This window comes from Acinetobacter sp. GQ146 (assembly GCF_059758585.1).
In genome coordinates this window covers 1-57,671 of the sequence record NZ_JCAXDV010000005.1, presented here as the reverse complement: position 1 = coordinate 57,671, position 57,671 = coordinate 1, and the positions used below count along the sequence as shown (strand labels likewise).

Here is a 57,671-nt window from a genome sequence, read left to right as displayed (position 1 = left end):
CTTTTTCAAATGAACCGACCAACGTTCCCATGTTGATATTGACAGGTGACACGCTCGATGCCATTTGGCGGATATTGGTATCTGTGCCTGAAGTGGTGTCTTTTCCGCCTTGGTTCATCAGCCAGTTGATCGCTTCCAGATCTGCACCATCGTTATAGCTTTGCCATTTTGCAAAGGCTGCTTCGTCAGTTTCAGCCGCAATCACCATGAACAGCACATAGGTTTGCACGTCACGCCCAGTTTTATCGGTATGCATTTTTAAACGGTCATTAATCTCAGCATACGCAATCGGCGTATTTAAACCTTTACCAAAAACGAAGTTGTAATCAGCATATTCCGCAGAAAATGCCAGCCCAGTGTCCGATTGACCTGCACAGATAATTTTCATGTCGGCTTGTGGTGTTGGACTGACACGGCAGTCCTGCATTTGAAAATGCTCGCCCTTGAAATCTGACTTGCCTGTTGCCCAGAGTTCCCGAAGAATTTGCACATATTCCGATAAGTACTCATAGCGTTTGCCGAAGTATTCATCTCCCGGCCACATGCCCATTTGGGTATATTCAGGGGCTTGCCAGCCTGTGACCACATTCAAACCAAAACGACCATTAGAAATAGAATCAATCGTTGCTGCCATACGTGCCACAATCGCTGGCGGCATCACTAAAGTTGCTGCGGTTGCATAAATCTTGATTTTACTGGTGACAGCAGCTAAGCCTGCCATGAGTGTGAAAGTTTCTAGGTTATGATCCCAAAATTCGGTTTTGCCACCAAAGCCACGTAGCTTGATCATGGACAAGGCAAAATCAAAACCATAATGCTCGGCACGTTGTACAATTTTCTTGTTGAGTTCAAAGCTTGGCATGTACTGCGGAGCATTCTCAGAGAGTAACCAACCATTATTTCCGATCGGGCAAAAAACACCTATTTTCATTCGCTACATCCTCTTTTCATTAGGAAATACTGAAGATTTAAATTCTGATAAATATTCAGAATAAAAATTTATGATTCTTAATTTAAAGATTGCATAGAGCATGCCAACTTTATAATACCTATATATATCAGTTGTTTATATATTTTACAAAAATTGTGTATTTTACCGATGGGTAAAATAACTGATTTTAGAATGCACTTTTTTTGTGATCCATGATCTAAATTTGTGCATATTTTTTACCAAATGGAAAAATATTACCTATAAAAAAAAGCACTGTCATTTGCAGTGCCTTGCTCAAAATAAAGCATCAAATCATTGTTGTGTACAGAACTATCCAACTGCGCGTTGCATGCTCTTAAAGTGGGCTAATTGTCCCAGAATAAGCTGGTTAAATTCATCAGGTATCGTCATAGTTAACGCATGCCCACCACGTGGCAATATTTCTAAATCTGCATGTGGAAGCACTTGTTTTAAAAAGTAACTTTGCTGATAAGGCACAAGAAAATCATCTTCCGTTGCAATCAAATACACTGGAATTTTACCTAAACTCAAAAGTGTCTCGTCACTGAGCTGATAACTCATCAGGGCTTTTAGCCGTGTAAATACATTCAACAACGGTGGAAACTGCATAAGCTGTTTATTTTCTTGTATTTCAATCGCGGCAATTTGTGCTGAAATCCATGCAGGTGGATATAAAAACAGGGCTTGTGCTCGGACATAGGCTTCGGCACCCGCATATTGCAATAACGCGATTCGAGCATTAAAACACTTATGTGTATGGGCATCTAAATGCTGCCAACCATTGACAATAGTCAATGAAAGCATTGATTTTTCAGTTTTTTCCAACAAAACCGCCAATTCTGCGCCAATAAATCCACCCAAGGCATGTCCAATAAAGTGAAATTGTTGAATATTTAAGATGTGTAGCAAGTGCAAAACCTGTTCTGCCAAATGCCTCATACTGTAATCATCGTCCAGAATTTCACTGCTTTTATGACAGCCTTCCTGATCATAAATCACCACATGAAAATATTGTTGTAAGGCACTAATTTGCGGTGCCCAGTATTGTCCATGTCCCCCTAAACCCGAAGAAAGTAGCAGATATTCAGCCTGTGGATGTTCAGATAAAAAAAGTTGGTATTGCATACAGTTTGCCTTTAAAAATTGTGCTCCTTAGGCTTTAGAGCAAAATTTATGCCGACTGTGGTTTGCAACGGCTTTGCAATGATTCCATAGACTTGATAAAAAGCTACAGCGTTGTTCAGATACGTTCTGTTACGTACCTAATGTTTTATTTAGCAGCAAAAGCATTTGTATTCTTGCGGAAGATTGCACAAAATAATCCCCGAAACATGGTTCAAAGGAACAACAATGTCCAATAAAGGTTATCGCCAACTTTATCGTCAACTCACACAGAAAATTCTAAATAAAGTAGTGAGTCCACAAGTATTAGGCACGACCACAGAACTTGAACAGCAAATTTCTAGTACAACTGAGTCCAATCGTATTTGTTATGTTTTACAAGATGCCTCTTTAAGCAATACGGTGCTGATTGATACTGAAGCCCAAAAAAGAAAACTCCCTTCGGTTTATCAACCTCTTCAAGTTGCCACAGCGACTGAAGAAGACTCCATTTTGGTTCTGAATGATAAAGATCATCTTAAACAAGGATTTCACTACCCTGAAAAACTGATCCGTTTAATTGAGGCGCTTGAACAACATCCGGATCAGGATATTGATTTGGTGCCTGTTACCATGCTGTGGGGACGAGCACCTGAATATGAAGATTCTTGGTATAAAGCTCTGTTTGCGGATGCATGGTCAACGCCATCGCCATTAAAACAAGCCGTGAATATTTCGCTCTACGGGCGCGAAAACTATTTAGAGTTCCATAAGCCACTTTCTTTAAGAAAGTTACTTACTGAAGCCAAAGAAATCAGTCCTAACTTTTCACCTGCGCATCATGTGATGCAACAACTCAATTTAAGTTTTAATAAGTATAAAGAAGCAATTTTAGGTCCCGATCTGTCCGACCGTCGTAATGTCATTCAAAATCTGATGATCAGTGACAGCATTAAACAGGCCATTCGTAAAGAAAGCATTGATGAAAATATCAGTCTGTTTGAAGCTGAAAATCGTGCGCGACATTATCTCACGGAAATTGCATCTGACTTTTCTTACTCGACGCTACGGTTTGGCTATTTGGCGCTGACCAAGCTCTGGACTCAACTCTATGATGGCATTGAGGTTCATCATTTCGACACGGTACGAGAGCTGGCGCAGGACTACGAAATTGTCTATACCCCATGCCATCGTAGTCATATTGACTATTTATTACTGTCTTATGTGATTTTCAATCGGGGTTTAATGGTGCCGCATATCGCAGCGGGAATTAACCTGAATTTACCGATCGTTGGGCAACTTTTCCGTGGTGCTGGCGCATACTTTATTCGACGTAGCTTTAACGGCAATGAACTGTATACTTCTGTTTTTAAAGAGTATTTACACAGTTTGTTAATGCGAAATACCCCTTTGGAATATTTTATTGAAGGTGGGCGTTCACGCACTGGCTTATTACTGCCGGCGAAAAAAGGGATGCTCTCGATGACCATTCAAAGTCATTTACGTGGAAATTCAAAGCCTATTGCCTTTATTCCGACATATTTCGGTTATGAAAAGCTACTGGAAGGCACATCATACTTAAACGAATTGAGTGGTAAGCCCAAAGAGGCTGAATCACTTTGGGGTATTTTAAGTTCGGCACGAAAAATTGAAAAAGTTTTTGGACAGGTCTATGTCAATTTTGGTGAACCTGTATTCCTCAATGATGTTCTCAAACAGCAAAATGCAGAAAAAGTAAGCCTAAAATTAAATGAAAAATTACCCGAGTCTGTTGTCCAGACAGTCGACCAAACGGCTCAATCGATTTTAGAAAATATCAATAAAGCGGTGGTGATTAACCCGATTTCCATTATTTCTTTGATTTTACTGAATGCGCCACAACACCAATTGCGAGAATCCGACTTAATTGTAAGCTTGGATCAATACCGTAGCCTACTCGAACAGAATCGTTATGATCAACGCATGATTATTTCAGAGCTGTCCAGTGCTGAGATTATTCAATATGCCTTGAAGCTAAAACAGGTCGAAATTCACAGCAAAAATGACGAAACTTGGATTCATGTTGCAGAAAGTCAAAAAATTCTGTTGAGCTATTTTAGCAATAACATTCTGCACTGTTTTATTTTACCTGCTTTGCTTGCGCGTATTCTAATTCAGCAGCCACAGCTTGAAATGAAACATCTGCATGACAAGGTTCAGTTGCTCTATCCATTTATTCAGGAAGAATTTTTCCTGAAATGGCCTTTACAAGAATTAGCTTTGCAAGTTGAAGCCATTTTAAATAGCTTTGAAAAGTTAAATTGGATTGAACGTAAAGCAAACCAAATACTCGTGTCTAAAGCGGCAGAGTCAGAACTTCAGCGATTGGCCGTGCTGTCAGAGCCTAGCCTGAATAACTTCGTGGTAATGCAAACTTTATTTCGCCAATATGCCAATACTCAAGCTTTCTCAGAAAAAGTATTTGAAAAAATGGCTAAATCAGTTTTACACAAGCTCAGCCATGATCAAGTGATTGCCCCGGGCTATTATTTTGACAGTGCTACCTTAAAAGGCTTTATCACTGCGCTGAAAAAGTTAGCTTTAGTTGAAATCACCCGTGAACATCTGTTGCTTTCTCCAGACTTTGCTAGCCAAATGCAAAATTGTTTTGCTTGGTATTTACAAGAGCGTCAGGATGCTTTTGAACAAGCAACCCATTTTAGTGATAAGGAACTTAAGCATTTTTATGACAGTGTAAAAGCCAAAAAGAATTAATCTGCAATTGGCATAGCATGCAACATCGACGTGCATGCTATGTGCCCTACTTATAAATAATATTGATAATTATATTCATTAAAAACCATCGAGATTGAAAAAAAGCATACATGTAATCTGCATTTTCTGGCTTTATAATATTGTCCTACGTAAAATGAGGCGGTCTTATGGAAAATGATTTTGAAATTACATCAATGCGAAATTCTGCAGAGCATGTAGTCAGTATTTTAAAATCACTGGGTAATACAGATCGTCTCTTGATTCTGTGCCATTTGGCCAAACAAGAACTGAATGTTTCTCAAATTGAACAAATTACCCAAATTACTCAACCAACACTTTCACAACAACTCATGATGCTACGTAAAAGTGATGTCGTTAGCACGCGCCGTGATGGCAAACAAATTTTTTATTCGATTAAAGATGAAAAATTGGTACAGGTACTGCAAACCTTATATGAACTGTATTGCACGAAGGCCGTGTTGAATTGAGCAGTTTTTTTAAGTTTTGGTTTTTCTTCTGTGTTTTTGTGCATAATAGATCTAAAGTTGCGATTTAGATCAGAATATGACCCAATCTAATAAAAAAGATCTTCAGTATTTCCCAGCTTCAAAATGGTTGTTTGATTATAATTTTAATAAGTTTAAATCAGACCTGCTCTCTGCATTCATTGTAATCGCAATGTTGGTACCGCAAGGCATGGCCTATGCCATGTTAGCGGGCTTACCACCGATTACTGGACTGTATGCCAGTGTCTTCCCAATGATTGTGTATGCACTATTTGGTGGTAGTCCCACACTTTCCATTGGTCCTGTGGCCATTATTTCAATGATGACTTTTGCCACACTGAGTCCATTTTATCAAGCAGGATCTGAGGCTTATATCCAAGCTGCGGGTCTACTCGCCATATTGGTGGGTGTAATTTCTTTATTGTTGGGGATTTTTAGATTCGGTTTTCTTATTCAGCTGATCAGTCATCCTGTTATTCATAGCTTTATTATTGCTTCGGCTTTGCTAATTGCCTTAGGGCAAATTAAATTTTTACTCAATCTGCCGCTACAGTCGAATAATATTCCCGAATTGGTGACGAGCCTGTTCCATAGCATGGGTCAGACGCATTTGGGTACGTTGATATTTGGTAGTCTTGCCATCGCATTTTTGGTTTTTATCCCCAAAGTGTTAAATGTAAGTCATATACAGCAACGCTATAAATTTGCTCATTTTTTTGTTAAAGCAATTCCCTTAATTTTAGTGGTACTTTCTATTACGGTTGTTTCATATTTCCAGCTGGAACAACTCGGTATTAAAACTGTAGGGGAAATTCCTTCAGGCTTTCCGCCTTTAACCCTACCGACATGGAATACAGAACAGATCTTAACGTTATTGCCCGGCGCCAGCATGATTGCCATGATCAGTTTTGTCGAATCTTTGTCAATTGCGCAGGCAACGGCATTACAGCAAAGAAGTGCTTTGAATAGTAATCAAGAGTTAATTGCTTTAGGGCTTTCTAATCTCAGCGCTGGGCTTAGTGCGGCTTTCCCTGTTACAGGTAGCTTGTCCCGGACTGTGGTTAATGCCGATGCTGGGGCAAAAACCCCCATGGCAGGCATTCTCTCCTCATGTTTTATTGTGTTTGTCAGTCTGTTTTTTACTGGCTTTTTCCAAAACCTTCCCTTAGCAATTCTTGCCGCCACAATTATTGTGTCAATTTGGAAACTGGTCGATTTCAATCCTTTTTTTGAAACTTGGCATTATTCCAAAGCAGATGGCCTCGCCATGTGGATTACCTTTTTTGGGGTTATTTTTATCGATATTTCGACTGGACTGATTATTGGGGTAATTTCGACTTTTATTTTGTTACTTTGGCGTATTAGCCGACCACATATGGTGGTTATAGGTTTGGTTGAAGGCACTCAGCATTTTCGTAATCAGCAACGCTATCCGGTTAAAACCACAGAAACCGTGCTTTCATTAAGAATTGATGAAGGTTTAAATTTTTTAAATGCCAATAGCTTTAAAGACTTTTTTATTAACGCCGTGAGTGAAAAAAAGCTGGTCAAATATGTCGTGATTAACTGTTCTGGTATAAGCAGTATTGACTACAGCGCACTGGAAATGCTGGAAGAGTTGGATGCAGAACTTCAAAAACTCGACATTCAATTACATCTGGCCGAAGTCAAAGGTCCGGTCATGGATAAACTGATTCACTCAAGACTCTTCACTCGTTTAGAAGGACGAATTCATTTGACCCATTACCAAGCCATTCAAAGTTTAGCACCTGAATTTTTAAGTCACGCTTGAAAGCTAAGTAAATAATTTAAAAGCTGTTATTTGCTTAAAAGCTTCATTTTGGGCTGAATTATGCAATAAAATTCGGTTTTTGATCGATTTAAAACAGAAAATATCAACTTTAAAAATAATAAGTTAGTTTTTATAGCAAAAAAATTTTTATCGATTTTAAATTTTAGGTATAGAATTGCACACTAAATTTTAACCCTCTGCCCTCGTAGTACTGACAAGGCTAACCTATGTTTTCAGCTTTTGCGCGTTTAAGTTTAGTTACGCGAATCATTATCGCCATTATATTAGGGATGGCAGTTGCCTTCACATTCCCTGATGCAGCTCCTTACTTGAGCCTTTTAGGTGACCTTTTTATTAAGGCGCTGAAGTCCGTTGCCCCTATTTTGGTTTTTGTGTTGGTTATGGCTTCCATTACCAACTTTAAAGTTGGACATAGCGCAAACCTGCGTCCAATTATAATTTTGTACGCTGTTGGTATGTTACTCGCGGCATTCAGTGCTGTAGTTGCTAGTTTGGCTTTTCCAAGTACCCTATTCTTAGATATTCCAGCGCAAAGTGACTTACAACCGCCTGGTAGTCTGGCAGAGATTTTAAAGAATTTACTTTTAAGTTTTATTGCAAACCCAGTGGTTGCGATTAGCAATGCAAACTTTATTGGTATTTTAGCGTGGGCAATTGCGCTAGGTTTAGCCTTCCGCCATGCGCAAGACACAACCAAAGCCTTCATTTCCGATGCTGCACATGCTGTCAACCAAGTCATTCGTATTGTGATTAACTTTGCACCGATTGGTATTTTTGGTCTAGTTGCCGTCACCTTTGCCGATGCAGGTCTTAAAACCCTAGAAAGCTATGCACAGTTATTGGCAGTATTGGTAGGCACCATGTTCTTTGTGGCATTGGTGATTAACCCGATCTTAGTGGCATTGGTCATTCGTCAAAACCCTTATCCATTAGTCTTCCAGTGCTTACGTGAAAGTGGTATTACCGCCTTCTTTACCCGTAGTTCTGCGGCAAACATTCCAGTCAACCTCGACTTGGCTAAACGTTTAGGTGTGAATGAAGCGACTGCTGGTGTTGCAATTCCATTGGGTGCAACCATTAATATGGCGGGTGCATCTGTGACCATTACCGTATTAACCCTAGCAACCGTCAATACCTTAGGGATTTCTGTTGACTTATCGACCATGCTAATTTTATCTGTGGTTGCGTCGATTTCTGCATGTGGTGCGTCGGGTGTAGCGGGTGGTTCTTTACTGTTAATTCCAGTTGCATGTGGTCTATTTGGTATTTCATCTGACATTGCGATGCAAGTCGTAGCGATAGGTATGGTGATCAGTGTACTTCAGGACTCAACCGAAACTGCTTTAAACTCATCTACTGACGTTTTATTTACCGCAGCAGTTGATCGTGCAGCCCGTTAATATTATTGTATAAATAATAACTTAAGCGATTCTTGGATGGTTGTATCACGATATGCCATTTCAAACTTTACCTATGTGGATGCAATTTGGGGCATTCTTTCTCGCAATTAATGCGGGCATGATTAACGTACTCGGGCTGGTGACTGTATTGCACCAGTCCGTTTCCCATATGACGGGAAACGTGAGTATGCTAGCGATGGCACTCATTCACTGGCATCCTGCGACCATTCTGTACTTATCTCTGGTGATTCTGTGCTATGTAGCTGGGTCCTGTTATAGTGGACTCATACTCGGCAGCGGCCAAGTTCAACTTGGTCGTCGTTATGGTGTGCCACTGAGCCTAGTGGCTCTGTTCATTTTATTGTGCTGGATTTTTCTCCCCTATTACCCTCGTTATGCCTTATTGTGGGCGTGCGCAGCCATGGGCGTCCAAAATGCGATGGTTAGCCATTACAAAGGCACAATTATTCGAACGACCCATCTTTCCGGAGTATTAACCGACTTAGGTCTCGCTGTGGGCTATTGTCTGCGGGGCTTAAATGTGGGACGGCGGCGAATTATTTTACATTTACTCATTTTATTTGGCTTCCTGATTGGCGGATTGCTTGCAAGCCTGATTTATCCTTATTTAAAATTGAATGCATTCTTGATTCCAATGTGCTTAAGTGCAAGTTTAAGTCTGGTGTACTGGATCATTTATTTTCGATATCGTCATCATTAACCTTTTTGGGAATTTATTATGGTTAAAAATGCATTACAGGCTCAATTATTAAAAGCGGGTCTGGTAGATAACAAAAAGGCAAAAAAGCTCTCGAAACAGGCGGTGCATGGGCAACGTACTGGACAAAATGATGATGCAGAAATTAAAGCGAAAATTGCCAAAGATCAGCAAGAAAAAATGGCAAAAGACCAAGCGCTAGAACAAGAAAAGAAAGCCATCTTACAGGAAAAAGAGCTTAAAGCAGCCATTGTACAAATGATTCAGCAACACAAAATTAAAGATGTTGCAGGTGATATTGCTTACCAATTTATTGATGACTCGAAGATCAAAAGAGTTTACCTCCAACAGCAAGTATATAATGCGTTGGTCGCTGGCAGTCTGGTCATTGCCAAAGATCAGGACAGTTATGCTTATCTTCCTAAAGCATTGGCAGATCGCATTAATGAAAAAATGACGGGCTTTATTATCGTCAACAATTCTGAAAAGAATGAACAAGTGACTGATGAGGAAGATCCGTATGCAGCATACGTGATTCCAGATGATTTAATGTGGTAATCAAAAGGGCGTCATGATGACGCCCTTTTTTATAAAGTCTTGGTTTGGGATTAAAACTTCATGGTGGCTTTAAGCAGCGCTTGACGTGCATCGCCTTGTGATTTCGCATTAAAACTATTCTATTTACATGTGATAATGTATTGAAAATGTTATTCAAATACGCATGAAAGCAGATAGTTTATAAACTATTTCTTTTGCAATTCTATAGAGGTCGGTTTTGGAGCAATTTGCTATTCATAAACGCATTCTAGACTGGTCAGATCAGTACCCTTTACTGGATATGTTTTTATCCCTCGGTCTCATCATTATATTGGCCATTTTAGCTAACTTCATTGCTAAACGAATTGTAGTTCGAGGCATCCGTAAAATTATAGAAAAAGTAAGTTTTGCGAATCAGGATGTTTTTTCACAGCATAGTGTCATTCGTCGTATTGCGAATATAGTGCCCGCCATTATTGTGATGAATGGTATTATTACCGTACCGCATTTATCTCCCAAAATTGTCAGTCTGGTACAAATGGGAGCGCAAGCCTTTATTTTCTTGACCATTGCTCTTGCGATTGGTGAAAGCCTCAACATCTTTAATCTGGTTTATCAACGTAATCCAAAATCTAAAAACAAGCCAATTAAAGGCTATTTGCAACTGATTAAACTGATTATTTTTGTTGTTTGTGGGCTCATGATTTTAGGCACCTTCCTCAAAAAAGATGTATTCACTTTACTGGCTGGATTTGGTGCCATGGCCGCGGTACTGATGCTGGTTTTCCAAAATACAATTTTGTCTTTGGTTGCTTCTGTACAAATTTCATCGTATGACATGGTTCGTATTGGGGACTGGATTGAAATGCCATCTTTAAATGCCGATGGTGATGTCATTGATATGTCCTTACATACCGTCACGGTGCAGAATTTTGATAAAACTTTTACCACGATTCCCACCAATAAGCTGGTGACCGATACCTTTAGAAACTGGCGCGGTATGGCGCAGGCTGGTGTACGCCGTATTAAACGTTCTCTTTATATTGATCAGAGCAGCGTACACTTTATGGGTGAAGAGGAACAAAAGAAACTTAAAGACTTTTTATTGCTGGATCAGTATTTAAATAGCAAACAAGAAGAACTTGAACAGTTCAATTTACAGCTGTCTAATCAAGCCATTTATAACCAGCGCCGTTTAACCAATCTGGGGACTTTCCGTGCCTATATTGAATTTTATTTAAAACAGCATCCTGGCATTGCGCAAAATCAGACTTTACTCGTGCGTCAATTACAACCAACAAGCGAAGGTTTACCGATTGAAATCTATACTTTTGCCAATACCACCGTTTGGAAAGATTATGAAGCGATACAATCGGATATCTTTGATCATCTGATCGCTATTTTGCCTGAATTTGGTCTAAAAATTTATCAAGCTCCATCAGGTTCAGATATGAAGTTTTTAGCCCAGCAGACTGCTCATACTGCCCAAAACAACTCACATAATCATTATGTAGAACACTCATAAGGCTTCTGTAGTAGCGGAATACCATGACAGGACATTGGACTGAATGACTCTGCTATAGCCTTGAGTATATATTTGAACGGCAATTGCATTTCCCCTCTTTTTGAGGGGATTTTTGTGCAAGCCATATTTGAACTGCAACGATGTATTGATTCATCCCATCAAGGAAATTTTGACTTTAAAAGACCTCAGGAAGAACTTGAAGCACATTTATTCACTGGCTTCCGCATGTTCACAATAGTCTAGATATTCATGCTTAAAACTGTCTATGACTTGCTGCTTGTCTATTTCACTGGGCAAAATCGGTATATTGTAAGCATCTTCAACAATTGCTTCATATAATTCGCGGGCACCATCTTCATATTCAAGCGCAATGCGTTTTTGCGTATCCAATGACACGTCCTCTTGTCGTTGCTGCATCACATTCCCTGCAACAATCGCAATCGCATCACATAAGCCAATATTATCTTGTACAGAAGCAAATAAGCTTGCCGAATACAAACAACAGCAACACATTATTATTTTTTTCATAATGCACCTGTTTTTTATGCTTTAGATCTATTTTAACGACTGGAATGTGAAGCTGTTGTAATTTATTGTTGGGTGAAAACTTGCAACAACTTTTCACCCATATCTTCATCAATGATGTGCTAACGTTTACTCAAGAGCAATTTGAATGCAAAAGCCAAAAAAATAGCCCCTGTGACCTGATCCAAGCGTTTAACAATTTTAGGCTGCTTAAGAAATTTAGAGATGGGTTGCATCATAAAAATCAGCATTGTAGACCATACAATGCCCAAAACCACATGAATGGCAACCAAACCTAAAATCCACAGCACAGTATTTCCAGTCAAAGGAACGAATTGAGGTAAGAAGGTCACATAAAAAATACCGACCTTAGGATTTAACATATTGCACAAGAAGCCTTTCAGAAACCAGTTTTGTGCTTTTTGCAGCTCTACTTTATTTTCAAGGCTACTTCTAGGTTTAATAAGCAGTTGTAATCCTAACCATGCCAAATAAGCCGCCCCAATCCATTTTAGTAAATTAAAAGCGAATTCAGAGGTAGCCAATAAAGCACCTAGGCCACATGCAACAATAATGCCCCAGACAATACACCCCGTACAAATGCCAAGTGCTGTTTGAAAGGCCTTGTTTTGATTCTCAACTGTTGCTGTACGAATAATTAAAGTGGTATCTAAACCTGGGGTAATGGTTAAAATAATAATTGCGATGCTATAGGGCACAAGAATTTCAAACATTTCAATAGACTCTAAAGATGATAGTTTGTTTAGCTCGATATTCTCGATTGAACTCTTCAATAACTTAGTCGTTATCTGTGCTCAATAGCAAGTTTATTCCACCATATGAAATTAATGAGATACCGTCATATACAGTTAAAAAAATAAAGGTCTACCTGTGGGTAGACCGGTGTCACTCTTTTCAGGTTCAACATGTTTTTGAACGCTAATGCGGCATTTTGACCTCCCATACAGAAGTCACCTCATCACCATTAATTACAAAATCAACCACTAAACCGTCTATCGGCAAATTGCTTGGGTCATTCCACTGTTCAACCGCAAAATAAAACCATTCACCACACTCATCACGAATCATGCCCAATTGTGTTTGGGAGTCATATCGTTCAACACATCCTCTCATATTGCCACCTTTATTATTCGTCTAATTTTTTAAGTTAACAATGACAGACTTTTTAACTTATTAAACTCATCTGTACGAAAAAAATATTATCATTTTTTACAAAAAAATCATGAGGATTGAATAAAAAATAATAATTTTTTTATTATTTTAGGCGAATCAGCTTTTCTATTTATAAGGAGTCTTTGGCGACGCTAAGATGGAGTCAAAAACTCCATCTAGATTGTTTTCGACCCTGAACCATAAAATTTAAACACAGTTTATTGCACTTGAAAGTAGTGCTTATCTGTCACCAAGGTAATTTTCAGCTTCTTGTAATACCGTGTTTTTGGCTCTTCCTGCCCTTTCTGAATTTGGTCAGCAAATTTATCATCTTGCATTAACATCACATAAGTCTTGTAACCAAAAATCAGACTGCTAGCCGCTTTTCCATTCTGGGTAAACTCTTCAATTTGTTTATTTATTTTCTTTACAGTTAAGTCATTCATGATGATGTTATATCTCAGCTTTGTATCACTTTTTTATAATTTAAATATGTGACAACTACATGAACCCTGTGCGGATTTTATTTCTTTATCAATGTTTAAATTCTTATTGAAACTTTAGCCAGAAGTTTTACATGCACCCTCACGACTTAAATGTCTAAACATGCTAAATTGCCAATAAACATTTTATCTTGCGTATCATTCATTTAATTACGCAGTATTTTACCAATAGAGAAAATATATGTTCGGTTGGTTCGAGAAGCGAGTTGATCCTTATCCCTCTAAAGGACTTAATGATCCACTCCCTACAACTTTTTTTGCCTTTGTTTGGCGCGCCTCTCAAGGTGTACGACCTTACTTACTCATTTTGGTGCTATGTACCGCTGGCGCTGCGAGTTTTGAAGCCATTCTGTATGCCAAAATCGGAGATTTGGTCAACTGGCTCAGTAAAAGTCAGCCAGATACCTTCTTAGCCGAACACCGCCAAAACCTTATACTGCTAAGCATGATTTTGTTAGGCAATATCTTCTTTGCCAACTTCCAATCCCTGATCAAACATCAGATTTTGTTTAGTAGCTTTCCAATGCGTTTACGCTGGAAGTTTCATAACCTATTGCTACAACAAAGTCTCGATTTTTTTCATAATGATTTTGCCGGTCGCCTATCTGCCAAAGTCATGCAAACCGCATTGGCAGTGCGTGAGTTTTGGATGATTTTGGGGGATATGTTGGCCTATGTGCTGATTTATTTTTTCACAGTCAGTTTGGTTTTGGGCTCAATCTCCCCTCTGCTTATTATTCCCCTCTTGGTATGGCTTGCTCTGTTTTTAGTTGCAGCTTGGATTTTCATTCCTCGTTTGAGTAAAGTCTCAAATGAACAAGCCGATGCCCGAGCTGTGATGACGGGACGAGTCACGGATGCCTATACCAACATTCAAACCGTAAAATTGTTCGCGCATGCGGGGCGTGAAAGCCAGTACGCCAAACACTCTATGCAAGACTTCATGCGTACCGTCTTCAAACAGATGCGTTTGGGTTCTAGCTATGAAATTAGCATTAACTCGTTGAGTATTGTGCTGTATGGCGGTGTACTCGGTACCGCCATTTGGCTTTGGACTGAAGGCCGTGCTGAACTAGGCATTATTGCCGCAACTACAGCCATGATTTTAAAACTCAATAGCATAGCTGAATTTATGATGTGGCAAACTTCAGCACTCTTCGAAAATGTCGGTACCATTCAAGATGGTATGAAAACCCTAGGACGCCCAATTAACATTCAAGACAAACCGAATGCAGTCGCACTGAATGTTCCCAAAGGTGAAATTAAATTTGAAGACGTCAGCTTTGCCTACAATGAAAAAAATGTCATTGATCACTTCAACCTAACGATTCGTCCTGGTGAAAAAATTGGTATTGTGGGACGTTCTGGCGCAGGTAAGTCGACACTGATTCAATTATTACTGCATTTTTATACGCTGAAACAAGGTCGTATATTGATTGATGGTCAAAACATTGAAGATGTGACCCAAGACAGTTTACGCAAAAATATTGCTTTGGTGACGCAAGATACATCTTTACTGCATCGGACTGTTGCGGAAAATATTAAGTATGGTCGTCCGGATGCCAGTGATGTAGAAATGCATGATGCGGTACGTAAAGCGAAAGCTGAAGAATTCATCCCGCAGCTGACCGACCTCCGTGGTCGTAAAGGTTACGATGCTTATGTTGGTGAACGTGGGGTTAAACTTTCTGGCGGACAACGCCAGCGTATTGCCATAGCACGTGTGTTCTTAAAGGATGCGCCTATTCTGATTCTGGATGAAGCAACCAGTGCCTTAGACTCAGAAGTGGAAGCGGCAATTCAGTCTAGCCTTGATGATTTAATGCAGAATAAAACGGTGATTGCGATTGCGCATCGACTTTCAACTATTGCTCAAATGGATCGCTTAATTGTGTTAGATCAAGGTCGAATCGCAGAACAAGGAACCCATGATGAACTAGTCGCTCTAAATGGTATTTATGCCCATTTATGGCAACGCCAAACTGGCGGTTTTTTAATTGAACAACACGAGATAAATAAGAAGGATAGTGCTTAATGTTGTATTTGGAAGATCTACATGTCGGAGCTCGCTTTATCAGCAAAGCTTATGAAATGACTTTGCCAGAAATTAAGAAATTTGCGCATCAGTTTGATCCGCAACCTTTTCATACCGACGAAGCAAAAGCAGCCGAACACCCCATCTTTCAAGGGCTCGCGGCCAGTGGATGGCATACTGCTGCGGTCACGATGCGACTTTGGACAGAGTGCTTCCCTGTGGCTTATGGTTTAATCGGCTCAGAATCTCATGTGCGTTGGCCTAGACCTACCCGCGCAGGCGACCAACTCCATGTAGAAGTCGAAATTACCGAAATTAAACCCTCTCAATCAAAACCCGATCGTGCCATTGTGACTTATGTGACTCAAACCCTGAATCAAAAAAATGAGGTGGTATTTATATCGACGACCAAAATTTTGGTCTTTAGCAAAAATTATCAGCCTGAATGAGACTTTGGTGATTCTCAAATTTGCTTTAGCAACAAGAATCACCTTTATTCACTTTGTCCAACAATTTATACGGCTCAAGCAAATATTTCATGCCAATATAAAAAAACTGACAGATAGAACAACACTTAACGTGCAATGGATCGCGCATGAATACTATTTCGTCTAGACAAGATCAGGGGATTCCAGGGGTCTATGGTCTATTACTTTTAGATGTCGTATCGCGATGGGGATATACAGCAGATACCTTGTTTACCCCATTTCAATTAAATAGTGAAAAATTGGCCGAGCCGGATTTTCGTATTCCGACCACAGTGGCGAATCAATTATTTCAACATGCATTAATGCTCACTGGTGAATCCACACTGGGTTATCACTTAGGTACGCAAATGCGCATTTCCATTCATGGCTTTATTGGCTATGCCATTATGACCGCCAATGATATTACCGATGCGCTTGTTCTTGCGAACCGCTTCGTTCAATTACGGCTGCCGTTTTTGCAAATCTACTTTTCCACCTTTGCGGAAAAGGCCACTTTGCAAATCCGAAGTGATGTGACCTTAGAACCCTTGCGTTCAGAAATTTGTATTGCCTTGACCATTGGCATTATCTCTATGGCAAAAGCCATAACAGGCGTAAATGATTTAGGCGGAGAAATTGACTTTGACTTTCCTCAGCCTGAAGGCTTTGAACTCTATATGACCAAGTTCCCCAATCATCAATTTCGCTTTGACCAGCCACATTTGCTCATGAGCTTCGACAAACAATATTTAGCATTAAAAATGGTCAATGCTGATCCGATTGCCAGTCAAATTGCGATTAACCAATGTGAAGCAGAACTTTCAGCACTAGGTGAGCGCAGACGGCTCTCTATGGCGGTTCGAGACATTTTAACCCATTCAGAACAGCACTATTTAAGCATCGAAAATGTGGCATATCGTCTACATATGTCCGACCGTACCCTAAAGCGTCAACTGGCCACGGAAGGAACCTCTTTTTCAACCATTGTAGATGAAGTTCGCTACAGACATGCCACGTCGTTATTGTCTCGGACGGACTATACCCTCGAACAAATTGCTGATGAACTCGGATATAGCGATGTCGCCAATTTTAGCCGTGCTTTTAAACGCTGGAGTGGACGCAGCCCAAGTAACTGGCGTAAAGATCCGTATTTATAAGCCTTTTGTTTTGTTGTAAAAACATGTATAAAGCATGACAAAAATAAATGAATACTTTAAGGAGTCATCATGAATCATCCTTCAGATTTAAAATATGCGAGCACGCATGAGTGGGTGAAAATTGAAGGTGATCTTGTTGTAACTGGGATTTCAGACCATGCGCAGGATGCCTTAGGCGATTTAGTTTATGTCGAAATGCCTGAAGTGGGTCAGCAAGTAACTGCAGGTGAACAAGCGGGTGTGGTCGAATCGGTCAAGACAGCTTCTGACATTCACGCTCCTATTTCGGGTGTTGTTGTTGAAGTGAATACCGCCCTCGAAGATGATCCAGATTTTGTGAATGACGAGCCTTATGGTAAGGGCTGGATTTATAAGATTAAACCTCACAATCTAGATGATGTAAACGCCCTCTTGTCTAGTACGGACTATGAAGCTGGACTCTAATTCAAGGTTATCAAAAATCAGCCTGCGGGCTGATTTTTTAACACTAAATATTCGCATATTGATAATTAATAATTTTTAATAGCTATAAATTTTAAAATAAAATAACAAAATCTCAATTTACTTTAAATTTCACTTATAATTGTTTATTATGCATACTCATTCTCATGACCTTCGCTCGCTCGAAACAACAATAACAATCGATAGATAGCTGCATTGTCATGATTCACTCTTCATTCTGGGTAAATTATGTCAAATGTCTCTACAACTCCTTTATGGAATAAGTCCTTTATTCTGTGTTTAGCAAATAACTTATTCTTGTTTGTATTCTATTTTGCTCAAACCACTATTCTACCTATTTACATTTTGCAAGACTTAAACGGTAGCCTCGCTCAGGCAGGACTTGCCATGACCTTGTTCATGGCCTCTTCCATTGCCGTCCGTCCATTTAGCGGCTTGATTATTGAAAAACTGGGACGAAAAAGAACACTGTTTATCTCTGAATTTTTATTCTGCTTATTTTCAGTCGCTTATATTTTTGCAGATAATCTGCAGATGCTTCTGGCTTTACGCTTCTTACACGGCATTTGGTTTAGTATTTTAACCACCGTGGCCGTACCGATTGCCAATCAATTTATCCCAGAATCACGTCGTGGCGAAGGTATGGGCTATTTTGTCATGTCGGTGAATTTAGGGATTGTATTGGGGCCTTTAATTGGTCTAACGCTTATTCAGCCCTTATCTTATTCTATGGTGGCAAGCATTTTGGCTGCTGTGGTTTGTCTCGGTTTTATTTTTTGTTTTTTAATTCCCATTCATACGCCGCCGTCTCCTACGCCGATACCCCTAAAGAAAAGCTTGTCTATTCATGATTTTATTGAAAAAAGAGCATTATCGATATCCATCTTGGCCATGATGGTTTCTTTTGCCTATGCCAGCATCATGTCCTTTATTTCGACTTATGCGGCTTCAAAAAATTTATTGGCTTATGCCAGTCTATTTTTCATTGTGTTTGCTTTTTCCATGATGAGCCTGCGACCATTCACAGGCAAAATCTATGACCGTAAAGGTCCAAGCTACGTCATTTATCCTGCCTTGGCTCTATTTTCACTCGGCTTAGTGGTACTGAGTCAAATTAATAGCTTAATGGGGCTAATGTGCGCTGCAGTTTTAATTGGGGTCGGGTTTGGTTCAGTACAGCCTTGTTTGCAAACACTTGCAATTCAACGCTCTGAACCTGAGCGTATTGGTCATGCTACATCCACTTTTTATACTTTTTATGATATTGGGATTGCCTTAGGTTCAATCCTGTTAGGCATGCTAATCACGGCGCAAGGCTATAGCGTAGCGTATTTACTCTGTGCCGTGATTATTGTAATGAGTCTGGTTTATTATAAATTTTCGGTAGCAGCAAAAAGTTAGCCCACTAAAAAGCCCCTTTCGGGGCTTGCTTGTTACGCACTGCGCTGTAATGCTTGCATGTTTAACTGCTGGGCAGCTTCTAATAATAGTTGTTCTGTTTGATCCCAACCAATACAACCATCAGTCACCGACTGGCCATACATCATGTCGCATGAAATCTTTTGACTGCCTTCCACCAAATGGCTTTCTAGCATGACTCCACGAACTTGAGTCTGTTCACGCTCTTGTACAATTTGACGCAACACTTGTGGCTGTAAGGCAGGATTTTTGCTGCTATTGCCATGACTACAATCAATGACCAGTGCAGGTAAATCCCCTTTTGCTTTCGCCTGAATTTTAGCAATTTCTTCGGCTTGATAGTTTGGTCCAGTATTTGAACCACGTAGAATCAAATGTGCTAAAGGATTGCCTTGAGAATGGAGTACACAAGGGAGACCCGATTGGCTCATGCCTAAAAACTGATGCTGATTTGAAGCGGATTGAATTGCATCAAGTGCAATTTGAATGGAACCATCCGTACCATTTTTAAAGCCGATGCTATAAGGCATTTGACTTGCGATTTCACGATGAATCTGGGATTCGCTGGTTCGTGCACCAATTGCGCCCCAAGCCAATAAATCATCAAAATATGCGGTCGCCATTGGGCTTAAAATTTCGCTCGCAATCGGCAAGCCCATTTCAATAATATGCAGATATAACTGTCGTGACTGCTCTAAACCAGCCTGTAAATCAGAAGATCCATCTAAATCAGGATCATACATAAAACCTTTCCAGCCCACTGTGGTACGTGGTTTTTCTATGTAAGTACGCATTACAAGAAAAACTTGGTCAGAAATACGAGCTTGTAACTGTTGTAATTTTTGCGCGTATTCCAAAGCTGCAACTGGATCATGAATCGAACATGGACCAGTAATCACCAATAAGCGTTGGTCTTTGCCCGCTAAAATATTCTGAATAATTTGGCGATGTTCAGCAATCTGGGCTGCAAGAGAGGCAGAAAGTGGTAAGTGTGCTTTGAGCTGATGGGGCAAACTCAATAATGTTTCTTGCGGTGTTGTTTGATGTTGTAGAGCAGTATTTAGAGCGTTCATTGGTCTTTCCTTTGGACTGTTGTTCAGTCCGATCTTTTATTTGTGCTTTTTGGGTCTATGGGATGATAAGGATTGAGTCATAAACTGACTAAAGTAAAACCAATAACCGTTGCTAAAATATGAAGTGTTAAATGCGTACATGTGAATCTCCTAAAAAATATATAAAAAACAAAGCATAAAAAAACCTGACCGGGGTTGCCGATCAGGTATCAACTGGTGGGCAACCTTTTTTTGCCCAAACGCGTTCAGGCAATTATCTAAACTGCCAAAAATAAAAATAAGCGTTTGCGATTAAAGGTTGCTTTAACATCTTTGTTTCATCAAAAAAGTCTCTGAAAATAAAAATACGCCTAATCACAACGTTTGACAACCTTTATTTTAAGAAATAATAGTTATAGTTTCTGCAACTTTTACTTATCAATACACTGAAATTATTTAAATTTCAAAAGCCAGTTCACAACCAGCTTTGTATAGTCTTTTTAAATTGCCCTGTCATATCGTTTGGGAGTGAACATTTTGCCAATCTAAACCAAACACTGGCGAATTGACGGACAAAGCTCGCTTCGTTGTAATGAATACCATATTCAGCACATAGGGCTTTAATTTTCGGTGCAACTTGCGCATAACGATTTGCAGGCATATCGGGAAATAAATGATGCTCAATTTGATGGCTCAAATTTCCACTGAGAATATGTAACCATTGTGTGCCTGTGAAATTACTCGAGCCGCGGATTTGGCGGATATACCATTCGGCACGTGTTTCATTTTCAGTGTGGTCTGGTTCGAAGGTTTCCGCATCCTCCGTGAAATGCCCATTAAAAATTACAGCAGATGCCCATAAACTGCGAATCACATTGGCTACAGCATTTGCCGTAAAAACAGGTATGGCATTCGGTCCAGCAATCATCGGGAAAAAGACATAATCTTTCACGATTTGTCGTTTTACTTTTTTTCTGAGCTTTGTTGCATCTTGCCAAACTTCACGCCAAGTTTTGCGTTTATAAGCAATCACCTCTTCCAAATGTAAATTTTGTACGCCTACATACCATTCAAAAAATACCATCAACTGAATGGCTAACGGAATATTGAATAAAAAGCGCGGTTCCCATGCTTGGCTCTCGCTCACACGAATTAAACCATAGCCGACGTCATGGTCTTTTCCGACAATATTGGTATAGGTGTGATGTATATAGTTATGTGTGTATTTCCAGTCATCCCCTGTGGCAATGGTGTCCCAATCATATTTGGCACCATTCAGGCTTGGATCATTTAACCAGTCGAACTGCCCATGCATGACGTTATGCCCCAATTCCATATTTTCCACAATCTTGGAAATACCTAACAAGGCTGTCCCGCATAACCATACGGGGGGCAACCAACCCGCGAACATGAGCATGCCTCGAGAAGCAATTTCACTGTATCGAACAAAATTTCGGATGTTATAAATATAGGCTGCATCCTGTTCACCCAAACTCTGCATCACCTCTTGGCGAATAGCGTCAACCTGTGCGCCAAAGGACTGCATTTCGACATCACTTAGATAACGTGATTTACTGCCGGCTTGAAAATTAACGGGTTTATTCATTTTATTTGTCCCTAGCTTAAAGTTTTATAAATTAATTACGACCGGACTGACGGCTTGAGAAATACAAAGTTTAATCTGAGTATTACTCTGCGCATCAATCTCACCTGTAAGGAGATTGCGTACCGCCCCCTGAACTTTGGTACATGAACAGGTATTACAAATGCCCATCCGACAGCCGTGCGCTGGTCTCAGCCCTGCTTTTTCTGCACTTTCCAAAAGGTTATTTTGGGCTTGAAATTGCTGTTGGGCACGTAAAAAAGTCACTGGTTGGGCTTCCAAAGTGCTATCAACCTGAATTTGAAAATATTCAGTTTTTAAAACGTGTGTTAGCTGCAGTTCAGCATAAAGTTGTTGAATGCTTTGCATCATAGGAGCAGCTCCGCAGGCATAACAGGCTCTCTGCTGGAAATCTGGAATGTATGCCGCGAGCAGACTTGGACTAAAATGCTGAGCAGTTTTCTGGGTATTCACATGATGATATTTAAACTGCGGATATTGCTGGGTTAAGGACTGAATTTCTTCGTGATAGGCATTATCACGAGTGAAGTAAAGCAAATCGACCTTTTGATCAGCGTTTCTAAGCATCTGTTTTAGCAGTGCATAAATGGCGGTAATACCACTACCCGATGCTATGAGCAGCATGGGCATCGGCAATTGTGGATCAACTACAAAATCGCCTTGTGCCTGAGAAATTTCAATGACTGAATTTACAGCCATGCTGGTCAGTGCTTGGGAAACTAAGCCCTGACGCTTCACCGCAATGACTAGATCTTTATTCGGTAAAATTTCGACCACCGAATAACTTCGTTGCTGGTGTACTCCCTGAATCACGACCGTCACTAAAATACTTTGACCGGCCTTGACCTGATCGACTTTAAAGTTTTTATTTGGTCGTAACTGGAGCTGAATAAAATTCTCACTTAATGCTTTTCGCGCAATAAGCTGAGCTTTGACCTTTTTCCATGCCCATGTAGGGTGAAGTTTTTCAGCGAGAAAATCGACAAAATCTTCACGCACCCATTCTGGCTTATATTGCACATGATTAACCATAATTGTACTCATCCGAATCAGTCTATATTTTTATACAACTGTCTTTTATTTCTAACTTAACAATAGATTTAACTGATCGCATGCTCTATGTCAGATGAGGACAAAACATATCATTTGGCATTTATTATCATTTTCTGTCTAACAAAATGTCCGTTTCTGCCAATCTCACATTTTCCTGTTTTAAAATAGATCAGATGGTATGGAACACTCAGGTCTTATTAAGTATGGTTGATTAAGGCTTTTTCTTATCGCCAAACAGGTCAAATCGCTTTAACAGATGAACTACAGTAAGCATTTTTAAAGCCTTAATTCTGCCCTAACATCATGATATTATGTGCATATATGGGTCATAATGAATTAGAAGAAAATGCAAAAAAATAACCGATACTTCCCTATATTATTATGTGTGAGCATGGGATCACTGACCGCTTGTAGCCTACCTCCCAATCAGGCTAAAAAAGAAGCTGCCTCGAGTTACCATACCGAGCACTGGGTACAACGGCAAAATGTTGACACTCAAATTCAGCAAGGGCTCACTGCATATTTGGCACTCGATGATGCTTTCATGAGTATTGCCTCACGTATTCATTTAATCCGTGAAGCACGACATACGCTGGATTTGCAATATTACATTTGGGAAGACGACTCTTTGGGTCATATGATGCTGACAGAATTGTTAAAAGCTGCAGATCGTGGGGTCAAAGTCCGTCTGATGATTGATGACCAGAATGGTACAAAGTTAGACCCTGTGCTTAAAAAACTGGCCGCTCACCCAAACTTTGAAATTAAACTCTATAACCCTTACAAATACCGAAATTTCAGAGTCCTAGATTACGCTTTGCGAATGAAGCAGATTAATCATCGCATGCATAACAAGTTGATTATTGCGGATGGTGCGATTGCAGTCACAGGTGGGCGCAATATTAGTCGAGAATATTTTGATGCCGGCGATGAATTCCAATTCACGGATATGGATATTTTATTCTTTGGCAATGCTGTTAAATCTGCCAATCAAATTTTTATTAACTTCTGGAACAACGATTTAAGTTATTCAGTACCACAATTACTTGGCAATGCGACAGCCGCTGAACTTGATGAACTACGTCAAAGCAAAACCATGAGTGATATGCAAAAAGATCAATTTAAGGATCAACTTGAATTGTCGCGTCAACACATCATGACTCAATTAAATGAACAAAATATAGAATGGGTCAAAGCTCAATTTTTAGGTGACTTTCCTGAAAAGACTCTTGGAAACATCAGCCAAGATAAACTGCTATACACCCAATTAAAGCATGCGATGGGTACACCCGAACAACATTTAGAGCTGGTCTCTGCCTATTTTGTTCCAACCAAGGATGGGACAGCATTTTTAAATGATTTATCAAAGCAGAAAATACAAGTCCGCGTTTTAACCAACTCCTTCTTGGCGAATGATGTTGCTTTGGTACATGCCTTTTACCAAAAATATCGTAAAGATCTGCTAGAAAATGGTGTACAGCTTTATGAATTTAAACCTGATATTACGCGCAAACAGCGAACATGGTATGAGGTTTTAACTGGCAATGCTATCCCCGCTAAAGGGAAAAGCTCCTCACGCTTACATGCCAAATTCTTTGATGTTGATGGCAAAGTCTTTATTGGCTCTTTTAACTTTGATCCGCGATCGGTTCATTTAAATACTGAAGTAGGCTTGGTGGTGGAATCAGATCAGCTACAAAATCGGGTCACACATGCACTGGATCGTTATCTTCCGAAAATTGCCTATGAACTCAAACTCAACTCTAAAGGTGAAATTATTTGGTTAGAGCATCATGAAAATGGCCAAGTGACTGAATATGACGTAGACCCACACACCACCAAATTCCAACGTTTTACGTTTAAAAGTCTCGCTTACTTACCCGTTGAATGGATGATGTAATGACAAGATCATTACATCTTGTCCTACCCAAGCAATGCATTTAAATTTTATTGCTTAGACTCGACTGTAAAAGTTTTTAAGGCTTCTGCAAGCAAGGCAAACACTTTTGGATTCATGCACTGCGCTACGTTAAATCGCAAAAAGTGTTTTGCATCCTTATCTTGGCTAAAGGCATTTCCGGGCGCCAGAATTAATCCACGTTTTAAACATTGCTTGGATAACTCGGAAGCATCTATATGCTGCGGCAATTTACACCATAAGAAAATTCCAGCTTTAGGAATAAACACGGGTTGAATATCCAACTGTTGTAAATTTTGAATACATTGCCCCATACAGCTATTGAGTTTATTCTTCAACCACTCCATATGTTTTGGGTAATGGCTATCCATAAGCGTGTTATAAATAATTTCCGCATTTAGATGTCCGCCACTAAAATTGGTCGCGATTTTTAAATTAATATATTTTTCAATATTTTGCTGATTTGCAACAATATAGCCACAGCGTAACGACGCCGTCAGTGTTTTTGAAAAACTTCCAATCTGAATCACTTGATCCAAACCCATTAAAGTGGAATAGCGCGGTGCAGGCAGATATTCAAACTCGGTAAAAATATCATCTTCAATAATCAGTAGATTGGCTTGTTCAGCCAATTTTGCCACTTGGTGCGCAGTATAAATCGACAAACAGCCCCCTGTAGGGTTATGAATGCCCGAATTGGTTAAATACAATTTTGGCTGATACTGCAGGGCCTGCTCAAACTTGGTTAAATCAGGTCCCTGCGCGGTAAATGGAATTGCTATTGCCTGTAAATGATGCGCTTGAATTAACGCCTGAAAATTAAAATAACAAGGATCATCAATCAGTACGACATCACCTGCTTTTAAATGAACTCTAAAAATCAGATCAATCGATTGTGTGCCAGAATCCGTAATCATGACCTGTGAAGGTTCAACTTGCATTTGATATTGCGTATTTTTACGAACAATCCACTGTCTTAAACCTAAATGTCCATGTGGTACTGGATATTCGACCAACATTTTTAACGAAGATTTTGCAGCCTGTTTCAAAGCTTTACGTAAACTAGTTTCTGGCATCCATTCTGCTGGTAGCCAGCCGCAGCCCGGTTTTAGCATAGAATCACTGGCTTCAAGGGATTGGCGTGATATCCATAAGGGATCGATTTCACGGTCATACTGAATGCAAGGTTCTGCCATTTTTAGCGGCAACATTTCTCCTTTCACATAAAAACCTGAACCAGCTCTGGCTTCCAGCACACCTTCAGTGACTAAACGAGCATAGGCTTCGACAACCGTTGAAACTGAAAATTGCATGTCCTGTGCTAGGCGACGTACAGATGGCAATCTTGCTCCAACGACAAATCGCTGACTCGCAATATTTGCTTTAATTTGCGCAATGACAATGTCAATTTTACTCTGCATAACAATCGTGAATACCAAAGGTGAAGGAAGATACACAATAAATTGTATACCCATACAGTTCTTTTAAATTGTACTGGATTGTATCTGTTTCGTGCGCTTGATTTGGCATGTAATTCTTGTATATCAATATGAGTAGAAAAACATGCAGCAAAATAATATTGGTTGGCTACATGGTTTATTGGGTGTCATTATTTTTGCAGGATCAATGCCAGCGACTCGACTTGCTGTGTCTGGTTTTAGTCCTGAGTTTCTAACTGGTGCGCGTGCAGTGCTCGCCGCAGGTTTTGCAATTTTGTGTCTGATTTATTGCAAACAAACGCTGCCCAATTTTAAGCAAATCAAGTCTTTGCTTATTATTGCATTTGGCGTTGTATTTGGCTTTCCATTTTTTACAGCCCTCGCTTTGCAAGACATGACGGCTGCTAGAGCACTGGTCTTTGTTGCATTATTACCCCTTGCAACAGCATTATTTGCCGTACTCCGTGCAGGTGAAAGACCGAGTATCAAATTTTGGTTAGCCGCACTGACTGGAAGTAGTTTTATCATCCTGTTTATGTGGCAACAGGATAATCAGCGCCTGAATTTAACTGCTGATTTATATATGCTGATTGCCATCTTTGCCTGTGGTTTAGGTTATGCCGAAGGCGGGCAATTGTCGAAACAACTTGGAGGCTGGCAAGTGATTTGCTGGGCTTTGGTTTTGGCTTTACCTGGTATGCTGGTGCTCGCTGGCTGGTATTTCCCACCGAATTTAGCCGACATTTCGCTCGCAGCTTATGCAGGACTCATTTATGTCTCGCTATTTAGCATGCTCATCGGCTTCTTTTTTTGGTACAAAGGCTTAGCCTTAGGCGGTGTAGCCCGTGTCGGACAAATTCAGCTGGTTCAACCTTTTTTGGGCTTAATGCTGTGTGCCATATTTTTAAATGAAGCGATCGAGATCAGCATGATTCTGGTCTGTTGTGCAGTTATTCTGTGCGTGTTTTATGCCAAAAAACATGCCTAACATCTGAAGTTATGCAATTAAGCCGATTTGCTGAAATAACTGCTGATAGGCTTCGGCCTTTTTTTCTAAGGCTAAAGGATACGCTCTTGAAGATGAAGGCATCCGCGAGAGCGTCAGCACTCGATCAGCAAACATCGTCTGTGTACTCGAACCAATTATCGGTTTATGAGCATCTTCAGGCATGGAAAGCATTAAGGTGTCTGTTGCTTTATCGCCTGTCGTCACAATATTTTGGCAAAGTGGAATTTGAGCCAATAGCATATTTAAATCTGTTGGGGTTTCAATGTGCAAAAACTTATCTGAAGCATTGTCCTTTAAGCGCACCACTTGGTAGGCTGTATCAAAAATCGCAATACCTGTTTCATTTAGGAAATTACGGATCAATGTTTCTTTAAATTTTTTCTGATCTAAATCAATAAAATGATTTTTGTTTTGAAAAAAGATCAGCCCAAAAATACGCCACATATCGTTTTGAAAATTCGGATAATAAAAATCCATTTTCCAACGTGTTTTCGGGGGTGGAAAACTGCCTAGCATCAATAATTGAGCATTAGGGGGTAAAAATGGTTCGAGGGGATGGGTTTCTATTGTGGACATAGTAAACATCAGAAAAATGTAAATAACTAGATTTTATATTAATTTGCAAAATACTTTTATCTCAATTAAACACACAATAAACTCTAGGTACGTTCTTTATAAAGCCAACCCTACTTATAGAGTCGGCTCATCTTACTCATTCGCTTGTTATTATGCTTTATGCAACAACATCTTGCGCTTTTGTATAATGTTTTTTTAGTTCCCGCTTAAGAATTTTTCCACTTGCATTTTTAGGTAACTCCGTCCTAAAAAATATCTTTTTAGGGGCTTTGTAGCTTGATAGTTGCGTTCGGCAATACTGCAAGATAACGTGTTCATCTAATTCAGCATGCTCATGTTTAATAATCACGGCAACGACCTCTTCAATCCAATGATCATGAGGTATACCAATGACAGCAACTTCTTTAATGCCCTCCAAGGTGTAAATCACCTCTTCAACTTCACGTGTTGAAACATTCTCACCACCTGTTTTCACCATATCCTTTATACGATCTACAACATATAAATATCCATGTTCATTGAAATAACCCAAATCACCGCTATGGAACCAACCATTGCTAAAGCTTTCACTGGTTTTTTCAGGATTTTGATCATAGCCCAATGTTAAATGGCAACTGCGATGCACAATTTCACCGACCTGACCCAACGGTAATATATTTCCATCCTCATCCATAATTTCAGTTTGTACATGAACAGCAGGCTTCCCAACTGATTCAATAAAATGTTCATGATCATCTGGACTCAATACACTCGCCACAGGCGCCATTTCCGTTTGACCATAAAATTGCCAAAAGCGTATATGCGGAAGCAGCTGTCTTAATTGTTCAATGACTGTGCGAGGCATTGTAGAAGCACCATAATATGCTTTTGCCAGTGAACCTAAATCGACTTGAGTAATTACTTCACTGTTTAATAAAGCAATCCATGCTGTTGGAGGGCAAAATAATTTCGTAATCTTTTCCTGAGCAATGGTTTTTAATACTAATTCAGGATCAAAACGTCTGAAAATGTAACTTGTTGCGCCTAAAAATAAGTCTACATTTAAGAATGCGTCGAGCTGCGCACAGTGATAAAGTGGAAATGCATGAATTTCTTTATCATTTGCACTCATTTCTCCTTCAATAATGCATGTCGTATATTGCAGAATTAGACTCTCACTATTTAAGAGTACGCCTTTAGGTAAAGATTCTGTGCCACTGGTATACATCATTCGTATCGGATCATGTGAGTTCAATTCAATTTCTGGTAAATCCACTGAAATATCTTGTAGATAATGTTCAAAGCATTGCCATGAATCAGAGATATGCACATTATTGAGATTTAATACAATTTTCTGTGGCTGAAGAAAAGTAATCTTTTCACAGGCCTCATCGATGACATGGCACAATTCATCTTCACTCACAACCATTTTAGGCTGTGCATGTTCTAATAAATAACTAACCTCGCTGGCATTCAACATAAAGTTAATGGGTACACCGATTACACCTAAACGTGCTGCAGCATGTAAAATTGCAGGAAATTGCCAGCAGTTATGCGACATCACAACTAACTTATCGCCTTTCCTTAATCCAGCCTTATATAGATGAGCAGTAATTTTACTTACCAGCAGATCTAAGTCTTTAAAGCTAATTTTTGTTTCGCCGTCAATCAGTGCAATTTTATGACCATGGCGCTTAGCACTTCTTCCTATAATGTCTGCAATATGAAGCTGCCGTGCACGTTGAATATCCTTAATCACGCTATTTTCCTCTTGTTATATTTCCTGATTTTTTATTTTGTATTTAGAATACTAGGATATAAAAATTTCTGACCTGTTCTTGAAATTTCTATATTTCTACATCCTACCAGTTCTTTTAAAGTACTCAATTGTCAAATTTGATCATTATTCGCCCTAAAAAATAGTTTTTCATATTTTGGGACTTAATTATTTAAATCTATAACCATGATGACGAATGAACTTCACTTCTTCTTATAAAAGATGATGAGTAAAATGAGAATAATAACCAAGATTAAAGAAATAATAGCTGTTTCCATTTTTTAATATCCTTTTTATTTTATTTATAGTTTCTTTTGAGTTTGGAAATCAATAATTTTCTTTAAAAAGAAAGTCATTCACTCTCTTTTCTTGATCAGCATCACCATTTAGTCTATCTAGATTGAGTACTCAGGACCTAAAATTGTTTCACTAACTCATAAGATTTAAAATATGCTCATAATTTTCAGCTCAGCCAATCGAATTTAATGATGGCTGTTGATACAGTCCTAATTTCACCTATTACTCACCCAATGCTGACTCTCACGCATTTGTAAATCTAAAGCGTAAGCTATGCTTATTGTATTAGTGAATCCTCTTAAATTGTTTGTATTAAAATTACTGTATAAATTTTTATAAAGATAAGGGTTTAAAACCCCTATCTGGTAAAGCTTAACCCAATTTATTGACAATGCGCAAAGGCAACACTTTCATAGCCAAACCCATTGGTAACCATGGCCATTTGGGTACATAAGCTTTAACAGGCGCTTTCTCAATCGCTTCGGCAAGTAAATGAGATCCTGTCTTTTCATCAACTTCAAATGGCAGTTTTTTGGCACCGTCATTGAGTTCAGTGCGAATATAACCCGGGAAAATGGTTGATACTTTAATTGGGGTATCAATCAACTCGGCTCGAATGCCTTCAGCTAAATGTGCCACCGCGGCTTTGCTCGCGGCATAAGTTGAGAGATGTTTTGGTAAGCCACGCATGGCACTCATAGATGAAATCACCACCAAATGCCCAGAATTTTGTGCTCGAAAGATCTCTACTGCGGCCTCACATTGCGCTAAAGCAGAAATAAAGTTGGTTTCCGCTGTCGCGCGGTTAATCTCAAAATTCCCTTTACCAATACGACGCCCTTGCCCGACTCCGGCATTTACGATAATCCGATCCAGCTTGCCAAAATCCTGTTGAAATGCCTTAAATACTTCAAAGACCTGATCGTAATTGGTGACATCTAAGGTTTTCGCAATGACCTGAATACCATACTGGCTTTCAAGTTCTTGTTTCAATGCTTCTAAGCGATCCATACGTCGTGCACAAATTGCAAGGTTATAGCCTTTTTGTGCAAATTCACGCGCCATACCAGCGCCCAAACCTGAACTAGCCCCGGTAATTAAAATAGTTTTTGCCATGGGTCGAATCCTTGTTATATCCATGTTAAAAGTTCTGAGTCATCTGCTTTAATAAAATGATGCTCATTTAAACTGAGTAATTGCGGCTCATTGCCAACTAAACGCAACGTGGTGATACTGGTATTGGTAATTGCCCAATTCAGTGCAAAAGTTCGATTGGGGTTCAGTTCTAAAATTTTCCCCGCAGCAACAGAAATCACTCCCCCTGAGGTAAATACAACGGCATAGCGTGGTTGAGTTTGTGCCAACTCGTCACATAAATTTTGCAGGGCTGTTTCCACGCGGTCTTTAAATAAAGGCCATGATTCATCATATTCATGATGAAACTCTCCGCCCGTCCAGCGTTCAATTGCCCCTTCAAAAATTTTGGCTAAATATGCTCGGGGATTAACGTGATTGGCCACATCTGACTTTAATAAATGCGGCTCATTAAATCTTGGTTCGTATTGAGCAAAAACTTGCTGATGGTTAAATTCATTCCACAGATGATCCGTCACGACATGACTATGTGGAAAACACTCAGCCAGTGCTAATTGAGCCGTTTGCTGATGACGATGCATTGATCCTGCAACAACATAAGGGGCTTCTTTTAAAATCTGCTTGAAATATTGCCCTAATCGTTGTGCTTGAAGTTCACCCTTACTGGAAAGCTTGTCGTAACTTTCAGCTCCAAACGAGGCTTGCCCATGACGGATCAAATAAATGGTGGTCATTTTTCTAAAATTTCCTTCATTTTTTCAATATATTTATGGGCAATTTCATTGGCTTCTAGCTTTTGTAAACCAATCAACTTTAATGCCCGAATATGCAAGGCATGAATAATGACCCAGAAATCTTTAAACGCAGGGTTATTGGTTTGTTTGTGGAAATAACGGTAGTAAATTTGTTGTGCTATCACCGCCAAACGGAAAATTCCAAACACTTCATAGAACGTCCAGTTTTTCGGCTGTAATCCTGTTTTTTCCAGATAATATTCCACCACTTGTTTACGGGTAAACATGCCTTTGGTATTGGTGGGTTGACGACGGGTGGCTTTAAAAATTTTATTGTCGGTCTCTTCAACCCAATACGCTAGCGCAGAACCTAAATCCATCAGTGGATCGCCCAATGTGGCCATTTCCCAATCCAACACGCCAATGACTTGGGTTGGATCTTGCGGATCTAGAATAACATTATCAAAACGCCAGTCATTATGAATCAGGCATGTGGCAGAGTCTTCAGGAATATGTTCCATGAGCCATTTACGCACGTATTTAAATGTTGGAACGTTTATCGTATGGGCTTTTTCAAAGCGTTGATCCCATCCCTCAACTTGACGTCGGCAGTAACCTTCTCCTTTGCCTAATTTTTCCAGCTCAGTGCCTTCGTATGGGACTTGATGTAACTCGATCAGTTTGTCGATAACATTGACACAGAGCTGCTGGACTTGTGCTTCCGTAAAATGCAATTCAGGAGGTAACTTAGCCCGTGGAATAATACCTTCAATACGCTTCATGACATAAAAGTCACAGCCAATGACCGACTCATCCTGACAAAGTCCAATCATTTTAGGCAGCACAGGATAAAAGGGAGCTAGATTTTTCTGCACTGTATATTCACGTGCCATATCATGAGCAGATTTGGCTTTAGTCCCTTTAGGTGGACGACGCAGGATTAAGTCCGTATTGTCATACTTTAAACGATACGTCCAATTCGAAGCCCCCCCTGAATATTGAGTGACTTCAACTTGACCTTCTAAAGTGACACCTTGTGACTTTAACCAGTCTTCTACCGCTTGGACATCCAGTTCTTCCCCTTCACGGACATTGCCACCGACATCAATTACCGACATACTTTTATCCCTAATTTTTTAGACTTTGAGTGCTTAACTTACTTTTACCACAGCTTTATTTTTTACGCGCGCCGTATCCACGTTTTTTCAGTTCAAGTTTTGCAATCATGCCTTTATGAACTTCATCTGGACCATCAGCTAAACGTAAACTGCGGGCTTGAGCAAAAAAGCCCGTTAACGGCGTATCTCTAGAAACACCCGCACCACCATGTATTTGAATTGCCATATCGACAACTTTCTCCAGTACGCTTGGAGCGACGACTTTAATGGCTGAAATTTCGGTCAGTGCAGCCATATTGCCTAAGGTGTCCATCTTATATGCCGCATACAACGTCAATAAACGGGCTTGATCAATGGCAACACGGGCTTCCGCGACACGCTCCAAATTCCCACCCAGTTTTAAAATTTCTTTACCAAAAGCGGTTCGGCTCATGCCTCGGTCAATCATTAACTCTAGAGATTTTTCTGCTGCACCGATACAACGCATGCAGTGATGAATTCGCCCTGGGCCAAGACGACCTTGTGCAATTTCAAAGCCCTGACCTGCACCACCAATAAAGTTAGCTACGGGTACACGAACATTATCAAAACTAATTTCACCATGACCATGAGGTGCATCATAATCACCAAAGACTGGTAACATCCGTTCAATGGTGACACCCTTGGCATCAATCGGAACCAAAACCATAGAATGTTGATGATGACGATCTTTGCTGTCATCTGGTGTATGCGCCATAAAAATAATGATTTTGGCATTTGGATCACCTAAACCAGATGACCACCATTTACGTCCATTCAATACAATTTCATCACCATCTACTACCGCAGTTGCCTGCATATTAGTGGCATCACTTGAAGCAACAGCGGGTTCTGTCATACAGAACACCGAACGAATTTTGCCTTCAAGTAATGGCATCAACCATTGTTGCTTTTGAGCCTCATTGCCATAACGCCATAACACTTCCATGTTGCCACTATCTGGCGCATTACAATTAAAAACGGTGGGAGCAATCAGGCTACGGCCAGTTAATTCGGCAATATGTGCGTATTCTTGAACGGAAAGTCCTGCGCCCAATTCAGGATCAGGCAAAAACATGTTCCATAACCCCGCCTCTTTCGCTTTGGATTTTAAGTATTCTAATTGCGCGGGCCATTGCCAGGTCGTCCAATCACCATTTGGGTTTAAATGATGAACTTCATTCCAGAATTCCGTTTCAACTGGCTCAATTTCATTTTTTATAAAGGCTTTAGTGCGTTCAATATAGTCTTTGGCACGTGCTGAAAGTTCAAACATTTTGTCATCCTGTAAATTTTGTCTTTTTTCACTTTACAGTACAGTAGCCTGAAAACTAATATGAACCAAATGATTTAATTCAATACACCAGCATGAAAAAAATTCATAATATGGTCGATATGGATTTGGCCGCCTTTTATCATATCGATATTAATCTCTACCCTTTGTTTGTGGCTATTTTTGAACAAAGCAGCATATCGAAAGCTGCTCAAATTCTGAATATCACACAATCAGCTGCCAGTCATGCTCTACAACGGCTGCGTCATCAACTCCAAGATCCTCTGTTTATTCGAGCTGGCACCAAAATGCTGCCAACTCCTTTTGCAGAGCAATGTTACCCAACCATTAAAAAGGCACTGAAAGCCCTTCAAAGCATTTCTTTGCAAAAGCAAAGTTTTGAGCCAAGCATGATTCAATCACTCAAAATTGCCGTGCATGATGAAATTGAACCGATTATATTCCCTCGTATTCTGCAACATTTTCAAAATCTTAATTTAGATATCCAATTTAGTAGCATTAAATTAGATCGTAAAACTGTCGTGGCAGATTTGGCTGCCCAGCAAATTGATTTTGTGATGGATTTAGAACAAAACTTCGGTGAAAAAATCCAGTTCTATCCTTTAGTTCATGACCAATTTGTTGCCTGTACTCAGCAAACTCAAATGAATGAAGCCATTTATTTTTCATCGCCACATATAGGGGTTTCTTCGCGCCGTACCGGTTTATTAATCGAGGATATTTACTTACAACGTCAACAATTAAGCCGAAATATCTTTTTACGCTGTCAGCATTACTCCACTGCTTTACAAATTCTGGATCAAAATTCAAAAGCGATTTTAACCATGCCAGAAACGATCTTGTCGCATTTGTTAGTGTCTAATGCACTTAATATTTTTTCTGTGCCTGTTGATTTACCAGATATGAAAATGGGTATGTTTTGGCATAAAGATGTAGATGAAAATTTAAGGCATGTTTTTTTGCGTGAGCAAATTATTTCAATTTTTGCTTAGGCTATTTTTATGAATCATTAGATAATCTCACTGATAATAAAAAAGTGATTTACTGTTCTGTAAATCACTTTTTTGCATGTGCAGAAGCTGTCTTTAATTTTTTAAGCTCATGATTAAGTTGAAGATTAAGCTTAAATTTTGCCTCATTAGCTTTAAAAATAAGTATGGTACAGTCTCATTGTTAATTAGCATGTTCAAGGACTTCGGCTAAACCCTAGCGCAGCACTAAATTTAAATGACTAAAATTATAAGAACACTTTAAAACGTTCCGAATTATCAATATAAGTTTTCTCTTTTGCTTCCCCTGCAACTGAACCAAAAACCAATTGGGCACGTAATTTCCAGTTCTGAGGTATATTCCATTCTCCATGGACTTGCTCATCTACAATCGGATTGTAATGCTGCAAGGAAGCCCCTAGCCCCTCTGTGTGTAATGCTGTCCAGACGGCAAACTGTGCCATAGCGGTAGAATGTTCCGCCCAAATTGGAAAGTTTTCAGCATATAAAGCAAAACGGTTTTGTAAGTCTTCAACTACATTCATATCTTCAAAAAATAAAACGGTGCCCATGCCAGCAGCGAAACTATCCATTTTACTTGCTGTTTTTGCTGCCGCAGTTTCATCTGCTGCATAAGACTGCAACTCTTGTTTAACGAAATTCCAAAATTTTTCATGTTCAGCATGAAACAAAATAACCGCACGTGAAGACTGCGAATTAAATGAGGATGGACTTTCACGAATGCTGTTTTGAATCAGATCGGTTAAATATTCAGGCGTTTGTTCCACTTTTCTCGCCAATGCATAAATGGTACGGCGCTGTTCAATCAAATTGAGAAATTCGTTAGCCATCAGTCAATCCTTATTTCAATATATACCTAGATTTGATGAATCCATGACTTGTATTCATCTATGCTGTGATGGACTACATTATGCAAATTTAATTCCAAATCACTCATAAAAATTTATAAATTTCATATCTATATTTTTTATATTTGGTAAAAAAGATCTTATTGCATTTTACCTTTTCTTCGTGTTTTGGTAATTTTCTTTAAGTTTCAGACCCATAGGACATAAAAAACCCTTGAGTGCGTTCACTCAAGGGTCTAATTCATGACATCTGTGATTGGTCTAAATTATAAGTTTGCCTGTAGTACGGCATTTGAAAGATGTGCTTTCCATTGTTCACGTAATGTTGGCAAGTAGAACTTCTCGCCCAACTCCACCAATTCCGCATCAATCAGCGCATGAATTTCGTGCATGAATAGATAATCTAACTCGACTGTTTTCAACTTTGCATGCTTTTCAGCATCTAATTTGCGCTTTTGTTGTGCACGCTTAACCAACTCATCGGCAAACTTTCTATCTTTAAATTTTGCTAAAGCCGTTAAGCGTAATTCAATCACACCCCAACCACTTAATAATAATTTAAACAGTTCAAAATCTTGAGTGGTTGATTCCCATGTCATTTCTTCTAAATTTTCATTTTCAGGTAGGACAGGCAATAAAAGCTCCATCACACTCGGGAAAATTTTCTTGAAGTTTAGAATAAATTTAACAGGATGCTCACCTGGGTAATCCTTAAATTGCACACGTTTCTGAACATCTGTCAAAAATATATCAAGCATAGGTCATCATCAGCGGTAAAAATCTAACTGCATATTGTACGCACTTATGCGACAGATAAAAACCGCTGATCATGTTTCGTTTTACAGAAGCTTATTTTACGTTCGGAGAAACCATATTCTCTGGTCGAACCACTGCATCAAACTGCTCTTCTGTCACCAATTGCAACTCGACGGCTACTTGTTTCAAGGTTTTACCTTCTTTGTACGCTGTTTTAGCGACTTTGGCGGCATTTTCATAGCCAATCACTGGATTCAACGCTGTGACCAGCATAAGTGAATTATGCAGGAAGTAATCGATTTTCTCGCGATTAGGCTCAATTCCTACTGCGCAATGATCATTAAAGCTGTTACATGCATCCCCCAACAATTGAATCGACTGCAATAAGTTATATGCAATCACTGGCATAAACACATTCAGTTCAAAGTTACCCGAAGCGCCTGCCACATTAATGGTGGTATCGTTACCCAATACCTGTGCAACAACCATGGTCATTGCCTCACTCTGTGTCGGATTCACTTTACCCGGCATAATACTAGAGCCAGGTTCATTTTCTGGAATGCGGATTTCACCAAATCCGCACCGAGGACCACTGGCCAACCAGCGAATATCATTGGCAATTTTATTGAGACTGGCTGCCAGTGTTTTTAATGCACCCGAGGCAAAAACCGCGGCATCACGTCCTGCTAAAGCTTCAAATTTATTTGGTGCTGTAATAAACGGCAAACCCGTTAACCGAGATAATTGCTCGGCAGCTTTTTCAGCATAATCAGGATGGGCATTTAATCCTGTCCCTACAGCAGTTCCTCCCAAAGGCAGCTCATACAAGCCCGAAAGTGCCTGATGTAAGCGCTTTAGACCATGATCAAGTTGGGCAACATAACCACTAAACTCTTGTCCAAGGGTTAACGGCGTCGCATCTTGTAAATGTGTACGCCCAATTTTCACAATATCGCTAAACTCTTGTGCCTTCGCATCTAAGGTATTTCGAAGCTGAGTCACCGCAGGAATCAGCAACTCATTCATTTGCAGACTTGCCGCAACATGAATTGCCGTTGGGAACGAATCATTGGTCGATTGCGCACGATTCACGTGGTCATTCGGATGGACTGGCTTTTGCGCACCCAGTGGATTACCTAGTTTTTGATTGGCAATGTTGGCAATGACCTCATTGCAGTTCATGTTACTTTGGGTGCCTGAACCCGTTTGCCAAACAACCAATGGAAATTGACTGTCCCATTGCCCCTGAATCACTTCCTCAGCAGCATCAACAATATAATGTGCTAATTCTTGTGGAATTTGATTTAAATCCGCATTGGTCAGCGCTGCCGCCTTTTTCACAAGTCCCATGGCACGGATCATTGCACGAGGTAAACGCTCACCACCAATTTTAAAATTCTGTAGACTACGTTGGGTTTGCGCGCCCCACATTGCTTCTGCTGGAACTTCGACTTCACCCATGGTGTCATGTTCAATACGTGTTTGCATGTCTACCTCATTCTTTCTCTATGATCGTTATACTTATTCATGTATTGAATAATAATTTTATTCTAGTTTATTCTTTTAAAATAGTAAACGATAATAATTATCGTTTACTATTGGTGTTCTGCTTTACGTTCGAAGCGACTGTTGATAGAACCGCCATTCATCTTCCAGCATTTGAGTCAGACTACGTTTCGCTTTCCATCCCAGCAACTGTTCCGCTTTGGTCGCACTTGCGCCAACCTGATCAAGCTCTTGTGCAATGGTATAGTTGGTATCAACGGTCTTAATTTGAGTACCTGTGACTTGTGAAATCTGCTGTAATACCGTTTGGATTGAATAGTGAGTACCCGCAATATTAAACGCTTCACAACTATGCTGCTGATTAAACAACCATTTTAAAGCGGCAATTACAGCATCACAGCTATCCAGCACATGCACAAAACTACGTTCTACTGTCCCGTCATCCGTCTTGGCATTTTTGTGCAGATCAATATACTCACGCTGACCCGAGGCAACTTGCATTGCCAAAGGGACAATGTTCTTAGGTAAAGGTTGAACGAATTCACCCAAAATACCGTGTTCAAATGCACCGACAATGTTGCCCAGTCTTAAAATGGCGATATTCCATTCCTCGTCGGTTTTGAAGGTATCTCGTATAATTTCCTCAATCATTTGTTGAGACTTAATATACGGATTTGGATATGCATAGTTAAACGGCTGGTCTTCTTGCAGATCTAAACTTGATTCACCATATACCGCCAAACTGGATAAATGCACCAAATGTCGTACACCGGTACGTTGCATGGCACGCATTAAACTCATAATACAACTGACATTGTCGTTGTAATACTCTAGCGGCTTTAATACAGACTCTTGCAGAGATTTAAAACCCGCCGCATGGACGACTGCATTCACAGTATATTGCTCAAAGACCTTATTCAAAGCAGGTGTGTTGCGAATATCTAGCTTCGCAAACGGAACATACATGCCAGAGATGTATTCCAGTCTTTCCAAGGTCTGTAGATTGGCATTGGACAAATTATCTACAATAATGACTTCTTGCCCCTGAGCCATTAAGCTAAGAGCGACATGAGAGCCTATAAAGCCTAATCCACCAGTTACTAAAATCATTGTATACTACCTTTTTCTTATGAAGTCTGGACGTTCCAAATTTTGATTGGTACAGCCTTTAAGTGAATTCCATGAGTACATTACTGTTAATTACCTCTGCTCCTACTTCCATTTATGCTTGGCATGCACTCGGGCTTGCACAAGCGTTACATACACAACAGCAACCGTTTCGGGTTTTCTTTTATCAAGATGGGGTTACGGTGGCAAACGCCCTGCAATGGGTGCCTGATGACCAACGTAATCTCATGAATGAATGGCAAAAGCTCGATATACGCTTACCTGTATGTGTAAGTGCAGCTTTGGCAAGGGGCATCACAGATGAAGAAAATGCAAAAAGACACAATATTGACCAACATAACTTAGCGCATGGCTTTGAATTGGTCGGTTTAGGTGAGCTTGCCGATGCCGTACAATCCACTGAACGTCTAATCCAATTTTAAGTGGTTATTTTTGGCGAATTTGTTGCATTTAAAAGGTAAATTGTGTGAAAACTGTACTCGTGATATTAACCCAAGCCAACCTAACCAGCTTACAAGTGCATGAAAGCCTTGCTGCGACTATGGTTTTAGCGACATTCGGTTGTGAAGTCAAGGTATTACTCGTGAATGCTGCGCTCAGTTTATTACAGTCTGAGCAGCAGTTTGATGCGATGAAACATGCTTTTAAACTGGGCTCAAACATGGTGGATAGTTTTGAATTTTACGATTTAACCCCAGTTTTGGTCGAAAGTGTGAATCAAGACCATCCTTTTGTGGTCCAAGCCGCGCAAGAAATCGAATTTGTCGAGCTGAATGCCCAGCTTTTACAAGGCTTTGATCACGTTTTATATTGGTAACGGATGAATGTTTTTTATGCAGACTTCTACACTTTATTTGATTCAATCCGATTATTCATCGACTGCCGCGAAGCTGGATCAATTACAAGCACTGCTACAAAGCAATGCGCATATCGTACTTATGGGAGATGCGGTTTTACATGCACATCACCCTGCCCTACAACAGGCTGAACAGTTATTTGTCCTAGATCCCGATGCTACCTTGTTAGGCTCTGTTGCCCCACAACACGTACAAGTAATTTCTTATCCTCAATTTGCCGAGATCTGCTTGGCACATACACGCTGTATGACCATTAAATAATAGGTTTGAACATAACATGATGAATCTAGAGCTTGATCAAGACGGTCACTTGGTCGACTACACCATCTGGACACCTGAAGTAGCACAAGAATTAGCCAATAGCTTGGAGCTAGAGTTGACGGATTGGCATTTCACAGTTTTACAGGCTGTACGTCAATTTTATCAGCAATTTGGGCATTCACCTGCAACACGTCCGCTGATTAAGTTTTTAATAAAAAGCGTGAGTCCAGACATAAATAATGCGCTCTTACAAGAAAAGTTTAACACTGGACTGGTTGCACGTCATTTGAGCCGTTTGGCAGGCATTCCTAAACCCGCCAACTGTTTATAAATTGGCTGCATTAAGCCTGCTGCTGTTCAGCAGGCTTCATTTCAGTATGAAATGGATGCTGTCGGAAAACAGGTTTTACCTGACGTGCATGAAGGGGTTCACCACATTCCGAACACACCATTACCGCAGTAAACACTTGACCACACGGTTTATGCAGCAATTGCATCGGTTTGCCTGAGCCATCATCCATCCATTTGTCTGCCCAAGTGACCATACTCATGAGCACAGGATAAAGCTCTAAGCCTTTTTCAGTTAAGCAATATTCAAAACGCTGCTGGCGCTCGATATAAGGTCTTTTCTCTAAAATTTCATGTTCGACCAGACGTTTTAAACGATCTGCCAAGACATGCCGAGTAACGCCCAACTGCTGCTGAAAATCATCAAAGCGTTTCACTCCCATAAAGGCATTGCGCAAAACCAGGAGTGTCCAACGATCTCCCACTATGGATAAAGCTCTTGCAATTGAACATGGCTGCTCGCCTATCTCATCCCATTTCATACATATCGTCATTTCATCCAGTCTTCTTAAAAGTATCGGATTGTTATTGTTTTGACAACATCGGCGGCACTGATTGCTCAGTGCTCCATAAAAGGCAGATAAAAAAAGCCACGTTATTCACGTGGCTAATCAAGGGATAAAACAGCAACTAGGGAAAAGTTGCCTGATTAAAAGAGATTACTCCCCTTCAACACAGCTATTGTGCTGTTAAGCAACTTATCATTTCCCGTCATTTTCATGTCATTTCCAGTCAATGTGGAGCAAGTGCTTAAATTTCATCTCCTTCTTTCCACACATCTTCATACTCTTCACGATCAATCATAAAGCGATAGCCATGATCAAGTGCTAAATACGGTAAAACATCGGGTAACAGTTTATGTAAATCTTTTACAGCAACCGTTTGGAAAAAATCTTCTCGATCATCATGCTCACCCGCATAAATGAACCAAGAAACCTCATCCCCAGCTTCAGGTTGATTACGAATTCCAACAATAGGGTCCTGCTTTAATGAATCAACCGCTACCGCAATCATATCCTCATCATTTACAGCAAGATACTTTGAGCCATATTCTTCACACACCAGTTTTTGTTCAGTGATTAAGTCCATATCCATAGTGGATACCAAATGCAATGATTGATGTTCCGCAGTTTAGAACCAAGTGCCCTTTGTCTCAAGTCATCCCTACACAAAATATACTGTTGTCATTGACTGTCTTCTGCTAATCTTGATTATGTAACTTTATCAAGGTGAATTATGAGCTCATCCATTAAGACCACACATGGTGGCAAACGTACGAATGCTGGGCGCAAGGCACACTACCCAGAGAAAACTGTGGTCATGCGCGTGCCTGAGTCTAAAGTCATTGCCATTAAAGAATGGTTAAAACCCGTTCCTAAAGATGACCGCCAAGCAGATATAGAACTTAGCTCTATTCTTTTGCAGACGGAATTAAAACTTCCATATCCCTTGGAATCTGTCGCAGCAGGTTTTCCCTCGCCTGCACAAGACTATATTGAAGACTATATTGATTTAAATAAGTATCTGGTACGTAATCCTGTCAGCACTTTTATATTAAGAGTGAATTCTCTGTCCATGAAAAATGCAGGGATTGAAACTGGTGATCAAATTCTAATTGACCGTAGTTTACATGCAGAGCATGGCGATATTGTTTTAGCCCTGATCAATAATGAATTCACGGTAAAACGCTTTATGCAAGAAAAACAGGCAAAGCATGGTTTTAAAGTCTGGCTAAAAGCGGAAAATCCAGATTACCCCGATATCTATCCGCATAGTGAAGAAGATATTGTGGTCTGGGGCGTTGTGACCTGTATTTTAAAGAAACTCAAATAAGTCACGCTTATGGATAAGCTCTACCATCAAGAATTATACGCGCTGATTGACATTAATAATTGTTATGTCAGTTGCGAGCGTGTATTTAACCCCAAACTAAATGATAAGCCTGTAGTTGTGCTGAGTAACAACGATGGTTGTGTCATTTCACGCAGTAATGAAGCCAAAGCCTTAAATATTTCCATGGCTGTGCCATGGTACGAAATTGAACGAGAAGCGATTCAAGCGGGCGTACAGGTACTTTCCAGTAACTATCCCCTGTATGCGGATATGTCACGCCGATTTTTTGCCATTTTGGCTGAGCATTTCAATGAGCACGACCTCGAACCGTATTCGATTGACGAATGCTTCATCCGACTTACCAGTTATGAATCGCTTTTTGATCTTGAACAGTACTGTCGTACACTGGTCGACACCATTGCACAATGGATCGGTTTACCTTGTTGTATTGGCATAGGCTATTCTAAGACTCAGGCAAAGCTGGCCAATCATTTTGCAAAAAAAAGAAAAGGCTTTAATCAAGTATGTTATTTACCCAAACTCGACTTGTGCAGTTTCGAAAGCCTGCTTTTAGAGACGCCAGTAGAAGAAGTTTGGGGCATTGGGCGAAAAATAAGTAAAAAATTACAACATTATGCCATTCATAATAGCTTTGACTTAACTTTTGCCAATGAGCACTACCTCTGCAAAGAGTTTTCCGTGCTGATCGCACGCACAATTCGTGAGCTAAAAGGTCAATCCTGCATTGCGTTAGATGACCCCAAATTACCCGCTAAAAATATTCTTTCTTCACGAAGTTTTGCAAAAGCCCTGTCACAAAAAGAGATCATCAAACAAGCGGTCATTTTTCACATAAATCGTGCACATAAGCGCCTAACTGAACAACAACAACTTTGCGCCTGCATTCATGTTTCATTGTATGAGAAAATCCCACAATCACCGTATAAAAAAAGCCATTCTCACGCCATTGGTCTGGAATATGCTACGGATGACATCCTGATTCTCAACAAGGCTGCGCTACAGCAAATTGATGTTTTATTTAAAGAAAATAATAAGTATGTAAAAGTTGCCTTAATGTTTTCAGCCTTGCATCCTAAAAGTCAGCATATCGATGATCTATGGCAACCTTTAGCGTTGATTCAACAACGTGAAACTTTAATGAAGACTTTATACAAAATGAAACAGCGCTACGGTTCCGATTGCGTACAAATTGGTTATCATTCCAGCAGTACAAGTTGGAAGATGAAGCAACTGCATCGTTCGCCACGCTACACCACTTGTTGGAATGAAATGTTGACGGTTGATGATTCTGTATTCAGTCAAATCTCTTACAAATGAACTGTTTTGGTCAATTCAAGCCCTAAAAGAAAAAAGCGAACGAACCATAAATTTTGTCATTTTTTAACATTGCCAATTGTCAGCAAAGTTCTCAATATATGACCCAAGTTCTGGCACAAGATTTCTACGACAATTCAAAGAAAAAAACAAAAGACTTGTAGGAAATTATGCCATAATAAGCAAACTTTGCTGTGATCTTGCAAAGTATTATTGCAAACTTAAAAATTGGAGCACGCTGAATGAGTTCGACCATTTTGGTCATTCATGGACCGAATTTAAATTTACTAGGAAAGCGAGAACCTGAAGTATACGGCTACCTCACCCTAGAGGATATCAATCAGCAGCTCATCTCTCAAGCGCAAAAAGCATCAACCTCTCTTGAAACTTTTCAAAGTAACTGGGAAGGTGCAATTGTCGACAGAATTCATCAAGCACAACAAGACGGCGTTCAATTTATTATTATTAATCCTGCTGCACTCACGCATACCTCAGTAGCAGTGCGGGATGCCCTTCTTGGCGTAGCAATACCTTTTATTGAAGTGCATTTGTCGAATGTTCATGCCCGTGAAGCATTTAGACATCACTCTTATCTTTCCGATAAAGCCGTAGGCGTAATTTGCGGTTTGGGTGCTAAAGGCTATGCCGCTGCACTCGATTACGCCCTCGAAAAAATTCAACCATCTAAGTAATCATAATCAGGAATACTGTCTCATGGATATTCGTAAAATCAAGAAACTCATCGATTTGATGATTGAATCTGACTTACAAGCGATCGAAGTTAAAGAAGGTGATCAATCGATTGCATTGACTCGTCGCAGTCCAGTCGTTGCTGCAGGAATTGCGGCAATGCCAGCTCCATCAGCAGAAATTCCATCTGCACCAAAATCGTCTCCACGTGGTGCTGTTGAAACTTCACCAATGGTTGGTGTGTTCTATGCTGCTCCAAGCCCAGGCGAAGCACCATTTATTAAAGTAGGTCAAACTGTAACTGCTGGTGAAACACTAGGTATCATCGAAGCAATGAAAATCATGAACCCAATTGAGGCGACTCAAAGCGGCGTGATTGAAGAAATTCTTGTGAAAAACGGTGAAGTGATCCAATTCGGTCAACCTTTATTCCGCTATCGCGCATAACACCACGGGGACTCACAATGTTGCAAAAAGTTCTAATTGCAAACCGGGGTGAAATCGCTTTACGTATCACCCGTGCTTGCAAAACTTTAGGAATCAAAACGGTTGGTATCTATTCTGATGCCGACAAAGACCTAATGCATTTACGTTTTTGTGATGAAGCGGTCTGCATTGGCCCAGGAGCGAGTAGCGAGAGCTATTTAAATATTCCTGCAATTATTACTGCTGCAGAAATTACAGGTGCAGATGCCATCCATCCAGGTTATGGCTTCTTATCTGAAAATGCTGAGTTTGCTGAAATTGTAGAAACCTCTGGTTTTATCTTTATTGGTCCACGCCCTGAACATATTCGCCTGATGGGGAATAAAGTTTCTGCGATTACAGCGATGCGTAAAGCTGGCGTACCAACAGTACCAGGTTCTGCAAATGCAGTAACACCACAAAATGCCCTCGCTGAAGCGAAAGAAATCGGTTTCCCACTGATTGTAAAAGCTGCTTCTGGTGGTGGTGGTCGTGGTATGCGTATTGTAGAACGTGTTGATACTTTGCTTGAATCAGTTCAAGCAGCTCAACGTGATGCAGAAATGTGGTTCGGTGATGACACCGTCTACATGGAACGCTTCCTACAAAAGCCTCGTCACGTCGAAATCCAAGTACTTGGTGATGGTAATGGTCATGCAATTCACTTATTTGACCGTGACTGTTCTTTACAACGTCGTCACCAGAAAGTACTCGAAGAAGCTCCTGCTCCTAACTTGCCAGAACAGGCTCGTGCAGACATTTTAGAAGCATGTGTAAATGCTTGTAAATTAATGCAGTATCGTGGTGCGGGTACTTTTGAGTTCTTATTTGAAGATGGTGAATTCTTCTTTATTGAGATGAATACCCGTGTTCAGGTTGAACACCCGGTCACTGAAATGGTAACTGGTGTTGACATTATTGAGCAGCAATTACGTATTGCCGCAGGTCTTGGACTTGAAATTGCTCAGGAAGATGTAGAGTGTAAAGGCCATGCGATGGAATGTCGTATTAATGCCGAAGACCCATCTACCTTCATGCCATCTCCAGGTAAGATTGAGCATTTCTATGCCCCAGGTGGTGCAGGTATTCGCTTAGACTCGCATATTTATCAAGGCTACAGCATTCCTCCTTACTATGACTCAATGATTGCGAAACTCATTGCACATGGTAAAGACCGTGAAACCTGTATTGCCCGTATGCGCCAAGCTTTAGATGAAATGATTTTGACAGGAATTAAAACCAACATTCCTTTACATAAAGATTTAATTCTAAAAGATAAAAACTTCTGCAAACATGCTATGGATATTCACTATCTAGAAAAGCACTTGTTGAAGCAGCTTGAAGGTCAAGCAGAGAAAGAAGCTTCTTAATAAAAGCTTCGTGATCTATGCAAAAAGCCAGTCAAATGACTGGCTTTTTTTTTTATCTAATCTGGAAATCTGAAACTTAACTAATCACATTAAAGATTAAGGCAAGACTCTACGCAAAGTTGCAAAGCACTTACCTGCTTTATCGTTATTGCAGAAATTAATCGTGGTAGGATTTTTCCACTGCACAAAATACTGAGAAATTTCGCCAGACTGATCTTGCTGATAACCTGAACAATCTTTTTCGTTATTGTCGTACTTTACTTGCAACATCAAAACAGGTAATTGAGCAGTCGCGTCTTTAGATGCTTGATAGTCATAGACTCCCGTAGACCATTCCTGACCACTTTTAATAAACACATCGTTATTACTTTTAAAATTATAGTATTCGATACATTTTTTATTATTTGGAATTTCCATGCCCCATAAACCTACAATTTCAGGTCGCGTCATAATACGAATCGTATTTGCAGTGCGATCTGCCGCATCTTGAGCATTTTGTGTTGCAGTAGAACTTTCATTCGCCATGCTCATTGTCGAACATAACATTAAGAACACTGTAAGATATGCTTTTTTCATATAATTAATCAGCCATTGCACTACTGCAATTAAGTTACCATATTTTTATGCAAAACCATCACTTATAACCATTTCACAACAATCTATTTGTTTAAAAATTTGTACTTCTATCATCTTTTGATAGCGATTTATTATACACATTCTATAATATATCCTCAGTCTGCTTTGAGTGCCAAAAGCAGCATAAAAATCTTTAATTTTCTCTACTTATAGAGAAGCATTATCTTGATTAGGGATGATCATTTGCAAGCGCAAATCAAACGGTTTTTTAATTCTTCACTGACGCAGCAATCCTACGCATTTTCGATCATTGCGATGGTGGTTTTTACGTGCTGCCTAATTGGCATTTTTACTCGTCCTCTAACATTTTTAGCAATTCTTTGGCCGGCTAATCCAGTTTTACTGGGCCTGTTTTTACGATTCCCTAAACTGAATAATCTAGGAGGTTGGTGCGGTGCTATTACGGCATATATTCTTGCCGATTTGCTTACCGGGAATTCCCCCGAAATCACGATTTACCTGACCCTTTCAAATTTAATCAGCGTGTCTATCCCCCTAATGCTGCTTTCACTCTTTAAAGTGAATATCCGCAACTACAATCACGGTTTTAGTTTTCTATACCTATTTGCGATGTGTGCCTTAGGGGGCTGCTTACTGAGTGCTACTTTCGCGGTTCAAACCATTACTCAAGTACCGAACAGTTTTATGCCTCCCGAACGATTCTGGACTGAATTTGGCATGTGGTGGACTGGAGAGATTGTCAACTTTATTACATTTTTACCACTCATTCTAACCTTTCCCAAAAAAGCAGATCGTCAACAATGGTTGTTTGAATTATTCACCCGACCTCTAAAAACCAATGATGTGCTGCCTTTTATTGCAATTGTCATTTCAGTGGCATTTACCCATATTTTCTTTGGACCTGGAGCACTGCTTTATCCTTTAGCGGCACTGATTTGGGCGGCACTCAGCTATCGCTTATTTAGCGTTGCTTTAATTAACAGCATTGTCTGTCTGGTAACTTACCATAGCCTGACCTATTTTTACTTATCCTCCTCTTCAGATGCGTATTTGGCTACAACAATCTCCATACGTATTGGCTTATGTATGCTGGGCATTGCCCCGCTGATTTTATGTGTGATAAGTCAAAATCGGCAAAAGCTGTTTCATCAGGTATTGCATTATGCCAATCATGATAGCTTGACCAATACATTGAATCGACGTTATTTTCTAGAACAAAGCCAATTACTTATTGAGCAACCCGAACATAGATCGGTCTCTATTTTAATGATTGACTTGGATCATTTTAAGCAGATGAATGATCGCTATGGACATCATGTTGGAGATTTGGTGCTACAACAATTTGCCAGAATCGTGAGATGCAAAATAGGTCCAAATGATTTATTTTCACGTGTCGGTGGAGAGGAATTTACTGTTTTTAGTTTAAATAACTCACTGACTGAAACCATACAACTTGCAGAGCGCATTCATCATGCAATTGAAACTGCGGTGTTAAATATAGAAGATCATCTTAAAATTCAGATTACTGTCAGCATCGGCATCGCACATCAAGCCTTACCGTTAAGCGCAACATTACAACAACTGATTGTTCAAGCCGATCAAGCCCTTTATAGTGCTAAAGCGCAAGGCAGGAATCAAATTATTATTTCAACTTAAGAAACACCCCACTCGCTTTATCAAAGGACAAAAACAATAATGAAATATTCTGAATATGCACAATATGATGGTTTAGGACTTGCTCAACTTGTCTCGAAAAAAAAAGTCCACCCGCATGAGTTGCTTTTAACTGCAATGCTAAGAGCTGCCGAAGTCAACCCAAGACTTAATGCCATCACAATTCCTATGCATGAATATGCACAACAACGTTCTCAACAAGTACTGCAAGGCGCTTTCGCTGGCGTACCTTTTTTGGTAAAAGATCTATTTCAGGAATTCAAAGGGTATCCTAGCACTTTTGGCAGCAAGGCCTATAAAAGAGCAAATTATATTGCACAGTCCAATTCAGAAATCGTCGACCGCTGGGAAAATGCAGGCATTGTCACTTTTGGCAGAACCAATACCCCAGAGTTTGGAATTAAAGGCGTGACTGAACCTGAAGCATGGGGAACTTGTCGTAACCCATGGAATTTGAAACACAATAGCGGTGGCTCTTCGGGTGGTTCAGCCTCTGCTGTAGCAGCAGGGATTGTACCAATTGCAGGTGCAGGAGATGGCGGTGGTTCCATTCGCATTCCAGCTTCCTATTGTGGTTTATTTGGTCTAAAACCTAGCCGTGGACGAACCCCATGGGGACCACATTTGAGTGAAGCAATGCATGGTGCTGCCATGCAGCATGTTCTGAGCAAATCTGTTCGAGATAGTGCTGCGATGCTAGATGCCACACATGGTCCAGAACGCCATTCATTATTCACCATCGAAGCCCCGCAAAGCAGCTATCTAGAGATGATTCAACATCCGCCTAAAGCTATGAAAATAGCGTACAGTACTAAATCGCCTATCGGAACCAAAGTATCTGCCGAAGCGGAAGCTGCTATTCTGCACACAGCTAAACTTTTAGAATCTTTAGGACATACTGTGGTTGAGGCTCAGCCGAACATTGACGGTATGGCTTTGGCTAAAGATTTTATTACGACATGGTTTAGCCAGTTCGCGCATACCCTGCAAGAAACTCGCCTGAAGCTTAATGCCCAAGATCAAGATTTTGAACTTGATTCCCTTGCCTTATCGGCTTTTGGTGAGAAAACCTCAGCACTACAATATATTCATAATTTAAATAATTGGGGTATCTATGCAAGCCAAATGAATCAATTCTTTGAGCAGTATGATCTCTATTTAATACCTGCGACCGCCTCTACAGCCCCCCAAAATGGTGAAGTAAAAACACCTACATGGCAAAAACAACTGCTTAAAAGTCTACTGAAAATTGGGCAAGCGCATCGACTGGCTGAAGGAAAACTGATTGAAAAAGTCATCCAAGAAAATCTGCAATGGGTGCCTTTTACCCAGTTAGCCAACATCACAGGGCTGCCTGCAATGTCTGTTCCGCTTTACTGGAGTAAAAACAATCTACCTTTAGGTTCACAATTTGTTGCACCATTCGCTAGAGAGGATCGTTTATTACAACTTGCACAGCAATTGGAAAATGCACAACCATGGATGAGCAAATACAGCGAAATTAAACTTTAACTAACGATTGCTAAGATCGACTTTCTGTACTTTGTTGGGAATTCCTGCAACAAAGAGTAAGCCAAGAAATGCAGAAAGTCCTGCAATAATAAAAATATGCTGCCCTGTAAGTGTCGTCCAATATTTTCCAGCCAGTAAGCTGCCTAATGCTACACCCAGTCCCCACATGGTACTGTAAATCGCTTGACCACGCCCTTGCTGCCCTACTAGAAAGTTTTCAAAAATAATCCGCATGGCCAACATATGAAATAACCCAAAACTCAGCGCGTGGGTCATCTGTGCAAAAAATTGGATTAAAAAATTGCTAGGAAAAATACCCACTATCATCCAACGCAGCCCTGTAAATACAAGACAAATGCTAATCAACCAACGCCATGAATAACGTTGCAAAAATCGATTCGCAAACGCGAACATAATGATTTCGGCAATGACCCCCACGGACCACAAAAAACCAATTTCTGTGGTGCTATAGCCTGCTTGCTGTAAATAATTGCTATAAAAACTATAAAATGGCGCATGTGAAAACAACATAATAAATTCAATGACGAAAAATGTTGCCACAACCGGTCTACTTAATACTGGCCACAATGGATCAAGATTTTTTTGTGATTTTGGTGCTGCTGAAGGTTCTTGAATAGAGAAAGACCAAAGAAATGCTAAAAATGAGATCGCAAGTAACATTACAGGCAACATCGAAATTGGGATGATTTCTAATACTGCGCCAATACAAAATACCCCAACAATAAAGCCTATAGAGCCCCATTTTCGGACTTTGCCGTAGAGTTCAGTCCTTTGCTCGCCCAACCAAAATAGTGTTACCCCTTCAAATTGAGCCAAAATTGCATTTTGAAAAAAACTGAAGATCAGCATCAAAAAAGCAATCGATTGGAAACTGTTCGGGATAATAAAAATTAAAAACCAAATACACGCTTCCATCCATGTTGCGATTCTCACCAACAACATGCGCTTACCCGACTTATCAGCAATCCATCCCCATATAAATGGGGCAAAAAAACGCGTTATAATCGCAATCGAGGATAAAATGCCAATTTCTTGATAATTGAAACCTTGATCTTCGAGATACAAGCTCCAATACGGCATGAATGTCCCAACAATACAATAATAGAAAAAGTAGAAACCACCGAGTTTAGTTGTCATTGGAAGGGTTAGCATCAGGTGGTTTTCTCTAGCATTTACAATAACTTAAAATTTTTAAAAGTTGTATCCGTGTGTACCTGAAATACTCAATTAGGAGTTAAACGGTATACAAAATAGTATACAAATCTTGTTTAAGAAAATTATTTCAAAATTTGTATACTGTGAAAATATGGCATATTTTATCACTTTAGATGTGGGTCTCCATAGAGGAGATGGGAAAAATGAAAAAATGGCTCTGCTTCTACATCAAACACACGATCAAAAATGGTGAACCATTCTATAAAGAGACAGGCTGGTCGTTGGGTTTGAACAAAAATCATGCGGTTATGAGCTGAGAGCGAAGCTGATGATTGGCCATGTGATGCCTGCCGAGCAAGGCGCGTACAATTACTATGAGCATATTCCGCAGCAAACTGAAGCTTATGCCAAGTGGATAGAAAAATTAAAATCACTTACAACATAATTATTCAATTTCAGAATCAGATAGGTCTTTGGAAATATTAAGGTCAATTTTAAAATTTTCATGCAAACCCTCCTTGGACCAATCACCGTATATTAAAGCCTGCACATTGATACCCGAGTCTTTGGATAGATTATTTAATTTTAATAATTTAGTAAATTTAACTGCATCTTCTTCAGAAAGATAGCCTAGCCTCAAGTCATTCACTAGAACCATTACTCGGCATTTATCATCTTTATTACTAAAATCTCTTACTAAAAATGCTGTAACTTCTTTTTCTACAGAATCACCTAGCTTAGGACCAATTATTTCAATAAAAGCCCCTTGATAGGGTTCACCATTCAAGATTTCATGCTGGAATTTGTTTTTTTTAATATGCTTGAATTTGCCTGATAACTTGAAGTTTTCGCTTGAGTTAACCATCACAAAAAAAGTAATGGCTATGATGAACAAAAAAAAGAGTAATAACCACATTGTCTGCTCTTTGCATGAAATTGTGGGTTGATCTCAATTTTATCACTAAAAATACAATAAAAGAGACTCTACGGAATATCTAGTGTAATTCAATAATTCATAGATACTCCGTAAAATGGAATAAGTAGTAGAGTTTAGAACAGTCTCAATCGCTCATTTGAGCTTAGATTCCATTTCAAACGAGCTATGTGTGTCTAAAATTTTGGTGGCTATTCACACAATCCATTAGGGTGAGCCATTCTCCAAATAGATTGCTTAGTCATTCGGCTTAAGAATAATTATATTGTTTTGTGCCGAGTACAAAGTTAAAGCGCTACAGAATATCCAGTGGCATAAAATAATACATAGATATTCCGTAGCCCCCTAATTAGAAACTATAATTTTTATCATTGCCTAGTTTCGAAAATTGAGCTTCCATATCGTTAAATGCATCAGTAAAGCCATCCAATGAAACTTTATTCTCTATAACTTGTTTTTTATTATTCTGGAAACGTGTAAAAGCAAAATTTCCCCGTTTAAATTGTTTAATCAGTTCAGAACCATTTCTAAATAATCCTTCACGCTCTTTGAGAATTTCTTGCTGATCAACATGAATAAAAGCGAGATTGTCTTTTAAATGCTTTTCACCAATATTTACGATATATTGTTGATTAACACGCAAAACAGAAATAGGACCTTTACTCATCACACAGGCTTTAATGTCTTCAAATACTTTATATTGACATTTTATTTTCCAGCTAGCGCGTCCAAGCAATTTATTCTCTAATAAGTCGATTTCCTCATTATTGTTCGATTTGCTGCTAACTTTTAAAATTAAACTAGAAATTTTATCTTCAGCATAGGTAGTATTTACACTGCTGGACATTAGGATAAAGAAAAATAAAAAAAGTTTTTTATGCATAATATAATCCCCAATATTCTAAAAAAGCTATAATAAGCAGCATTTTTTTGATATCTATTGCCTAATGTGTCATTTTTATGAAATAAGGATGTTTTTTTATAAATTAATTCATAAAATGTATACCAATACACACTTTCGCTCTAGTTGCCTTCAGTTGGTACAGGCCTTATTTGTACAAAAATTTAAAATTTGTCTATACAAGAAAGTGGCAGAGTATCCGAATTACCCTGATGATCTGTGGATGCAAGATGATGTTTTATGACAAAATTCATTCATACTGCTATCCGCAGCAATAGAAAAATGAAACATCATAAGTAGTGATGAGAATATAAGAAGTGGTTTTTAGTCAATCTCATGCTTTTCTCTTTATATATTTTTCAGATTTATTCAAGAAATAAAATTGTTTTCTATATTAGACAAAACATAAAATACGGGAAAATTATTCTAAATATTTAAGATGCTAACAATCAGCCAAATACCGAGTGATGAAGATTTAAGCTATAAAAATGAGCCAGCCAATCGATATTATTCTTCGTCATTATATGCATAAATTATCAATGACCTGAACTTCGTCAAAACAATCAAACTATGTGTTTTTTAATTTATACTAAAAAATAACCACCCGAAGGTGGTTGATGAAATCAAGCCAATTAACAACATTCCTGTTCTAAGCAGATCTCTTCCAAAAACTTATTTTGATCAGCCAAGTTTTTAAATTTCAATCGCTTAACACTACCAACATTAAAATGAATCACAATGGAAAAAGGCGGTTCATTTTTAATTTCCATATATTGAATTAAATCCGTATTGACGATTACGTCATTGACCCTAACTAGCATCCAAGCACCACAAACATCTGTTAAGCCAACTATATTAGTAGGCTATGTCATGAAAATCTATGCTTGAAATCAAAATATAATAGACGCGGGATTCATATCATTCTTTCTGCACTAGGATCTCGATATTGAAATCAATCCTTATCATTCATGATAGTTACACTTGGTGTCATTAGCACAACTTTAAACTTAATTTACCCTATAGAACTTGAAATTGTCTTTCTTAAAATCATAAGTAGATAAATTATTTAAGTAAACTTCATAAAAAAAACCTGCAACTTGGGGAAGATGCAGGCTGGTAACTAGAGGACTAGTTAAAATGGAGAATATTTAATGTTGATTATTCTACTATGATTTATTATCAAAGAAATTGTCATTATGTAACTTTTTTGTAAAGTAAAGCACAATAAAAATTAGCATAAGGTCGAAAAATTATTCAGAATATTCGATCCACATTTTTACTATATCTTTAGCTCAAACACATAATATAATATTAAGCTAAATCAATTTTTTAATAAAAAAGTCAATTCAAAATCATCATGGGTAATTTTAACTTTTACATCACGATAACTCCGTTTATCTGGATCTAGAGATGAATTTAAGATGTCTTCTGAAAATTTTAAATCTTCCATAAATTTTGCATAAAGTTCGTAACCTATGCGTATTTTCTTAATTTTTTTACCTTTTGCCTCATATTTATCTAGGGTCTGATCTAGGAATTCTAGAGTTAAATCAGTCACAAGCACGATCCTTTTTATTGTTGAATAAATATTTTATAGTATTACCCGATTTTACAGCATTATCAGTCTTTAAGTGCAGTCTACTTACCTTACTCATTCAATTAATAATCACCATTTTCGCTTATCTCTACTAAATAATATACTTTTTAATACATTGTCTTTTAGATAAAAATGATGGATTAAAGCGGCGCCTGTATGTAATCCTACTAATGAAATAAAAAGATTTCCTAGAAATTGATGTACCGTCCCAAAAAACTCATTTTGTGACACTGAAAAAAATAGCATTAAATTCAAACCCAATAATCGAAAGTGATCCGTGAGACTTGATAAAGCTAACCAACCCAATAGCGGTACAGCAAATAGAGAAACATACAAAAGCAATCGTACAATTTTAAATAATATTTCTTGTGTTCTGTTGATGATTACATTCTGTGGCAGCTGACCACGATAGTGAAATAAAAATAGTATTCTTATCAGAAAAAGAATAAATACACTCATACCAGTGATCACATGAATCTGACCTTGAAGTCCTGTTTTTAAGGGATTACCACTGCTTAAGTAAGCTGCTACAACAAACAATAAAGTTAACCAATGCACAACAATCATTGGTTTAGGATAATGATTCACCATCCTTACCCCCTACTACGTTTAATTTATTTATTATCAGTAAATAGCATACAGTTCATCAGTCATCTTTGTAAATTAAATATCAAATTGCAATCTTTTCTCAACTGCTCATCTAAACCTTTAACATACCTCACAAAAAATATTTTTAACTTAAATTTCAAGCTATTACATAATTATTTAAGCAACCCCACATCTCGTACAAAAACAATCAATTAAAAAATATACAACAGTCATAAATCATTTTATCTTATAAAAAAAGCCCTAAGTTCATAACCATGCACCAGAAAAAAAGATTAATTCTTTTTTTTGATGGCACTTGGGATGATGCCATCGAAAATACTAATGTCTATCGACTATCGAGTTTACTTCATGACTACGATGGCGATATCCATCAACGATTTTTTTATAACCCAGGCGTTGGCACCAGACCATTTGAGAAAATCGTAGGTGGAATCACGGGTATAGGTTTATCCAAAAATTTAATTGATGGTTATGAATGGCTTATCAAAAGATACTGCGAAGAGGACGAAATCTGGATATTTGGATTTAGTCGTGGCGCCTACACCGCTAGAAGTTTAGCTGGATTAATCCGAAAATGTGGACTCTTACATACATCAACCAAACGTCTTTTAAGAGAAGCAGAGAAATTATATCGGGATAAAAGTATTGGCCCTGATGATGCTTTAGCCAAAACTTTTAGACGTAAATACAGCCGTGAAGTTGATATTCATTTTTTAGGTGTTTGGGATACTGTTGGGGTACTCGGGATTCCTAGCACCAATCAAACTAACCGCCATAAACTCACTTGGCATGATACTCAACTGTCTAAAATTGTAAAGCGTGCCTATCACGCTATTGCATTAGATGAAAATCGGGAAGTTTATGATGTCACACTCTGGACTTTTCCAAACGGACAGAAAAAACCTGAACAGATTGAAGTTGAGCAACGCTGGTTTATTGGATCGCATGCCAATATTGGTGGTGGCTATGAAGCAGACCCCTTAGCAGATATTACTCTTGAGTGGATGATTAGCAAAGCTAAAGCAGCAGGTCTTAAAGTTTCAGATTTTAAAACTGCCCCAGATGCTTGGAAAAACTTACCGACTGATTCTTATCAAATCTTCTTACATAACATTTATGCTTTGTTAAAAGACTTACTCAACCATGGAGATGGGCGTTTCTATAGAAAATATAATTTGGACTATAAAAATGATTTGGCCGTTAACATCACTATTGATGAGAGTCTCTATAAATTATATTTAGCCGATGAGAGATATAGACCAAGAACTTTAATATGGGTAAATCAACAGCCCCAAGATTATTCAATCTAAATATTTTTCCAAAATACGGCCTAAAGTACTTTAAGGCCACACATATTATTGAATAGCAAATAGTCTAACTACAGTTTGCATGGATAATAGTATGATTCACGGGATCAAGCGTTATGGTCACTCGATCTTCCCTATAATCCATTGTTACTGCTTGCCCACTAGTTACACTTCTCACGACTGTAGCTTGGGAAATCTGTTGAATTTGCTGTTCATTTAGTCCCTTCTGTCCGACCAAGGTTGCAGCTTTTTCAGCTATACATAGAGAATGATTGTCTCGATAATATTCCCACTCTTCTATTTCATCCCCATTGGGTAAATTACAGTATCCAACTTGTCCATTCTTTTCTTTTTTGATAATCAATTTTCCACCTTGAGAAATACAATATTCACTGGCTGGATTAGCAAGTGCAAGCTTTGTTGAAGCAAACTGATTCTCTTTCATAGAATTACAGGCAGTCATGGGTAATATCAATAGTAGAGAAATTAATATTTTATTCATGGCGTTATAACATTGTATTAAATATTAAAAGTAACAAATTAATTTTATATTTGGAATAAAGATTACATAAAAGCATTATATTCAACTTACACACTAAATTAAGCTCTAAATTCCTGTTCAAAATCCTCTATTTTAAGCTCAATACGTCTATGCTGAAGTTTTAGATTAGAGTATCCTCAATATATTGTCCAAGATATTCTTTTATAGGAGTCTCAAATGCTTAAAAAATTCTTTTTGCTGTTTGCAAGTTGCATTGCCTTTGTGCTCATTTTAGGATTAATATTTTCCAATTTCACCAGTTTCAGCCATCATGTTGAATACTGGATTGTATTATTAATCCCTACTTTTGCAGTTCCAATCTTAACAGCGGTGCTCATATATAAAGAACCTATTGCGCTTTAAGTTTAGGTGTTTTCTAAAATATT

General features: G+C 39.2%; 56 protein-coding genes (1 of these 56 running past the window's edge). 27 read left to right on the top strand and 29 right to left on the bottom strand.

Translation table 11 applies throughout. The annotated features are described in order from the left end of the window. On the bottom strand, positions 1–931 hold the 5' portion of the coding sequence (gene rutA / locus AC6CHI_RS09760) for a pyrimidine utilization protein A (RefSeq protein ID WP_498121009.1). 188 nt of this gene lie to the left of the window's left edge; only the first 931 of its 1,119 coding nucleotides appear in the window; its start codon is at positions 929–931; its stop codon lies beyond the left edge, outside the window. A gap of 330 nt (positions 932–1,261) precedes the next feature. Beyond that, positions 1,262–2,077 (bottom strand): pyrimidine utilization protein D, encoded by an 816-nt coding sequence (gene rutD / locus AC6CHI_RS09755; RefSeq protein ID WP_498121008.1) that lies wholly within the window; start codon positions 2,075–2,077, stop codon positions 1,262–1,264. 225 nt (positions 2,078–2,302) lie between these two features. Here rutD and plsB point away from each other — a divergent pair, with 225 nt between their 5' ends. The 7 genes from plsB to AC6CHI_RS09720 all read left to right on the top strand — a co-directional run bounded on the left by plsB (position 2,303) and on the right by AC6CHI_RS09720 (position 11,306). After that, positions 2,303–4,807: a glycerol-3-phosphate 1-O-acyltransferase PlsB gene (gene plsB, locus AC6CHI_RS09750; protein WP_498121006.1), complete on the top strand. Its 2,505-nt coding sequence runs from the start codon at positions 2,303–2,305 to the stop codon at positions 4,805–4,807. A gap of 167 nt (positions 4,808–4,974) precedes the next feature. Next, a complete protein-coding gene (locus AC6CHI_RS09745) occupies positions 4,975–5,295 on the top strand; it encodes a metalloregulator ArsR/SmtB family transcription factor (protein ID WP_458892038.1) in 321 nt (106 codons plus the stop codon). Positions 5,296–5,371: 76 nt separating this feature from the next. Further along, on the top strand, positions 5,372–7,105 hold the full coding sequence (locus tag AC6CHI_RS09740) for a SulP family inorganic anion transporter (RefSeq protein ID WP_498121004.1): 1,734 nt from the start codon (positions 5,372–5,374) through the stop codon (positions 7,103–7,105). 227 nt (positions 7,106–7,332) lie between these two features. Then, complete coding sequence (sstT, locus tag AC6CHI_RS09735; protein ID WP_458892034.1) at positions 7,333–8,526, top strand: serine/threonine transporter SstT; 1,194 nt, start codon at positions 7,333–7,335, stop codon at positions 8,524–8,526. A gap of 52 nt (positions 8,527–8,578) precedes the next feature. Continuing rightward, on the top strand, positions 8,579–9,247 hold the full coding sequence (locus tag AC6CHI_RS09730; RefSeq protein ID WP_458892033.1) for a YoaK family protein: 669 nt from the start codon (positions 8,579–8,581) through the stop codon (positions 9,245–9,247). Positions 9,248–9,265: 18 nt separating this feature from the next. After that, a complete protein-coding gene (locus tag AC6CHI_RS09725) occupies positions 9,266–9,802 on the top strand; it encodes a DUF2058 domain-containing protein (RefSeq protein ID WP_498121001.1) in 537 nt (178 codons plus the stop codon). Positions 9,803–10,019: 217 nt separating this feature from the next. Further along, positions 10,020–11,306 carry a mechanosensitive ion channel family protein gene (locus AC6CHI_RS09720; protein WP_498121000.1) on the top strand — a complete coding sequence of 429 codons (1,287 nt, stop codon included), beginning with the start codon at positions 10,020–10,022 and terminating at the stop codon, positions 11,304–11,306. A 207-nt stretch (positions 11,307–11,513) separates the two neighbouring features. Here AC6CHI_RS09720 and AC6CHI_RS09715 read toward each other — a convergent pair whose 3' ends face one another. The 4 genes from AC6CHI_RS09715 to AC6CHI_RS09700 form a co-directional block, all read right to left on the bottom strand. Then, on the bottom strand, positions 11,514–11,834 hold the full coding sequence (locus tag AC6CHI_RS09715) for a hypothetical protein (RefSeq protein WP_498120998.1): 321 nt from the start codon (positions 11,832–11,834) through the stop codon (positions 11,514–11,516). 119 nt (positions 11,835–11,953) lie between these two features. Next, positions 11,954–12,565 carry a LysE family translocator gene (locus tag AC6CHI_RS09710; protein WP_498120996.1) on the bottom strand — a complete coding sequence of 204 codons (612 nt, stop codon included), beginning with the start codon at positions 12,563–12,565 and terminating at the stop codon, positions 11,954–11,956. A gap of 205 nt (positions 12,566–12,770) precedes the next feature. Next, the gene (locus AC6CHI_RS09705) at positions 12,771–12,965 is read right to left on the bottom strand and encodes a hypothetical protein (RefSeq protein ID WP_458892025.1); all 195 of its coding nucleotides are present in this window, start codon (positions 12,963–12,965) and stop codon (positions 12,771–12,773) included. 257 nt (positions 12,966–13,222) lie between these two features. Continuing rightward, positions 13,223–13,450: a hypothetical protein gene (locus AC6CHI_RS09700; protein ID WP_498120994.1), complete on the bottom strand. Its 228-nt coding sequence runs from the start codon at positions 13,448–13,450 to the stop codon at positions 13,223–13,225. Between the two features lie 238 nt (positions 13,451–13,688). Between AC6CHI_RS09700 and AC6CHI_RS09695 the strand changes: the two genes are divergently transcribed. The 5 genes from AC6CHI_RS09695 to AC6CHI_RS09675 all read left to right on the top strand — a co-directional run bounded on the left by AC6CHI_RS09695 (position 13,689) and on the right by AC6CHI_RS09675 (position 19,029). Next, positions 13,689–15,542: an ABC transporter ATP-binding protein gene (locus AC6CHI_RS09695; protein ID WP_498120992.1), complete on the top strand. Its 1,854-nt coding sequence runs from the start codon at positions 13,689–13,691 to the stop codon at positions 15,540–15,542. Then, on the top strand, positions 15,542–15,991 hold the full coding sequence (locus AC6CHI_RS09690) for a MaoC family dehydratase (RefSeq protein WP_498120990.1): 450 nt from the start codon (positions 15,542–15,544) through the stop codon (positions 15,989–15,991). The genes AC6CHI_RS09695 and AC6CHI_RS09690 overlap by 1 nt, the downstream gene beginning before the upstream one ends. 146 nt (positions 15,992–16,137) lie before the next feature. Beyond that, complete coding sequence (locus AC6CHI_RS09685) at positions 16,138–17,166, top strand: helix-turn-helix domain-containing protein (RefSeq protein ID WP_498120988.1); 1,029 nt, start codon at positions 16,138–16,140, stop codon at positions 17,164–17,166. Positions 17,167–17,235: 69 nt separating this feature from the next. After that, entirely contained in the window at positions 17,236–17,610 is a 375-nt protein-coding gene (gcvH, locus tag AC6CHI_RS09680) for a glycine cleavage system protein GcvH (protein ID WP_498120986.1), read from the top strand. Between the two features lie 246 nt (positions 17,611–17,856). Beyond that, positions 17,857–19,029: an MFS transporter gene (locus AC6CHI_RS09675; protein WP_498120984.1), complete on the top strand. Its 1,173-nt coding sequence runs from the start codon at positions 17,857–17,859 to the stop codon at positions 19,027–19,029. A 32-nt stretch (positions 19,030–19,061) separates the two neighbouring features. Here AC6CHI_RS09675 and AC6CHI_RS09670 read toward each other — a convergent pair whose 3' ends face one another. From AC6CHI_RS09670 to AC6CHI_RS09660, 3 genes are all read right to left on the bottom strand, one after another. Further along, positions 19,062–20,120: a 3-deoxy-7-phosphoheptulonate synthase gene (locus AC6CHI_RS09670; protein ID WP_458892016.1), complete on the bottom strand. Its 1,059-nt coding sequence runs from the start codon at positions 20,118–20,120 to the stop codon at positions 19,062–19,064. A 454-nt stretch (positions 20,121–20,574) separates the two neighbouring features. Further along, positions 20,575–21,705 (bottom strand): fatty acid desaturase family protein, encoded by a 1,131-nt coding sequence (locus AC6CHI_RS09665; RefSeq protein ID WP_498120982.1) that lies wholly within the window; start codon positions 21,703–21,705, stop codon positions 20,575–20,577. 24 nt (positions 21,706–21,729) lie between these two features. Next, positions 21,730–22,755 (bottom strand): flavin reductase family protein, encoded by a 1,026-nt coding sequence (locus AC6CHI_RS09660; RefSeq protein WP_498120980.1) that lies wholly within the window; start codon positions 22,753–22,755, stop codon positions 21,730–21,732. 412 nt (positions 22,756–23,167) lie between these two features. Here AC6CHI_RS09660 and AC6CHI_RS09655 point away from each other — a divergent pair, with 412 nt between their 5' ends. Beyond that, positions 23,168–24,676 carry a phospholipase D family protein gene (locus AC6CHI_RS09655; protein WP_498120978.1) on the top strand — a complete coding sequence of 503 codons (1,509 nt, stop codon included), beginning with the start codon at positions 23,168–23,170 and terminating at the stop codon, positions 24,674–24,676. A gap of 47 nt (positions 24,677–24,723) precedes the next feature. Here the strand turns inward: AC6CHI_RS09655 and AC6CHI_RS09650 are convergent, their stop codons facing one another. Continuing rightward, on the bottom strand, positions 24,724–26,169 hold the full coding sequence (locus tag AC6CHI_RS09650) for an aminotransferase-like domain-containing protein (protein WP_498120976.1): 1,446 nt from the start codon (positions 26,167–26,169) through the stop codon (positions 24,724–24,726). Positions 26,170–26,257: 88 nt separating this feature from the next. Between AC6CHI_RS09650 and AC6CHI_RS09645 the strand changes: the two genes are divergently transcribed. Then, the gene (locus AC6CHI_RS09645; protein ID WP_498120974.1) at positions 26,258–27,121 is read left to right on the top strand and encodes a DMT family transporter; all 864 of its coding nucleotides are present in this window, start codon (positions 26,258–26,260) and stop codon (positions 27,119–27,121) included. A 9-nt stretch (positions 27,122–27,130) separates the two neighbouring features. Here AC6CHI_RS09645 and AC6CHI_RS09640 read toward each other — a convergent pair whose 3' ends face one another. The 6 genes from AC6CHI_RS09640 to AC6CHI_RS09615 all read right to left on the bottom strand — a co-directional run bounded on the left by AC6CHI_RS09640 (position 27,131) and on the right by AC6CHI_RS09615 (position 34,012). After that, on the bottom strand, positions 27,131–27,718 hold the full coding sequence (locus AC6CHI_RS09640) for a uracil-DNA glycosylase family protein (protein WP_498120972.1): 588 nt from the start codon (positions 27,716–27,718) through the stop codon (positions 27,131–27,133). Between the two features lie 157 nt (positions 27,719–27,875). Continuing rightward, on the bottom strand, positions 27,876–29,456 hold the full coding sequence (locus tag AC6CHI_RS09635) for a fatty acyl-CoA synthetase (protein ID WP_498120970.1): 1,581 nt from the start codon (positions 29,454–29,456) through the stop codon (positions 27,876–27,878). A gap of 687 nt (positions 29,457–30,143) precedes the next feature. Continuing rightward, positions 30,144–30,887 (bottom strand): SDR family oxidoreductase, encoded by a 744-nt coding sequence (locus tag AC6CHI_RS09630; RefSeq protein ID WP_498120968.1) that lies wholly within the window; start codon positions 30,885–30,887, stop codon positions 30,144–30,146. A gap of 14 nt (positions 30,888–30,901) precedes the next feature. Next, the gene (locus AC6CHI_RS09625) at positions 30,902–31,600 is read right to left on the bottom strand and encodes a histidine phosphatase family protein (RefSeq protein WP_498120966.1); all 699 of its coding nucleotides are present in this window, start codon (positions 31,598–31,600) and stop codon (positions 30,902–30,904) included. Then, positions 31,597–32,718 carry a phosphotransferase family protein gene (locus tag AC6CHI_RS09620; protein WP_498120964.1) on the bottom strand — a complete coding sequence of 374 codons (1,122 nt, stop codon included), beginning with the start codon at positions 32,716–32,718 and terminating at the stop codon, positions 31,597–31,599. Before AC6CHI_RS09620 ends, AC6CHI_RS09625 begins: the two co-directional genes overlap by 4 nt. Before the next feature lie 55 nt (positions 32,719–32,773). Next, entirely contained in the window at positions 32,774–34,012 is a 1,239-nt protein-coding gene (locus tag AC6CHI_RS09615; protein WP_498120963.1) for an acyl-CoA dehydrogenase family protein, read from the bottom strand. 92 nt (positions 34,013–34,104) lie between these two features. Here AC6CHI_RS09615 and AC6CHI_RS09610 point away from each other — a divergent pair, with 92 nt between their 5' ends. Beyond that, on the top strand, positions 34,105–35,022 hold the full coding sequence (locus AC6CHI_RS09610) for a LysR family transcriptional regulator (RefSeq protein ID WP_498120962.1): 918 nt from the start codon (positions 34,105–34,107) through the stop codon (positions 35,020–35,022). A 245-nt stretch (positions 35,023–35,267) separates the two neighbouring features. Here AC6CHI_RS09610 and AC6CHI_RS09605 read toward each other — a convergent pair whose 3' ends face one another. The 4 genes from AC6CHI_RS09605 to galE form a co-directional block, all read right to left on the bottom strand. Continuing rightward, the gene (locus AC6CHI_RS09605) at positions 35,268–35,870 is read right to left on the bottom strand and encodes a nitroreductase family protein (RefSeq protein WP_498120961.1); all 603 of its coding nucleotides are present in this window, start codon (positions 35,868–35,870) and stop codon (positions 35,268–35,270) included. Positions 35,871–36,154: 284 nt separating this feature from the next. Further along, a complete protein-coding gene (locus tag AC6CHI_RS09600) occupies positions 36,155–36,646 on the bottom strand; it encodes a hypothetical protein (protein ID WP_498120959.1) in 492 nt (163 codons plus the stop codon). Positions 36,647–36,737: 91 nt separating this feature from the next. After that, entirely contained in the window at positions 36,738–38,132 is a 1,395-nt protein-coding gene (gene fumC, locus AC6CHI_RS09595) for a class II fumarate hydratase (RefSeq protein ID WP_498120957.1), read from the bottom strand. A 123-nt stretch (positions 38,133–38,255) separates the two neighbouring features. Beyond that, positions 38,256–39,260, bottom strand: a complete 1,005-nt coding sequence (gene galE, locus AC6CHI_RS09590) for a UDP-glucose 4-epimerase GalE (RefSeq protein WP_498120955.1) — start codon at positions 39,258–39,260, stop codon at positions 38,256–38,258. 71 nt (positions 39,261–39,331) lie between these two features. Between galE and tusD the strand changes: the two genes are divergently transcribed. The 4 genes from tusD to AC6CHI_RS09570 are packed head-to-tail and all read left to right on the top strand — an operon-like array spanning position 39,332 to position 40,727. Then, complete coding sequence (gene tusD, locus AC6CHI_RS09585) at positions 39,332–39,700, top strand: sulfurtransferase complex subunit TusD (protein WP_458891998.1); 369 nt, start codon at positions 39,332–39,334, stop codon at positions 39,698–39,700. A 44-nt stretch (positions 39,701–39,744) separates the two neighbouring features. Next, a complete protein-coding gene (locus tag AC6CHI_RS09580; protein ID WP_458891997.1) occupies positions 39,745–40,095 on the top strand; it encodes a hypothetical protein in 351 nt (116 codons plus the stop codon). Between the two features lie 16 nt (positions 40,096–40,111). Continuing rightward, complete coding sequence (locus tag AC6CHI_RS09575; protein WP_498120953.1) at positions 40,112–40,396, top strand: DsrH/TusB family sulfur metabolism protein; 285 nt, start codon at positions 40,112–40,114, stop codon at positions 40,394–40,396. Between the two features lie 19 nt (positions 40,397–40,415). Continuing rightward, entirely contained in the window at positions 40,416–40,727 is a 312-nt protein-coding gene (locus AC6CHI_RS09570) for a TusE/DsrC/DsvC family sulfur relay protein (protein ID WP_498121234.1), read from the top strand. Positions 40,728–40,737: 10 nt separating this feature from the next. Here AC6CHI_RS09570 and AC6CHI_RS09565 read toward each other — a convergent pair whose 3' ends face one another. Continuing rightward, positions 40,738–41,226, bottom strand: a complete 489-nt coding sequence (locus tag AC6CHI_RS09565) for a winged helix-turn-helix transcriptional regulator (protein WP_498120951.1) — start codon at positions 41,224–41,226, stop codon at positions 40,738–40,740. A gap of 268 nt (positions 41,227–41,494) precedes the next feature. Then, positions 41,495–41,839: an immunity protein Imm33 domain-containing protein gene (locus AC6CHI_RS09560; protein WP_498120950.1), complete on the bottom strand. Its 345-nt coding sequence runs from the start codon at positions 41,837–41,839 to the stop codon at positions 41,495–41,497. Between the two features lie 141 nt (positions 41,840–41,980). Between AC6CHI_RS09560 and AC6CHI_RS09555 the strand changes: the two genes are divergently transcribed. The 5 genes from AC6CHI_RS09555 (at position 41,981) to accC (ending at position 46,437) form a co-directional block, all read left to right on the top strand. Continuing rightward, a complete protein-coding gene (locus AC6CHI_RS09555; protein WP_498120948.1) occupies positions 41,981–42,577 on the top strand; it encodes a LexA family protein in 597 nt (198 codons plus the stop codon). 9 nt (positions 42,578–42,586) lie between these two features. Beyond that, positions 42,587–43,915 (top strand): Y-family DNA polymerase, encoded by a 1,329-nt coding sequence (locus AC6CHI_RS09550; RefSeq protein WP_458891992.1) that lies wholly within the window; start codon positions 42,587–42,589, stop codon positions 43,913–43,915. A 239-nt stretch (positions 43,916–44,154) separates the two neighbouring features. Next, entirely contained in the window at positions 44,155–44,604 is a 450-nt protein-coding gene (gene aroQ / locus AC6CHI_RS09545) for a type II 3-dehydroquinate dehydratase (RefSeq protein ID WP_458891991.1), read from the top strand. Between the two features lie 22 nt (positions 44,605–44,626). After that, complete coding sequence (gene accB, locus AC6CHI_RS09540) at positions 44,627–45,049, top strand: acetyl-CoA carboxylase biotin carboxyl carrier protein (RefSeq protein WP_016167895.1); 423 nt, start codon at positions 44,627–44,629, stop codon at positions 45,047–45,049. A 17-nt stretch (positions 45,050–45,066) separates the two neighbouring features. Then, entirely contained in the window at positions 45,067–46,437 is a 1,371-nt protein-coding gene (gene accC / locus AC6CHI_RS09535; protein WP_458891990.1) for an acetyl-CoA carboxylase biotin carboxylase subunit, read from the top strand. A gap of 96 nt (positions 46,438–46,533) precedes the next feature. On the opposite strand, the gene AC6CHI_RS09530 is transcribed toward accC, so the two are convergent. Further along, positions 46,534–47,013 (bottom strand): hypothetical protein, encoded by a 480-nt coding sequence (locus AC6CHI_RS09530; protein ID WP_458891989.1) that lies wholly within the window; start codon positions 47,011–47,013, stop codon positions 46,534–46,536. Positions 47,014–47,256: 243 nt separating this feature from the next. Between AC6CHI_RS09530 and AC6CHI_RS09525 the strand changes: the two genes are divergently transcribed. Further along, positions 47,257–48,690, top strand: a complete 1,434-nt coding sequence (locus tag AC6CHI_RS09525) for a sensor domain-containing diguanylate cyclase (protein ID WP_498120945.1) — start codon at positions 47,257–47,259, stop codon at positions 48,688–48,690. A 39-nt stretch (positions 48,691–48,729) separates the two neighbouring features. Continuing rightward, positions 48,730–50,220, top strand: coding sequence for an amidase (locus tag AC6CHI_RS09520; RefSeq protein WP_498120943.1), 1,491 nt, complete (start codon positions 48,730–48,732; stop codon positions 50,218–50,220). Here AC6CHI_RS09520 and AC6CHI_RS09515 read toward each other — a convergent pair whose 3' ends face one another. The 5 genes from AC6CHI_RS09515 to AC6CHI_RS09495 form a co-directional block, all read right to left on the bottom strand. Further along, entirely contained in the window at positions 50,221–51,393 is a 1,173-nt protein-coding gene (locus tag AC6CHI_RS09515; protein WP_498120941.1) for an MFS transporter, read from the bottom strand. A gap of 448 nt (positions 51,394–51,841) precedes the next feature. Next, the gene (locus AC6CHI_RS09510; protein ID WP_498120940.1) at positions 51,842–52,312 is read right to left on the bottom strand and encodes a hypothetical protein; all 471 of its coding nucleotides are present in this window, start codon (positions 52,310–52,312) and stop codon (positions 51,842–51,844) included. A gap of 367 nt (positions 52,313–52,679) precedes the next feature. After that, on the bottom strand, positions 52,680–53,213 hold the full coding sequence (locus tag AC6CHI_RS09505; protein ID WP_498120938.1) for a hypothetical protein: 534 nt from the start codon (positions 53,211–53,213) through the stop codon (positions 52,680–52,682). A 1,339-nt stretch (positions 53,214–54,552) separates the two neighbouring features. Then, on the bottom strand, positions 54,553–54,789 hold the full coding sequence (locus AC6CHI_RS09500; protein WP_458891983.1) for a hypothetical protein: 237 nt from the start codon (positions 54,787–54,789) through the stop codon (positions 54,553–54,555). Between the two features lie 108 nt (positions 54,790–54,897). After that, the gene (locus AC6CHI_RS09495; protein WP_498120936.1) at positions 54,898–55,419 is read right to left on the bottom strand and encodes a cytochrome b; all 522 of its coding nucleotides are present in this window, start codon (positions 55,417–55,419) and stop codon (positions 54,898–54,900) included. A gap of 272 nt (positions 55,420–55,691) precedes the next feature. Here AC6CHI_RS09495 and AC6CHI_RS09490 point away from each other — a divergent pair, with 272 nt between their 5' ends. Next, a complete protein-coding gene (locus tag AC6CHI_RS09490; RefSeq protein WP_498120934.1) occupies positions 55,692–56,747 on the top strand; it encodes a T6SS phospholipase effector Tle1-like catalytic domain-containing protein in 1,056 nt (351 codons plus the stop codon). A 64-nt stretch (positions 56,748–56,811) separates the two neighbouring features. Here AC6CHI_RS09490 and AC6CHI_RS09485 read toward each other — a convergent pair whose 3' ends face one another. After that, on the bottom strand, positions 56,812–57,246 hold the full coding sequence (locus AC6CHI_RS09485) for an I78 family peptidase inhibitor (protein WP_498120932.1): 435 nt from the start codon (positions 57,244–57,246) through the stop codon (positions 56,812–56,814). Between the last annotated feature and the right edge of the window lie 425 nt (positions 57,247–57,671).

Bases quoted from the DNA above. Each gene is read 5' to 3' on its own strand.
- rutD (WP_498121008.1), bottom strand. From the start codon at position 2,077: ATGCAATACCAACTTTTTTTATCTGAACATCCACAGGCTGAATATCTG.
- plsB (WP_498121006.1), top strand. From the start codon at position 2,303: ATGTCCAATAAAGGTTATCGCCAACTTTATCGTCAACTCACACAGAAA.
- AC6CHI_RS09745 (WP_458892038.1), top strand. From the start codon at position 4,975: ATGGAAAATGATTTTGAAATTACATCAATGCGAAATTCTGCAGAGCAT.
- AC6CHI_RS09740 (WP_498121004.1), top strand. From the start codon at position 5,372: ATGACCCAATCTAATAAAAAAGATCTTCAGTATTTCCCAGCTTCAAAA.
- sstT (WP_458892034.1), top strand. From the start codon at position 7,333: ATGTTTTCAGCTTTTGCGCGTTTAAGTTTAGTTACGCGAATCATTATC.
- AC6CHI_RS09730 (WP_458892033.1), top strand. From the start codon at position 8,579: ATGCCATTTCAAACTTTACCTATGTGGATGCAATTTGGGGCATTCTTT.
- AC6CHI_RS09725 (WP_498121001.1), top strand. From the start codon at position 9,266: ATGGTTAAAAATGCATTACAGGCTCAATTATTAAAAGCGGGTCTGGTA.
- AC6CHI_RS09715 (WP_498120998.1), bottom strand. From the start codon at position 11,834: ATGAAAAAAATAATAATGTGTTGCTGTTGTTTGTATTCGGCAAGCTTA.
- AC6CHI_RS09710 (WP_498120996.1), bottom strand. From the start codon at position 12,565: ATGTTTGAAATTCTTGTGCCCTATAGCATCGCAATTATTATTTTAACC.
- AC6CHI_RS09705 (WP_458892025.1), bottom strand. From the start codon at position 12,965: ATGAGAGGATGTGTTGAACGATATGACTCCCAAACACAATTGGGCATG.
- AC6CHI_RS09700 (WP_498120994.1), bottom strand. From the start codon at position 13,450: ATGAATGACTTAACTGTAAAGAAAATAAATAAACAAATTGAAGAGTTT.
- AC6CHI_RS09695 (WP_498120992.1), top strand. From the start codon at position 13,689: ATGTTCGGTTGGTTCGAGAAGCGAGTTGATCCTTATCCCTCTAAAGGA.
- AC6CHI_RS09690 (WP_498120990.1), top strand. From the start codon at position 15,542: ATGTTGTATTTGGAAGATCTACATGTCGGAGCTCGCTTTATCAGCAAA.
- AC6CHI_RS09685 (WP_498120988.1), top strand. From the start codon at position 16,138: ATGAATACTATTTCGTCTAGACAAGATCAGGGGATTCCAGGGGTCTAT.
- gcvH (WP_498120986.1), top strand. From the start codon at position 17,236: ATGAATCATCCTTCAGATTTAAAATATGCGAGCACGCATGAGTGGGTG.
- AC6CHI_RS09675 (WP_498120984.1), top strand. From the start codon at position 17,857: ATGTCAAATGTCTCTACAACTCCTTTATGGAATAAGTCCTTTATTCTG.
- AC6CHI_RS09670 (WP_458892016.1), bottom strand. From the start codon at position 20,120: ATGAACGCTCTAAATACTGCTCTACAACATCAAACAACACCGCAAGAA.
- AC6CHI_RS09665 (WP_498120982.1), bottom strand. From the start codon at position 21,705: ATGAATAAACCCGTTAATTTTCAAGCCGGCAGTAAATCACGTTATCTA.
- AC6CHI_RS09660 (WP_498120980.1), bottom strand. From the start codon at position 22,755: ATGGTTAATCATGTGCAATATAAGCCAGAATGGGTGCGTGAAGATTTT.
- AC6CHI_RS09655 (WP_498120978.1), top strand. From the start codon at position 23,168: ATGGGATCACTGACCGCTTGTAGCCTACCTCCCAATCAGGCTAAAAAA.
- AC6CHI_RS09650 (WP_498120976.1), bottom strand. From the start codon at position 26,169: ATGGGTATACAATTTATTGTGTATCTTCCTTCACCTTTGGTATTCACG.
- AC6CHI_RS09645 (WP_498120974.1), top strand. From the start codon at position 26,258: ATGCAGCAAAATAATATTGGTTGGCTACATGGTTTATTGGGTGTCATT.
- AC6CHI_RS09640 (WP_498120972.1), bottom strand. From the start codon at position 27,718: ATGTCCACAATAGAAACCCATCCCCTCGAACCATTTTTACCCCCTAAT.
- AC6CHI_RS09630 (WP_498120968.1), bottom strand. From the start codon at position 30,887: ATGGCAAAAACTATTTTAATTACCGGGGCTAGTTCAGGTTTGGGCGCT.
- AC6CHI_RS09625 (WP_498120966.1), bottom strand. From the start codon at position 31,600: ATGACCACCATTTATTTGATCCGTCATGGGCAAGCCTCGTTTGGAGCT.
- AC6CHI_RS09620 (WP_498120964.1), bottom strand. From the start codon at position 32,718: ATGTCGGTAATTGATGTCGGTGGCAATGTCCGTGAAGGGGAAGAACTG.
- AC6CHI_RS09615 (WP_498120963.1), bottom strand. From the start codon at position 34,012: ATGTTTGAACTTTCAGCACGTGCCAAAGACTATATTGAACGCACTAAA.
- AC6CHI_RS09610 (WP_498120962.1), top strand. From the start codon at position 34,105: ATGAAAAAAATTCATAATATGGTCGATATGGATTTGGCCGCCTTTTAT.
- AC6CHI_RS09605 (WP_498120961.1), bottom strand. From the start codon at position 35,870: ATGGCTAACGAATTTCTCAATTTGATTGAACAGCGCCGTACCATTTAT.
- AC6CHI_RS09600 (WP_498120959.1), bottom strand. From the start codon at position 36,646: ATGCTTGATATATTTTTGACAGATGTTCAGAAACGTGTGCAATTTAAG.
- fumC (WP_498120957.1), bottom strand. From the start codon at position 38,132: ATGCAAACACGTATTGAACATGACACCATGGGTGAAGTCGAAGTTCCA.
- galE (WP_498120955.1), bottom strand. From the start codon at position 39,260: ATGATTTTAGTAACTGGTGGATTAGGCTTTATAGGCTCTCATGTCGCT.
- tusD (WP_458891998.1), top strand. From the start codon at position 39,332: ATGAGTACATTACTGTTAATTACCTCTGCTCCTACTTCCATTTATGCT.
- AC6CHI_RS09575 (WP_498120953.1), top strand. From the start codon at position 40,112: ATGCAGACTTCTACACTTTATTTGATTCAATCCGATTATTCATCGACT.
- AC6CHI_RS09570 (WP_498121234.1), top strand. From the start codon at position 40,416: ATGAATCTAGAGCTTGATCAAGACGGTCACTTGGTCGACTACACCATC.
- AC6CHI_RS09565 (WP_498120951.1), bottom strand. From the start codon at position 41,226: ATGAAATGGGATGAGATAGGCGAGCAGCCATGTTCAATTGCAAGAGCT.
- AC6CHI_RS09560 (WP_498120950.1), bottom strand. From the start codon at position 41,839: ATGGATATGGACTTAATCACTGAACAAAAACTGGTGTGTGAAGAATAT.
- AC6CHI_RS09555 (WP_498120948.1), top strand. From the start codon at position 41,981: ATGAGCTCATCCATTAAGACCACACATGGTGGCAAACGTACGAATGCT.
- AC6CHI_RS09550 (WP_458891992.1), top strand. From the start codon at position 42,587: ATGGATAAGCTCTACCATCAAGAATTATACGCGCTGATTGACATTAAT.
- aroQ (WP_458891991.1), top strand. From the start codon at position 44,155: ATGAGTTCGACCATTTTGGTCATTCATGGACCGAATTTAAATTTACTA.
- accB (WP_016167895.1), top strand. From the start codon at position 44,627: ATGGATATTCGTAAAATCAAGAAACTCATCGATTTGATGATTGAATCT.
- accC (WP_458891990.1), top strand. From the start codon at position 45,067: ATGTTGCAAAAAGTTCTAATTGCAAACCGGGGTGAAATCGCTTTACGT.
- AC6CHI_RS09530 (WP_458891989.1), bottom strand. From the start codon at position 47,013: ATGAAAAAAGCATATCTTACAGTGTTCTTAATGTTATGTTCGACAATG.
- AC6CHI_RS09520 (WP_498120943.1), top strand. From the start codon at position 48,730: ATGAAATATTCTGAATATGCACAATATGATGGTTTAGGACTTGCTCAA.
- AC6CHI_RS09515 (WP_498120941.1), bottom strand. From the start codon at position 51,393: ATGCTAACCCTTCCAATGACAACTAAACTCGGTGGTTTCTACTTTTTC.
- AC6CHI_RS09510 (WP_498120940.1), bottom strand. From the start codon at position 52,312: ATGTGGTTATTACTCTTTTTTTTGTTCATCATAGCCATTACTTTTTTT.
- AC6CHI_RS09505 (WP_498120938.1), bottom strand. From the start codon at position 53,213: ATGCATAAAAAACTTTTTTTATTTTTCTTTATCCTAATGTCCAGCAGT.
- AC6CHI_RS09495 (WP_498120936.1), bottom strand. From the start codon at position 55,419: ATGGTGAATCATTATCCTAAACCAATGATTGTTGTGCATTGGTTAACT.
- AC6CHI_RS09490 (WP_498120934.1), top strand. From the start codon at position 55,692: ATGCACCAGAAAAAAAGATTAATTCTTTTTTTTGATGGCACTTGGGAT.
- AC6CHI_RS09485 (WP_498120932.1), bottom strand. From the start codon at position 57,246: ATGAATAAAATATTAATTTCTCTACTATTGATATTACCCATGACTGCC.